The organism is Nostoc sp. XA010 (assembly GCF_020829625.1).
Lineage (GTDB): Bacteria > Cyanobacteriota > Cyanobacteriia > Cyanobacteriales > Nostocaceae > Nostoc.
In genome coordinates, this window is the sequence record NZ_JAIVFX010000034.1 from 1 (window position 1) to 57,671 (window position 57,671).

The following is a 57,671-nucleotide window of genomic DNA, read 5'->3' on the forward strand; positions in this document are numbered from 1 at the left end:
GTAAGTCGTTTAAATTTCCTTGAAGTAAGCTGCTTGGCTCTCCAAAATTTCACTGCTAATTTAAGCCCCAATCATAAAGAAAGCAAATTTCTAATCATATCACAAAAAACTTTTGCAAGAGTTCTTTTGTAGTTCGGTTGAGATGTCTAAGACGGGCGTAGCTGCGGCAATAGAAATAGAGACAAGGGATCAGCCAGGAAGGGGGATAATTCAAATGGGGATTCGAGACTTTTCTTTTTTGTCAAAAATTCTGATTTATTTTCCAGATACTTAGGCAACAACTCTTTACAAGCTAACAGGCTTAATTCTGTGGTAGCATTTAATACTAAATAAAATTTGACAGTAATAAAATACTGCTATAACTGAGTAAGTAAAAAGCTATACACCTAATGATCACCATAAAGACTTAAGATTCAAAACCGGGTATCTCGATATAAAACAAGCAATTACAAAGCTTTTTAGCGCCGTTCAATGAAAAAATATCCGTAAAAAACCTGATTTAAGATTTGTGTCAATTAATCATACTGTAATTAGAAGCAAAACAAAAAATTTGACAGCAAGATACCCCTTGTTTGTAACATAAAGCACAGATGCTGCGAAAAACTTAGATACGCAGTTTGACATAATGCATAATCCCTATTAAAACTCTGGCTCAGATATAGTTGAATATTAAATTTGTTTTTGAAATCTGACACTATTAAATTGTGCAAAAAACTGGAGTGCCTTTGTGATTCAATGGAAATCCAACCATACAGGCTTTACAGAAGAATTTGTTAGTGGGACAAACCCCATTAGCACAGTGAAGAGTATCGGTTTAAATCATGCCGTAGGATCACAAAATAATGTGGAGGCTTATTCTTTAGGCTTATCTCAAGAAGACCTTATGCTTAAAGATAACCAAGCAGTGTCTTCTTTGATAAAAGTTGATGTTAATTGTGGTGATGATTCATTGGTTTCTAGAACACTACAAGCTAAAGGTTCTAAAGTGAATGGGTTTGATTTAGATCCGCCGAAGGTTTTAGTAGTTGACGATCATGCCGCCAGTCGCATGACTGCTGTTGCCCTCTTGGGGATGGAAGGATACGAAGTGATTGAGGCGGATAGTGGTTCTATCGTTGTAGGGTTGGTAACTCAAAAACAGCCAGATTTGATTTTGCTGGATGTGATGATGCCAGGAATGGATGGATTTGAAGTGTGCCAATTCCTCAAGCAGGATGAGCAGACTAGGCTAATCCCCGTGATTTTTATTACGGCCTTAAATGACAGGCGATCGCGTATTCGGGGAATTGAAGTTGGGGCAGATGATTTTCTCACCAAACCCTTTGATCGTGTGGAACTGGCGGCGCGTGTAAAGTCCTTAGTGCGGCAGAAGCGTCTGAACGAAGATTTAGAACATGCCGAACAAGTACTATTTTCGATTGCCATGTCGATTGAAAGCCGCGATCCCAATACAGGCAATCATTGTGAACGTTTGGTAAAGCTGGGACAAGCTTTTGGTGAATACCTCAATTTTTCACGTTATCAAATTCGAGATTTGATGTGGGGTGGTTATCTCCATGATATTGGTAAGGTAGGTATTCCCGATGGAGTGCTGCTGAAAAAAGGCAAACTCACCCCCGAAGATTGGCAGGTCATGCGGCAGCATGTTTTGATTGGAGAAAAAATCTGCCAGCCACTACGCAGTATGCGGGGTGTAATTCCCATTATTCGTCATCACCACGAACGCTGGGATGGCTCAGGCTACCCTGATGGACTCAAAGAGGATGATATTCCCTACCTGGCGCAAGTTTTTCAGTTAATCGATATTTACGATGCCCTAACCAGTGAACGACCTTACAAAAAAGCTTTTACTTCAGCAGAAGCACTTTTAGTGATGCAAAAAGAAACTGATTCTGGTTGGCGTAATCCTAAACTAATGCAGCAATTTACCGAGTTTATTCTCTCCTGTTATGAGAACGAGTAGGGAGTAAAAAATTTTGTAGCTGCCGTGAGCGGCGAAAATTGGTATAATCCTGACTCATTGTATATTTCGGTCTTCTATTATTAGCTGGTATGATTTGAGCCGATATTTTAAAGTACCAACAGCATTAATCATAATTTCACTAATAGCTGATAGCTAATTATGGTAGTTGTAGCAATTCTAGCGGCGGGACGCGGCACACGGATGAAATCACGCTTACCCAAGGTTTTACACTCTTTGGGTGGGCGATCGCTAGTGGAGAGAGTTCTCGAAAGTGTAGAACCACTTTCGCCCTCACGGCGAATCGTAATTGTAGGGTATCAATCGGAGGAAGTGCAAGCCGCCATGCATTCAATTCCTAGCTTGGAGTTTGTTGAACAGACTGTGCAACTAGGGACAGGTCATGCCATCCAGCAATTACTTCCTCACTTGGAAGACTACACAGGTGATTTGCTGATACTTAACGGTGATTTACCGTTGATACGCAGCGAAACCCTCAAGCAGATGTTACAAACTCACGCCCGAAATCAGAATGCCGCAACTATTCTCACCTCAAACTTACCCGACCCCACGGGCTACGGGCGAGTTTTTTGTAACGATGAAAATATTGTGCAGCAAATGGTTGAACACAAAGATTGTAATGCTGCTCAAAAACAAAATCACCGGATTAACGCTGGAGTTTATTGTTTCCGTTGGCCAGATTTGGCAAAGGTGCTTCCCCACCTACAAGCAAACAATGCTCAAAAAGAATACTATCTCACTGATGCCGTGACTCAAGTGGGAAAAGTTATGGCAGTGGATGTGGAAGATTACCAAGAAATTCTCGGCATTAACGATCGCTTGCAACTAGCGACAGCCTACGAGATTTTGCAAAGGCGAGTCAAGGAAAAATGGATGTTGACGGGTGTCACCCTCATCGACCCCACAAGCATCACCATTGATGAAACTGTAGAATTACAGCCGGATGTAATTATTGAACCCCAAACTCATCTGCGGGGAAATACAGTTATTCAAACAGGAAGTCACATTGGGCCGGGAAGTTTAATTGAAAATAGCCAGTTGGCTGAAAATGTCACGGTGCAGTATTCAGTGGTGACAGGTAGCACTGTGCAGGCGGGAAGCCGAATTGGCCCTTATGCTCATTTGCGCGGTCAGGTAGAAGTGGGTGCTGGTTGCCGTGTGGGTAATTTTGTGGAATTGAAAAATACTCAATTAGGCGATCGCACTAATGCAGCACATTTGTCGTATATAGGTGATACCGTCGTCGGCAATCAGGTGAATATTGGTGCCGGTACAATTACTGCCAATTATGACGGCGTGAAGAAACACCGTACCAAAATAGGCGATCGCACGAAAACTGGAGCCAATAGCGTTTTAGTTGCTCCACTAACTTTGGGAGATGATGTCTATATTGCGGCTGGTTCTACAGTCACAGAAGATGTGCCTGATGGTTCTTTGGCGATCGCCCGTAGTCGTCAGGTGGTGAAACCAGCTTGGCGCAAGAAAAGTCAATAAAGAGATAATTAAATCATCAGATTTGCTGATTCAACTAAAGGTACTAATGATTTGTATGGTTTTAACTTGTGCCATTTGAGTCATCAGAGCAAGAAAAACACAATTTAGTATGGAAGAACTGCTAGAACTTAGGCAATTTCTAGAACAAGGCAAAATCCATGAGGCGTTGCTGTTGGTGGATGAGTTAGAAGAAATGAGCCTTAGTGACAAAATCAATAAAATTGATAGTTATGGTGTAATTCTGCTCATCCATATTAATTAAACAAAAAGCCGAAAAACGTTCTACTCGGTCTTGGGATGTTTCGATAGAAAATACAGTCCGTGAAATCAACAAAATAAACAAGCGCCGCAAATCTGGTGGTTATTACTTGAATCAGGCAGAGTTAATGGATATTCTGCAACAAGGATATCAAGTGGCACTGAAAAGAGCGGCGCTAGAAGCTTTTGTTCGCGCAGCGTTCCGCAGGAAGGGGCATTATGAAGCCCAAGAATTGGCTGCAATGGTTGGCCACGAAGAAATCTTAACTCAGGCGCTAGAATTTATTCAACAATAGCCAATCAATTCACTATCATTCCATTCCAAAGTATCACCAATTTTTTCGCCGTCATGGTAGGCGGCGAGTAAGATTTCGCTAGTTTTACCCCAAGCGATCGCTCCACTACAATCTAAAGCGATCGCTCCTAAGTCCCGTTTGTTCTGATGGGATTCTGCAAAGGATCGCTGCATGGCCTCCTTCAGGGACATCCCATCAGTGACACGTACTACAATCCGGGGAGCTAGACACTCATCGATGATATCTTCGCCAATGCCAGTACAGCTAACACCCGCATTACTAGTAGCATAATTACCTGCTGGCATTGCAGAATCACTTACCCTGCCAATCCGCTCAAAGCCCTTACCACCAGTAGAAGTGCCAGCACCTAGCCTACCAGATGCATCTAAAGCTACCACACCGATAGTGCCGCGTCCGGCATTGCTAGTTTCTACTAGTTCGGGTTCTGCTACCACGCCAGCCATTGCGCTTTTAAAATTATCCTGGCGTTCTTGTATCCACTCTTGTAACCGCAAATCAGTTAAAGCGTTATAGCTGGGAATTTGCATTTCCCGCGCCAATTCAGCCGAACCGAAATCTGATAGCACTCGGTCTGGCGAATTTTGTAAAAATTGTGCCAACTCAATGGGATTTTTCACGCGCGAAATATTAATTACACCACTAAACCGCCCTAATGCGCCATCCATCAGAGAAGCACTCATGCGGATTTGCCCATCAGATTGTAGTACCGAACCAGTACCAGCATTAAAGCGGGGGTTATCTTCGAGCATTTGGCAACCATGCACCACCGCCTCAGAGGCAGTTGCTCCGCATAATAGTAGAGAATAGACTTCTTCTATTACTGTATGGAGCGATCGGCGCACCGCCTCCAATCCGCCTTTACCGTGGAGAGAACTACCAGCCCCCCCATGAATAATTAATTTAGGTTGCACCTGTGACTCCATTAATCTCTTGCGCTATTTGCGTCTGTGTTGCGGTTAGTTTCATTTTGAGCTTCAGAACGGCGACGACGACAACGTTCTGAGCAGTATTTCACATCGTCCCAACAATCTTGCCACTTTTTACGCCATGTGAAAGGACGTTGACATACCGGACAGATTTTTGTAGGTAGGTCAGATTTAGAACGAACACGTCCCATATAAATACTGTGTATATGAGAATTTGATTTCTGAGAGAGATGGAAAATAATTATAACCAGTTTGCTAGGAAGGGAGGATATTTTCGGTGAATAAATATATTGTCAATCTATCTTAAGACTTGTTTTTTAGTTATATTACGTAGCGATCGCTTGCCTATCTGCCACCTTAGAGAGGCAATTACTAAAATTGAACTAATACTGGCAAACAAGACTAAGATAATAAGTTTGGATTTGATTGTTAACCCATAAAATATGGGTAGCTGCATATTCGTAATTGTTCTTTTCTGCACCTAAAGAGCATAGTCCTATCTGATAGTTATTTATCCCTTTAGGAAACTTCAATCATAAAAACTACTTAGTCTATTTAGTGTACAGGAAGTTTACTAAAAATCTATAATAGGACTTACGCATCAAGTAAGAAATATAGGGTCAATTAATGAATTGGCCCTATGGGAAACCAAAGCTTTCACTGCCTTTTTCTGTAAGTTATATATAAGATTTTTGTTAGTGCAACCAGAAAATTCTGATGACATATTTACGAATCATTACCAACTAAGGTCAACAACAAACGGCTAACTACCCGATTATCTGGTAATTGATAGAAATTCAACTCTCCTCCTAGTTCCTGCATGAGGTTTTGACAAATTAGCAAGTGTAAACCTGGTGGTTGGTCAAGTTTGGAAGGGGCAAGCACATCTTTGAATCTATTATCATGTAACTCTGTGAGTAGCTGTGGTTCGATCGCACCATTGTATGTAATCGACAGTTCTAAAGATGTCTGATGTTCAGTCCCTCCACTGTCAGAAGAACGCTTTGAATCTAAGGATTTTGACGCATCTAAACGACGGCACCAAATATCAATTCTGCCGCCGGTTTGAGAACCGTTACAGGCGTTAACTAATAATTCATGGATAACTAACTCAATTTTGACAATATCACCAGCGTAGGCGTAGCCTGTCGGAGACATCGCCATTGCGGATTGAGCGCTGGAGGTAGAAATACCTCTAGCGAGTGAAGCATTATTTGGCGATTGTTCCTCAATCTGTTGCCCCAAGCCATGTACGCCAATCCACAGCTTTTGCTGTTTAATTAAATTTTCAATGCGTCCGAGCGATCGCTTTAGTAAACTGGCTATGGGCATAGTTTCCCAACTTATATGTAGCTGCCATTGCTCAAGTTTTAGCATTCCACTCATGGAGGCGGCTGTATGATCTAATTGCCGCAGCAATAGTTCGTAGCGCATCTGAGTCAATTCATTAGCAGGAATACCCAAGGCATGTATTTGTTTAAGGCATAGCGCCGTTATTCTTTGGATTTCTTCTAAGCGGCGATGTTTGTACCAGTTGAGTTGTTGTAAATCTTTTGTTGTGGATTCTAAAAGTCGGGTAATTTGCTTTTCACGACGCCACCAGGCTAATTGAGAAATCAAAGTTGCAGTTGCACTGAGGTTTTGTTCAGACCAGTGACGCTCTTGATAGTCTGCTAACAACACTACACCCGTAATTTCATAATCAGCATTAGTACGTAATGCCATCACCAAAATTTTACCTTTGTCTGGAGTATTCAACCATTTTCGAGTTTTGGGGGGTAAATCAGCTACCTTCAAAGTCAGGTAACTCTCTGTGGTAAGCGCCCACTGAATTAGTGCCTCAGCCTGGATAGAAATAGATGCATCGGAAAAAATTCCAAATAGGCTATTATCAAGCACTCCAGGGATAATTTCTGCCCAACTTTCACCAGGTGACCAGGATAGCAGTATCGCTAAGGGACAACCCAGAATCGATGCTATTTGTTCGAGTGCTGTACGTTCTAAATGTTTTTTGCCTACCTCAATTTTGCTATTTTGGGATTGTGTCAGGATGCGTAGGCATTGCTCAAATGCCTGGGAAGTTTTTTGCTGCTGGGTCGTGCGGTTATGTAATTGCCACTGGCGAACAATTACACCAATCTGTTGACTAACGGCCCATAGTAATTCTTTTTCTAGAGTTGTCCAAGAACGATGGCTGTCGTGAGTGATGACTAAAAGTGCTGCTGGTATATGATCGTGAATGCATTTACAAATAAGTAGCGATCGCACTCCACTTTCTAACAACAAGGGACGCCAATTAAAAAAGCGTAAATCCTCATCTAAATTCTCAATTTCCACCGCTTGAGTTGAACGTTGCAAAAGCTGTTCATCTAACTCTTTGAGAGTATTCAGGGCAAAGGTTAACGGTCGGCGATTATGGGGCTGACTTTGATAAATAAACTGATAATTATTCTGTTGAGGATCATACTGCAACAGCATAAAGCGGGTGGCAGCTAATCGAGCCAAAACTTTTTTAGCACAGCTGTGTAAAGTTTTATTGAGGTCATGTTCACTATAGATACCTTGAGCAACTTGGCTAGTTAGTTGGGCATCCTCTTGAATCTGTTTGATAGTGCTTTCCATGCTTTCAGTAGTTGCAACCAGGGAAATTAAGCCAGCAGCACCTTGGACAAAATTTTTGTCTGCCTCCGTCCAAATTCGAGGTTCATTGCTTTCTACTGCCAGAAAACCGAGCAAGTTTTTTTGCCAGATTATCGGAGCTGCCAAGAGCGATCGCACCTTCAGCCGTTGTAGCAATTTTGCCGTAAAATGGCTCTTTAAAGAACTGCGTGCATCACCAATCGAGACAATTTGGTTAACTGTCAAAGCATAATAAAAGTCGCTCAACTCCTGTACTGTCATTCCCGCCGCTTGCTGACTACTAGGATTGCGATCAATTCTGACAAGCTGATTGCTCATCCGACACCAAAAATAGCGCCCTTCCCGCTCAAACCAGTAAACATTTGTCCGGTTGGGAGAGACAAATTTATGAGTTGCTTGCACCGTTGCTTCAAGTCTTTGATTAAGGTTACTAAGGGTGCGTAAATTTTCTAGTAATTCTAATAATGGTTCGTCGGTTCGCTTGGTTTGCTTTTGCTGCAAATGCATCTCATTTTGATAAAGCACTGCCCCTAGTTCGCCTAAAACCATCATTAAACGTGCTTTTGCTTCCCCTGTAAGTAGGTAGCCCCAGCGTTCTGATCCTAGTAACAGCACGCCTAAGCAACGGTCTTTATGGCGAATTGGTAAAATAATCGTGCCTTGGATGTGGGATTTTTCGGCAATTTTTCGCCATTCGGGGGCGCGGATTTCAGTTTGCAAATCAGCTATGCCCAAAGGATGCTGTTCAATCACCACTTGCTCTAATAAATCCCCAGGACTGAGAACAACCCTTTGGCGTAAAAAGCTCGTGTCACGATCTCGTGTGATGCCACCTTTGCCGAATAATATGTGATTCAGGCGATCGTAAAGAGCAATCCAAATCAGTTTGTAGTCAAACTGTTCTTTAAGATAAGAAATAGTGGTTTCAATCAGAACGTCAACATCATCTTCTTCTCTGAGGCTCTGGAGGACGCGCCCCAATGAGAGGATCTGCTGTTCGGCGGCTATAGGTTTTTGTGGCTGCCCCATCTGATTTATTGGTTAACATAACTTGTAATATATAAGATGCCCAAAAAAGCACCCTGAGTAATATTGCCACAAGTGTTTAATATTGAACCTGGACAGGTTAATAGGAAATTAAGCTAATAGTCATTCAAATTGCATTCCGCATCTTTGCGTCTTTCTAGCGATTTGAACTAGTTATTCTTTATAAAAGCTAATGGATATTTATAAATTTGCAATTAGTCCGCTTTTGTTCAATGTGATAAAAACAGACCCGGAGTGGTTACATCAGCAGACGATTCGCAGTTTTAATTGGCTATCGCAAACGCCTTCTAGTTGGGTAAACCAACGCTTAAAGAAGTCTTTATGCCTGTACAATTCACGTTTAGAACAAAATTTGTTTGGGCTAAACTTTCCAAATCCTGTAGGGTTAGCAGCTGGCTTTGATAAGGATGGAGTCGCTGCTAACATTTGGTCTAACCTGGGTTTTGGCTTTGCGGAATTAGGAACTGTAACTTTTCACGCACAGCCAGGAAATCCGCCTCCTCGTTTGTTTCGCTTGCCGTTGGACAAAGCTGCTCTCAATCGGATGGGCTTTAATAATCGCGGTGCAGCAGCAATGGCGGCACGATTAGCACAGGAAAAGCAGAAGTTAACCCAGTCAATACCCATAGGGATAAATTTGGGTAAATCTAAGGTAACTCCTCTAGAAGCAGCCGCACAGGATTATCTCGATAGTTTTCGCTTACTGAAGGATTTGGGAGACTATTTTGTTGTTAATGTCTCTTCTCCCAATACACCAGGGTTGCGATCGCTCCAAGATGCTTCTATGCTCAGTGCCATCTTGAATTTATTACAACAGGAAAATATTACACAAAAACCAATTTTTGTCAAGATAGCGCCAGATTTAGATTGGGTTGCGATCGCTGACATCATAACTCTTGCTAAAACCTACCAACTAGCGGGAATTATCGCCACTAATACCACCATCAGCCGTGATGGACTAAAAACCCAGATGATTGACCAAACAGGCAAATCACCCCAGGATGAAGCTGGCGGAATTAGCGGTGAACCATTGCGCGATCGCTCCACTGAGGTAATTCGTTTTATTTGGCAGCAAACCCAAGGACAAATCCCGATTATTGGCGTTGGTGGCATCTTTTCTGCTGAAGATGCTTGGGAGAAAATTACTGCTGGTGCTAGTTTGATCCAGGTTTATACAGGCTGGATTTACGAAGGCCCACTGATGGTACGCCAGATTCTAGCAGGTTTGCTTTCCAAGCTAGAACAAAGCGGATTAAATTCCATCAACGAAGCTGTGGGTTTAGAAACAAAAATTCAAAAATTCTAATTTTGAAATTTGAATTATTTAACCTTCTTCCTCCACTGGGAAAAACTCCTTCGTTTTTTCCGAGTATGACCAGGCAATACCATCAGGGTCCTTGCTGCGACTCCATTCAGAAAATTCTGGATCGTTTCGCCGTTTATAAACCGTGCTGGAATAGACATTTAGCCGTTTGGCAAGTTCAGATTGAATCAGAGAGCCAAAAATTAACTGTTTTTCCAGCGATCGTTGAGCTGACTTATGGGTTGGCTGTGGTGGTGATTCGGTTTCTGGTTCCTCCTGTGGGGTTGGTGGTGGTGCTAGGAGCGATCGCGCAGTTTTAGTAACTGCTTGAGTAGGAAGTTCTTTAACAGGCTCACTACTATCAAGGATATTACCGAGAATGCTGGCAGTTATAAAGTAATAAGACTGCCCCGCATCTTCGGAGTTCACTATACTAGCGCCAAATTCCGAGGCTTTACTATCTAAGTAGCGTTTTGCCGTCGTTCCAGGAAAATTGCCCCTCATTGCCAAGTCCATTGGCGTAAGTCTGCCCTGATTTTCGCGAACCAACTGATGAAAAATTGGGTTAACTCGATGAGTCCACTGTTGCCATTGATATTCCTGCCAAAGCTTGAAGCCAATTACCAGAACAATTAGCGCCAGTAAAAATCTCCAAGTGGTAACTAGGAAAATAATCAAGAACGAGATGGGCAAAAGTAGAACGAGAAAAGCCTTGCCGTTATCTTCTATGGGTTTCTCACTCATGCCGATTTTTGCCAAGTGAATTTTGGGAAATAATACTATCTATATTGGCAAAAATTAGGACACTTTTTTGTATCTTTTGGCAAAGTTATGGCAAATTTGCCGGCAAAACCTTTCCATCGTGAGTGTTATAAACTTTTGAATCTGCAACTTATCTAAGATTGGTCTGCGATGCCTACGGCGGTAAACTACGCGCAAAAGTTTTTACTAGAGAAAACAAGAGGGTTTTGATGAGAGCGATCGCAATACATCTCAGATAGTATCCAGCCTAAATTCCGGCCGACGGCTTGCTTGTGCTGCTCAGACTTCTCTTTCCAAAGCAGTAATTCTAAATTAGCTTGCCAGACCCTTGACAACAGATAATACATATACTACATTAATAATACAAGTCAACTTTCATTAGGGAGTTAGCTTTCACCAGTAGCAGATACCTCAAATAGCAGAGTGCCTACCTTGCACGGAAGGGCTGACGTATTGAGGGTTATGGCATATAACTAAAAATCCTACTTCGCTACAGCAAATTGAGTGCTGAGTTTTAAATTGTCATGTGGTGGGTAGCCAAGTGGTAAGGCGCTTAATATCCTTATTCACCCCTTGCCTGCAAAGGCCGACGAATTGAGGATTATCGTAAAAAAACGAGCATTCGCGGGTTCAAATCCCGCCCCACTACACCAAAATCAATGCTGTTAAAAGTTTTGAATATTTAACTCCTAACTCCTAACTCTTAACTCCTAACTTTTTATGTGGCAGGTAGCTCAGTTTGGTAGAGCGCCGAAAAACATCCTTGTTCACACCTTGCCTGAAAAGGCCGACGAATTAGGGTTATCGCCTGTGGAGCCGGATGTCGCGGGTTCAAATCCCGCTCTGCCACCTTTCATTTTTGCCTGCAAAGGCCGGGAGATGAAGCCATGAATTACAATTTTTTCACTAACAAGAAAACTACAACACCACAAAATCAGCCTATTCCCGGTCGGGAAGCCGAAATGGTTCAGGGGCGTTCCGGTGGCTTTATGTTTGATGCTGGTATTTGGAAGATGCTGCGTCGCTGTCTGTTGGTTGGCACAGCAAAAAGCACTTACTACGCTGGTAAACAAGAATTAACTGAAGATTTTGTGGCAGTTGTCAGACAAGCTGTTGCTGAAAATCCCGGTCGTGTAGCGGAAGAAATTTTGTATGCTAGCGATGGAGGCGCCATCAATAATAGTTCGCCTATATTAGCTTTGGTGCTGCTGTCGATGGGTGAAGCACCAGAAGCAAAGCAGGCTTTTGGTGAAATCTTCCCGCAAGTTGTTCGCACTGGTAGCCACTTCTACGAATGGTTGAACTACACCAAATCTCTGCGGGGATTTAGTAAAGTAGTGCGGGAAGCTGGTAAAACTTGGCTCTCAAGGGAAGATGTCAAGGGTTTAGCTTATCAACTGTTGAAATATCAACAGCGTCAAGGCTTCTCCCACAGAGATGCATTGCGGTTGTTCCATGTCAAACCGCCTACAGAAAATCACCGTCAACTATTTGAGTGGGTAGTTAGAGGCTGGGAAGAATTGCCAGCAGACATCCCCTCAGAAGCGTTGGCGCAGATTTGGTGGTATGAGTGGCTCAAGCGGAATCCCACCCAAACCCATGAAGCTATTTCCCAAGGACGCTTAACCCACGAAATGGCTGCACCAGTGGGTAAAATGGATCGGCAAGCTTGGCAACTGCTATTTCAGGAAATGCCAATAGGTGCAATGTTACGTAACTTGGGTTCTTTAACTGAACTGGGTGTGTTGCGAGCCGATGAAGACGCTAATTTGCAGCAAGTGGAAGCAGTTCTTAATCGTAGAGAACATCTGCGTAAAGGTCGCATCCATCCGATTGATGTTTTGAAAGCACTCAAAACTTATGAATCTGGTGGAACATTAGGACGCAGTAAGAAGACTTGGAACCCAGTTCCTCGGATTGTGGACATTTTAGAAAAGGCGGTTGAACTGTCTTTTGATGTTGTGCAACCGACACGTAAAGTATTCATGCACGCCGTAGATGTTTCTGGTTCTATGGGTAGCTTGGTTGCAGATATGGGACTAACTTGTTGTGAAATTGCCACCACAATGGCACTGGTGACAGCAAAAGCAGAGAAAAACTACATGATTCGCGGCTTTGCTACCGAATTCAGGGAATTAGGTATCACCGCCAAAGATAGTTTTAGTTCTGCGGTTCGCAAAGCTAGCAACCAAAACTTTGGTGGAACGGATGCATCTGTAGCTTACGACTGGATGATTAAGAATAACTTTAAAGCAGATGTTGTCTGCTTTTGGACTGACTCGGAAAGCTGGGCGGGAAATAAGCATCCAAGTCAAGCACTGAAGGAGTACCGCAAAAAGGTAAATCCTAACGTCAAGGCGGTGTATGTCACCTTAACACCTTACCAAATTACCTTAGTAGATCCTGAAGATCCCCTGTCTTGGGATTTGGCAGGATTCGACCCAGGTACGCCTCGGATCATCCAGATGCTGGCTACGGGTGAATTGTAGATATTGCTGAAGGGTAAAGGATAAAACACTTTATCCTTCATACTTCATGGCGGGTTATCCTTGTTCGCAACTTGCCTTTTGGGGCCGAAGAAATTAAGGTTATCGGTTACGTCTCCACCATTGTGGGGATTAGCGGGTTCAACCCCCGCACCCGCCTTAATAAATTTGAATTTAAGTTGTATGAAGAGTGCGAATGCACTTTGCCGTTGATAAATTGTACTTACTCTTGGAGTTTACTTTGCTGAATTTCATCCCAAGGTAAAAATAACTCGTCTTCGATTTGCGATCGCACTTTAGGAGATACATAACAACCATTATTCAAACAATTGGCAAGTAATTTGTTGGCATTATAATACTCTTCAAGTAGTTTATTCTGATGCTCACTGAACTGCCAATTATGACCAATGTTACGATACTTAGCTATCGCACCTCTTAATTTTTCATTCCATATTTGATTGTTAACTTTCCACCATTCTACAAATATTTGTTTATTTTCATCTGTCCGCTGATGATGTGGTAGTTGATTTAGGAGTTTTACAAGCGATTGAGCTAGTTCAGGGTTAATATTTAAAGCACAAGTCAATTTAAATGCACGGTACAAAGACAAGGGAAGATTACTGACAAGCATCTTACACATAAGGTTATTTAAGCATCTGATTTCATCTGAAAAATCACTGCTCGTATCTAGGCTAAGATTGACACTACGAGAAAAATCACTGTCAAATTCAATGGCGAAAACTAGATCCTTGTCAATTACAAGTTCAGAAGGAAAATTAATATCATTATCTAATTCATAATTATCGGCTTCAATTATCTTATATTCATAATCAAAGGCATACTCGAAGGTATCATCTAAAGCAATAGATAGCTCAAGTAATTCAGGATCATAATGCATAATTCTATTAGCATTTGTGCGAATCAAAGTAAAGTAAAATGCACGTATAGCATTTAGTTTATAAGAAACTTTAGATGAAATAGATTTTTCTTTTAACCACTTCAGAAAAAATTGCAATTTTTCATCAGACGCTAAAAGACTATCAATCGTTTGTTTCATATAATATATTAGAATCCCAGCGTTCCAACGTAGCTCAGATACTAGTAAGAAGACTTCACGCCAGCGTTTTTCAATAACGTGAATAGCAAGATTTTTTAAAATATCTGGTTCAGAGATTTCACTGATTATTTGAGCAGTAAAATATTCTTGAAAGGTTAAATGGGAAAAAGAATAAATTCCTTTTGCTCGCTCCACTAATAAACCATGCTGTATAATAATTGATTGCAGTACAGCGTCACTTAATTCTTGCAATTCATATAAATTAATTTTATGATTTACTAATATAGGTATACAATTAACAATATATTGCTGTATTTGAGACTTTTCAAAGAAGTAGTCATTCTTGATAAATGTGATGAATGCTAAATATCTTAGCAGTTGTTTTTTATCACTAATAGATAATTTATGATAAATATCATCTCGTTTAACGCCTTTGGTTCTATCCCATTGTTTAAGTAAAATTTATAATCCTTCTTCATAAAGCCTAGAGCGTTGTGATGGTAGACTACCTGTCCCATGAAAAACTAAGCAGATCAGATTAAGCAATATAGGTGTAACTGCTAGTTCTAATATTGGCTCATTTCCTTCCCAATAAAATTCTTCAAGCAATTCATTAGATTTGGGTAATGTCTTTTCTGGAGATTTACCAGCAACAGCTACAAACCACTTGTTAACAAATTGTGCAATTTGCTCCTCATTAAAATCTGCTATTTCAATATCTCTAAATCCCTGAAACTTATACTGATGAGCAGCAACTCGACAGCTAATGAAAAACTTATTTTTATAAAAAATACCTATAAAATTATTAATTTCACTTTGAACTTCATAGGCATTAGTGTCCTTAATCTCATCCAAACCATCAAGCAAAATCAAAAATTTGCCTTGATACAAAAGTTTTTCGATTTGTTGGGGCGAAATTTCATATATGCATAATTGTTCAGTTATATATTTCAATAAACTGAAATTATATTCATCATTGGCATTTCTAGCAAAAGCCTTTAATTCTATAAAAATTGGTATGCATTGAGGTTGAAAATTGCCCTGATTACATTGTATAGCTAAAAATTTTAAAAATGTGGTTTTCCCTGCCCCTGGTTTTCCCAGTACCATAAGTTTAGAGTATCTTGTAGCTGCTTCCAGTCCTGGTATATCTGGTTGACTCACTTTGCCTAAGCTTAAACGGTTAAAATCATCTACATCTGAATTAAAGCGCAGAACCTAAGAAAATTCTAAATTCCGTTTGTTACTGGGTAACTCCTCTAAAACATTAACATTGATGTAAATGTCATCCACCCGAACTGGTTGTGCAATATCCAACATCCGCATGGTTCCGCACAAGTGCTGTATCTTTTCAGAGTAATCAGGAAGTGATCGCACTTTTTGTACTAACTCATCTAGCTCATTCTCTAAAAGAGAGCTTGCGATCGCATCCTCACGCCCCACAAAATCAGAATTTTTTGATGTTGGATTTTGATGTTCCTCTGTTTGATATTTGCAAACTGGAATATCAACTATCTCTTGCCAATTTAGACCAAGCCTTTGACAAATTTCTTCAAAATTAAGGCGTTCAATTGGTATCACACGAAAGAAATTGGTAACTGTTGCGCGAGACAGTCCTAAATCTCTTGCTAAAGCAGTCTTATTTAAATTATTACGGATCAAAGCTTGATTTGCTTTTGCGATACCTTGTGTAGATGCTTGAAGCCCTCGCTTGGTCATATTCTAACTACGCAATTTTTAATCATTCTAACTGAGCTAATTAAAAGTCATACACACTCATACACCAAGTCAGACACTCTGGATAGCTGACTCAGACACTATCTCAGACAGCAGCCCTCGAAGCTAGTTGATGTAGTCATTCACAACATTTATGAAATCTACCTACATCAACGGACGTTGTTACTATCAAGGTAATAATGGTGTTCTTCTCCCTGCTGTCACCACAGTTTTAAAAGCGACACAACCACCGCAGTCTCTAGCCGCCCTTTCCTATTGGCGTAATAAAGTTGGCGATGCAGAAGCAAATCGAATTGCTGCTAACAGCCGTCGCCGAGGAAATGCTTTGCACCAGTTGATTAAAGAACACTTGCAAGGTTACTCGCCCAAACCTGACAACAGCCTGATTCAGCCTTACTGGGACAGCGTTCAATCTGTGCTAAACCAACTTAGCGATGTTCAACTGGTGGAACAACTTGTGCCTAACTATCAGGAACTTTACGCTGGGAAAGTTGATTTAGTTGCTCGTTACCAAAGTGTTCCGTATTTAATTGAATGGACTACAGCCGAGGAACCAAAACTGAGATTTGATAAGCTTTATGACAAGCCTTTACAACTAGCTGCTTATGGGGGTGCGATAAATCGGTATTATAGCGATCGCCTATTTAACTGCAAAATTAACCATGCTCTTATCGTTGTAGCCTTACCAGGTGAAGAAGCAGAGATTTTTGAATTTGACCGTGCAAGGCTAATTCATGTCTGGCATCAATGGCTTAATCGGCTGAATTTTTTCTTCAGTGCAGTTGCTGCCTAAAAGTGCGATCGCATACCCGCCTGAAGCGATGACAACGACGGGCTACGCCTACGCAAACATCTACCCCTTGTAGAATAGACAAAATGCTTCTTTGGTAACATAATGTAATATAACTTAGCAAGAATCGAGCGATCGCTGTTCCTTTTGGATGTAATTGCTATTAATGTGGCAATCTGCTAGATATCAGCCTGGTTTCATCCCTAATTGTCCACCCAAAGACAGTAGATTAAGTTTTGTGTGAATCACTATAAGAGATGAAATAGCTCTGCTTTCCAAAAAGTCAAAAAGGAACAGATTTTTATGACATTTGATTACGATTTGTTTGTCATTGGTGCTGGGCCTGGGGGATTGGCAGCAGCTAAAAAAGCAGCTAGTTACGGTGTACGTGTCGCTGTTGCTGAACAAGAATCCGTCGGTGGGACTTGTGTAAATCGCGGCTGTGTTCCGAAAAAACTGATTGTCTATGCAGCTGACTTCGCCCTGCAAAATCAAATAGCGCAGAGTTATGGGTGGAGTGACTGCCAAACATACTTTGACTGGACATTATTTATTAAGTCAGTACATCAGCATATTGACACCATCAACCACTCTTATTTCCAGCAATTGCAAAAAGCTGGAATTGAATTAATTTCTCAACATGTCACTTTTATCGATACCCACACGATCAATATTGATGGACGTAAAGTTACAGCAGACAAAATTTTAATTGCTGTGGGAGGGCAACCCCTCAAGCCCAAAATCCCAGGTATAGAATACGCTATCACATCCCGCGAGATGTTTCAGCTACCCTATCTGCCGAAACGTTTAGCAATTATTGGCGGCGGCTACATTGGCGTAGAATTTTCTAGCATGATGCACGCTTTCGGCTGCGAAGTGACGGTGATTGAAAGAGACGGGACGATTTTATCGGGGTTTGATGATGAAATTTGCTCTGCTGTACAACAGGGTTTGACTAAACGCGGAATTAAAATATTCACCAACAGCACGGTAGCTAAAATCAAATATTCAGATGAGTGTTTGTTGTTAACCATTACTGGTGATAGCCAAGAAATAATTACAGCAGATACTATCTTAGTTGCCACAGGTTACGCTCCAAATACCAAGAATCTTGGTTTGGAAAATGCCCATGTTGAACTTGGCGAACATGGTGCAATTAAAGTAGATGAATACAGCCGCAGCAGCCAAGAAAATATTTTTGCTGTGGGTGATTGCACCAGCCGCGTGCAATTGACTCCAGTGGCTAAGGCAGAAGGTATTGCCTTTGCAGATACAGTTTTTGGCAACAAGGCGCAAAAATTAAATTATGATTATGTGCCCACTGCTGTTTTTTGCCGTCCAGAAGCGGCTAGTGTGGGAATGACAGAGGCGAAAGCACGGGAAAAATTTGGTGAATCTGTACAATGCTACCGCACCCAGTTCCAACCACTGTTGTATCGGCTAATCGAACAGGATGAGCCAACCACTATAAAGTTAGTTTTAAATGGTGATTCTGGGCAAGTTTTGGGCGCTCACATGGTGGGTGAACATGCAGCAGATATCATTCAAAGTTTGGGTGTGGCAATTCGCAAAGGCATCACTAAGGAAGATTTGGATGAAACTATAGGCATTCATCCCACGACAGGAGAAGAATTTTTGTCGTTAAATTAAAATTATATGCAGAACTGAGTGAAATCATGTCAGCTTGATTGCTTATTAGACTCGAAGAACCCCACCCCGTCCCTAAGAGCAGGCGAGGTGGGGTTCTTTACTCCTCGCCAAAGTCGGGAAGGAGTTTTTTAGCTGATTCTAAAAGCAAGGTGCGGTGCTTGTATTATGGGCAGTTTGACAGATACGATTTCAGAGTTTCTGTGCAGATACTTCCTCTGGCTTTTCTTGCCTTTGCAAGGCAGAATACAGCCGATTGAGCGCATTTACATAAGCTTGCGCTGATGCCACGATGATATCTGTGTTCGCTGCATGACCAGAAAAAACTTTAGATTCATAACGTAAACGAATCGTCACTTCTCCAAGGGCATCAATACCAGCTGTTACTGACTGCACAGAAAACTCAATCAACTCGTTGGGGACATTCACCACCCGATTGATGGCCTTGTAAACTGCATCCACTGGCCCAGTACCGATCGCAGCATCGGTTAATTCTTCACCTTCTGGGGTGCGGAGGGTGACTGTAGCGGTGGGACGGGCGTTGCTACCACAGGAAACTTGCACCAACTCTACCCGGAACAAATCGGGTGCTTGTTGGATTTCATCATTAACGATCGCTTCCAAATCCCAATCAGAAATATCTTTCTTTTTATCTGCTACTTCTTTGAATCTGACGAATGCTTTATTTAATTCAGTATCTGACAGTTCAAAGCCCAATTCTTTCAACCGAGTGCGGAAAGCATTTCTGCCTGAATGTTTGCCCAAAACTATTTGATTGTCTGTTAAGCCAATCAATTGAGCATCCATAATTTCGTAGGTGAGCTTATTTTTTAGCACACCATCTTGGTGAATTCCAGACTCATGAGCAAAGGCATTCGCGCCAACGATCGCTTTATTTGGTTGTACCAACATTCCCGTCAAATTGGAAACTAGGCGTGAGGTTTTGTAAATTTGCCGAGTGTCAATATTTGTCAGGGATTCTTGAGATTCTTCTGGTCTTCCCAAAAAGGGATTAAAATATTGTCGCCGCACATGCAACGCCATCACTAATTCTTCTAGTGATGCATTTCCGGCGCGTTCGCCAATCCCATTGATGGTACATTCTAGTTGGCGTGCGCCATTTTTTACGGCTTCTAAAAAGTTAGCAACTGCCAAACCTAAATCATTATGACCGTGAACGGAAATAATCGCTTGGTCGATGTTGGGGACATTTTCAATAATCCCCTTAATGATTGCCCCAAACTCGCTAGGGGTTGTGTAACCGACAGTATCGGGAATGTTAACTGTTGTTGCACCTGCTGCGATCGTTCGCTCTAACACTTGGTAAAGAAATTCTGGATCGGAACGAGCCGCATCCATCGGCGAAAATTCTACATCTGTCACAAAAGACTTGGCATAAGCTACCATTTCTTCTGCGATCGCTAGCACTTCTGCCCGTGACTTCCGCAACTGATACTCTAAATGTATATCAGAAGTAGAAATAAATGTGTGAATTCTGGCTTTAACTGCTGGTTTTAATGCTTCTGCGGCTGCTTCAATATCTGCTTTAATCGCTCTTGCCAAACTGCAAATTACCGGACCATTTTCTGTCCCGACAATTTTGGCAATCTTGCTGACTGCTTCAAAATCTCCAGGGCTAGCAAAGGCAAAGCCTGCCTCAATTATATCCACACCCAGACGCGCCAGTTGCTTGGCAATAACTAGCTTCTCGTCTATATTCAGAGTTGCTCCTGGACACTGCTCTCCATCTCGCAGTGTAGTATCAAAAATGATGATTCGGTCTGTTTTATTTGTCATTTGCGTTTTGTTGTTTAATTTTTACTTGTGTATCAAAATATCTTCAACCTTAGTTTTTCTTTTACTCTTATTTTTGTAAATAATTGCTAAAACTACGAACCTTCTGTTTTTTCTATTTGATCTCTGATATCATTTAAATCTATATATCTGTCAGTAGCATTTCGTAGTTCTCTTGCGATCATTCCTTCTGTCGATACTACTGTAATATGTGTATTTTTTGAACGTAATAGTTCGATTGCTCTTTCAAAATCTCCATCGCCACTAAATAATACTACTCGGTCATACTGGTCTACTGTATTAAACATATCTACAACAATTTCAATATCTAAATTCGCTTTTTGCGAGTAACGACCAGAGGTATCATCATAATATTCTTTAAGAATTTTAGTTCTAACTGTATATCCTAGACTAATTAGAGCATCTCTAAAACCTCTCTGATCTTGTGGGTCTTTTAGGCCAGTGTACCAGAATGCATTAATTAATGTTGTTTCTGATTGTTCATGTTTGAAGTATTCTAAAACTCGCCGAGGGTCAAAAAACCAACCATTTTTTTGTTGAGCATAGAACATATTGTTTCCATCTACAAAAATAGACAGACGATTCATTGGAGAACCCATACAAATTTACACCTAATAATATATATGAATTTAGATGGAACAATAGATTATAGCAATTTTCAAATGCCTTGTTTGCTAATATCTATAAACTAACTCTTCATCTGTAGCTTTTATCCTACCTCTTTCAAGGCATAAAAACATTTGCAACATTGGAGTTGAGATACTGGGTGCTAAACATTATTCACCTCCGGTACTGCAAGAGCCACCCTGTGATCAAAATCTACCAATAAAATTGAACTAGTAACAGCATTCATAACTGTATAACACTAAATTTTACCCCTAAAGAGGTATGGTATAGGCTTAGAGTAGGATATAAGTTGATGCCTATCTATAGGTTTAGCTTTCAGTATAAGGATACGCTTTGTGGGGAGTACCAATATTGCGCCAAAGACAGAAGACAAGCTTGGGACAGCTTCTGGTAAAACCCTAGTTAAGAGCATACTTGTTGGTTAGGTTAGAGTAAAATCTCGCCCCAACCAACTACAGAGACGAAGTATATCCGGCTATAATCTGTGAGACAATCACTCTTTTGTAACTCACTCAACAGAAAAATAAGAAGTCAGGCAGTACCTGAGTAGGAATCTCTTGGGGGCTACCTTTGCCAATAAAAGTTTGTTGATGAATAGAAGATACTTTACAAATGTATAAGATTGTCATTTAAGTATTATTTCAATATGCTTGTACTAAAACGTGGTCTGAATAAATAAAAGTGTTGGACTTAAATCAATCAGTAACACGATATGGCAGAAGAACCTACATCTACCTTAACTAAAAACTATGTCTCTGCTGCCAATAGACTGTCAAGTAAACCGACAAAGGTAACGTCAACAGCATCGGCTCGTCAGTCAAGGTGGATGGTTCTCTTAGGTCATCTCCTCGCTGGCAGTTGGGCAATGGGTGCAGCAGTGCTGAGTGCTTCTGGTGGGGAATTGGTTCAATTGATGGAAAATAAGGCGCTTTCTGCCTTTTTTCAAGTGCGCGGCCCGATTTTGCCTCCAGAAGACATCGTAATTTTAGCAATAGACGATCAGTCAATATCAGTTCCCGCACAGTACTATAAAACAAATCCAAAACGGTATGCCTACTTAGAAACACTGAAATCTTATCCTTATAAACGGGCTGCTTATGCTCAGATAATCACAAAGTTAATCAAAGCAGGTGTCCGTTCTGTAGCGGTAGATGTCGTTTTTGACACGCCAAGTAGTTATGGAGCTACTGACGATCGCCAACTCCAGGCAGCATTGCAAAAATATGGCAGCAAAGTTACCTTAGCAGCCGTCTACGAAAATTCCCAGACGCACCAAGGGTCTTTTATGCAACTGATTGACCCACAACAAATGTTTCGTACAGGGTCAGTGTCCATTGGCTCAGTTAATTTCCCCTTGGAGACAGATGGTAAAGTTCATCGATTGGCGAGTGAATTTTCTAAGTTGTTAGCTGAAGATAATTTGATTGAGAAGCTACCCTCTTTTGATGAAGCAGCACTGAGGGCCGCACAGGTAAATTATCCCCGACCAAAGGGCGATCGCATTCATTTTTGGGGGCCTGCGGGTACATTTGAGCAAATACCCTTTTGGCATGTACTCGACCCGGAAAACTGGAACACCTATTTGCAGCAAGGAAAGGTCTTCAAAGACAAGATAGTGCTGATTGGTGCAACAGATAAGTTACACAATGATTATTATCCAGTCGCTGCTAGCAACAACGCTAAACCCATGTCGGGCGTGGAAATTCACGCCAATGCGATCGCAACTTTGATGCAAGGTAAAGCGATCGCCCCAGGAATTAAAAGTCCACCGTTGCGGGGTTTATTTGTGCTAATTATAGTTGGCAGTACAGCCTTAATGATTAGCAGACGCAAGCGTACTATCAATAGACTTCTCTATAGCCTCGCCCTGTCTGCTACTTGGGCAGGAATTAGTTATGGGTTATCTGTTCATGGTCAGTTAATTTTTCCCACTACTGTACCAATGATTGCGATCGCTATGATTGGATTTTCCTACCTGGGAACCTCATTAGTGAGAGAAAGCATCAAAAAACGCCAATTAGTAGATATTTTTCAGAAGTATAAAACTTCCGCCGTTGTCCAAGAGATTATCAGCCAACAAGATGACTTACAAGACCTAATCCAGCAACGAGATTTAGCCTTATCAGGAAAAGTCCTGGCTAGACGCTACAGAATTGTCAAAGTTCTCGGTTCCGGTGGATTTAGCGAAACCTACATTGCCGAAGATACCCAACGTCCTGGAAATCCGCAATGTGTTGTCAAACAACTAAAACCAGCCAACAGCAAACCAGAAGCCTTGCAACTTGCCAGACGTTTATTTAACTCAGAGGCGCAAACACTCGAAAAATTAGGAACGCACCCTCAAATTCCGCAACTTTTGGCGTATTTTGAAGAAGATGAAGAATTTTATTTAGTACAAGAACAGATCATTGGTCATCCTTTAAATCAAGAATTGCCACCAGGCAGAGCAATTGAGGAAATTGCAGTGATCAGAATTGTTAGGGACTTATTGCAAACATTAACATTTGTCCATAAAAACAATGTGATTCACCGGGATATTAAACCCAGCAATATCATCCGCCGCCATTCAGACGGTAAACTGATCTTGATTGACTTTGGGGCTGTCAAAGAAGTTAGTACAAAACAGCTTGATCATCAAGAGCAAAGCCCTTTCACTATCGGCATTGGTACTCAGGGTTACGCACCAAGCGAGCAATGTTTTGGGCGTCCACACTACAGTAGTGATATCTATGCAGTCGGCATGGTTGGAATTAAAGCCTTAACTGGTATGGCACCTCGTGAGCTACCTAGAGATGCTGATGGAGAGATAAAATGGAGCGATGCCTACGGCGGTAAACTACCCACCCAGGTGAGTCACTCCTTCGCTAAGATTCTCAGTAAAATGGTGCTGGATGACTTCAAACAGCGATATCAGTCTGCGTCAGAGGCTCTTGAGGAGCTTAAAGCTTTTGACGATGTTGTAAATTTCCAAAGCATATACCCCATGCTACAGAATGACTCATTAATGAATACTTTAAATGACTTAGGCGCTCCTACAAAATCTTGCTCAGAAGCATCCTCAGAAACTCCTTGATATGATGTTCGCCAAATTACCCATAATCAAAGAACCCCATTCCCAACCCCTCCCCGATGCTTTGGGGAGTGGAGACAAAGCACAGCTTTGGCTCTTTGGGGTTCTCCGGGTTTAATTAGTGATTAAGCGGACATAATATAAGTTATCGTAATCTACTGCGGCAATATTTATTAAAAGCTTCCTGAATATTCATTTTTTAATTTTTTGAAACAGGGCAAACTTGTAGCCATCCAGATGCAATTGCTTGCAATATAACTTGTGAAGCTGGAAAGCTTGAACCAGTAGTTTCATTATAGACAGCTTCGGGTATAACAATTGTCCCAAACACTGCCTGTAAAATATCAAGACGATTGATAGCACCGAAGTTAATCAAAGGCGTAGCGTTGCAAATAACTGTCACAACTACCAAGAACCTGTTTTAATGACTCAATATCATCTGCTAAATCCATTTGAGTATAATGGCGTGGAATTTTTTGTTGCCCTAAAAGTTGCTGAAATTCCCATACAGATAAATTAGCCAAGCGGCGTGCTTGACCAAAAGTAAAAATATTTTGGTTATATAATTGCAAGGCAATTTCCTGACGAATAGCCTGCTCACCTTGACTTATGGAATCTGGAGATAATTGCACGTTAATTGAACTCAAAAATTGACTCATATCCAAAAACAGCGTTTTACTTATAGCTTACTCTGCGATCGCCTCACTTAAATCATGAGTTCATTCACTTCCATTATTGACCTCACAAAGATTGTTTGTGTCCTACTAGACACTAGTTCTCAGTGTTCTCAAACTCACGCGAGGTCTAACAATAATTAGATGCAAATTCTCTTATAAGTCCGCTTGCCTTGAAGATTTGGGATTATTAGCTTATCCATTTCAGCAAAATCCTGAAAAGAGAGTATTTTTAAACGATGTATCAAAACGCAAAAGCGTTAAGAAATCTTTGCCTCTTAGCGCTTTTGCGTGAGATATTTTCTCTAACTTTCTACACCATCTCAGACGAAGGCTGCACCATCTGCTGAGGCTGCGGCTGGAACATGAACAACGAGTACACAACGTCTCGGCGAATGTTAATCATCATATCCAAGAACAATTCGTAACCCTCGCTCTTATACTCAATCAGTGGGTCTTTTTGCCCATAACCACGCAATCCTACCGATTCGCGCAAGGCATCCATTTGCTGCAAGTGTTCCCGCCATAGAGTATCAATGCGTTGCAAGATAAAGAAGCGTTCTGCTTGGCGCATCAGTCCGGGTTGAACTTGGTCAATCTGCGCTTCTTTGAGGTCATAAGCAATTCGCACTTGTTCATGGAGGAATGCTTTAATCTCGCTGACTGTCATATCTTCTAATTGATTTGGCTGCAAATCCGCTAGTAGATAGACGAATTCTTTAACTTTCTCAACCAGCTTTTCTAACTCCCACTCTTCCGAGGGCAAATCTATGTTGATGTAGTAATCAACGATGTCATCCATCGTTTTTTCAGCGTACTTGATTACCTGTTCTTTCAAATCTTGACCTTCTAATACGCGGCGACGTTCAGCATAAATAGCACGACGTTGATTATTCATCACCTCGTCATACTCAAATACCTGCTTACGAATGTCGTAGTAGTAGGTTTCAACTTTTTTCTGGGCGCCTTCCAAACTGCGGGTAAGCATCCCAGATTCGATGGGCATATCTTCTTCCACTTGGAAAGCATTCATTAACCCAGCAACGCGATCGCCTCCAAAAATCCGCAGTAGGTTATCCTCTAAACTGAGGAAAAATCTCGTGGTTCCAGGGTCGCCTTGTCTTCCTGCACGTCCGCGCAACTGGTTGTCAATCCGCCGCGATTCGTGGCGTTCTGTACCAATTACGTGCAAACCACCGATTCCCACTACCTCATCATGTTCGCGGGTAGTAAATTGTTCGTATTCCTGCTTAACGCGGTTGTAAGCTTCGCGCAATTTCTGAATTACAGGGTCATCAATGGGAGCTTTTTCTGCGGCTACAGCTACCTTGTCTTCTGCTTCCAATTCCGATAAACTGCGATCGCCATATTCACGCACCGCAATTTCTACTGCATCTTTGAGTAGTTTTTCTGTTTCTTTTGTCAACTGGGTAGGGAAAATTTCTGGTGAAGCCCGCCAAGTTTTGACTTTTTTACCAGGGACAAAGCCTTGACCACCACCGTGTCCTGTAGGCAATCCTGCTGCTCTTTGAACGCCAAAGCTATCTTCATCTTCTGGCATGACGATCCGGGGCATGAAGTATTCCCGCAGCTTCAGACGTGCCATGTATTCGGAGTTACCACCCAAAATGATGTCTGTACCTCTACCAGCCATGTTAGTAGCAATGGTAACAGCACCTTTTCGTCCAGCTTGGGCGACGATTTCCGCCTCACGCTCGACGTTTTCGGGACGGGCGTTGAGTAATTCGTGAGGAATCGCCAATTCCTTTAATAGTCGGCTGAGAAGTTCGGACTTTTCTACACTAGTGGTTCCGACTAATACAGGTCTGCCGAGTTCGTGCATTTCGGCACATTCTCTAGCGATCGCACCCCACTTGCCTGGTTCTGTCTTAAAGACCATATCAGACAAATCTTCGCGTCTGCGATCGCGGTTCGTAGGAATTACCGCAACTTCCAATTTGTAAATTTTTTCAAATTCCGGTTCTTCCGTTTTTGCCGTTCCGGTCATTCCACCGAGTTTTGGATACAGCAAGAACAGATTTTGATAAGTAATTGTCGCTAGAGTTTGAGTTTCTGGCTGAATTTCTACGTGTTCTTTGGCTTCAATAGCCTGGTGTAATCCATCACTCCAGCGCCGTCCAGGTAACACCCGACCGGTAAATTCATCCACAATTACCACTTCGTCATTACGGACGATGTAATTTACATCCTTGAGAAAAAGTTCTTTGGCTTTAATCGCATTGAAAACGAAGTGCGCCCAAGGATCTTCAGGGTCAAATAAATCTGTGACTCCCAAAAGATTTTCGGATTCTGCAAATCCTTCATCTGTCAAAAGCACGTTACGAGCTTTTTCATCCACATCATAATGCTCGTCTTTTTTGAGTGTGAATGCGATTTCAGCTGCTTGCAGATACTTTTCTGTAGGTCTTTCCACCTGCCCAGAAATAATTAGCGGTGTCCGCGCCTCATCAATTAAAATCGAGTCTACCTCGTCAATTACGCAATAATTAAACGGGCGTTGCACCACATCTGCCATTGATGTCGCCATGTTATCCCGCAGGTAGTCAAAACCTACCTCACTGTTGGTAACATAAGTAATATCGCAATCATAGTTTTTCTGGCGTTCACTGGGAGTCATGGTTGACTGGATTAGCCCCACACTCAGCCCCAAGAACCGATGCACCTGTCCCATCCATTCAGCATCCCGACGAGCCAGGTAATCGTTCACAGTGACGACGTGTACGCCTTTACCAGTAAGACCATTTAAATAACTCGGTAAGGTTGCTACAAGCGTTTTACCCTCACCGGTTTTCATTTCGGCAATTTGCCCTACATGCAAAATGATACCGCCAAGCATTTGGACATCAAAATGCCGCAAGCCTAAGACTCGCCGTCCTGCTTCCCGGACAACGGCGTAAGCTTCGGGCAATAGGTCATCCAGAGTTTCGCCTTTGGCAAACCGTTGTTTAAATTCGACGGTTTTACCTTTTAACTCCTCATCGGAAAGAATCTTAATTTCTTCCTCTAGAAGGTTAATTTCAGTCACAGAAGGTTGGTATTTTTTAAGCTTACGAGCGTTGGGGTCGCCCAACAAAAGTTTTAGCATGGCAGATTATAGAACTGAATCAAGGGGGATGGGAATTAAAGGTTTGGCATTGATTATAAACATTTAACCCAACCCAACCTTCTTGGTTGTGGATGGGTGTCAAATGAGAATTAACTCAAAAACAGGAGAAAAACGGGGCAATCAGTTTACTAAATGATTGGTTTTAACTCTTATCTGATTATTTAGTCTTTCTTCATAGTATCATTTTGCCCCCAGATGGGGCCAGAGAAGGAGTGGGGGAATAGAGTTGTGAGTTATGAGTTATGAATTTTTCAACTCCTAACTCCTCATTTCCATTCTGCTGTTAGGCGGCGGAAATTGTAATCGCTAGCGCCTTGATGACAACTGACACAGCTGCCAAGCTGGACGGGGCGTGGTAATTTAACTCCTGGATGCAAAGCTTTGAAATAACGTGAGTCATTAAGGCGATATGGTGTTTCTTCGTCGTCTCGCTTAACACGAGAGAAAGTCGAAAGATATTTCCACACCAAGATGCGTGGCGGATCGACTAAAGGCTTTAGTTGTGCGCCGTAGTGCTGCGAATCTTGCAGGAGATTTTTCCAAGTTTGGGTGGGTAAAACGGCTGGTGGTAAGGCGATATGGCATGTAGAGCAGTTTTCCAAATACAGTTCTTGTCCTAATTGATACTGTGCAGGCACTACGTCAACAGTGCCAATTTCGGCGGTAGGAGTAGCACTTTGGGCATTAGTTGCCAAGGCTAAAAGCCAACCCATAGCTAGGCTCCAGGTTACAATTACCAGAAGTAAACCAAAAAATTGGCGTTTGAATTGGCGTTCGGCGCTTTGCTGTAGTACAAGGCGATCGCGGATTTTGCGCTTAATAAAAATTGACATTCCTCACATTCCTAGATATTTAGAAGTGGCGCTTGTGCTAATCATAGAACTTACGCAGCGTTGGCAGTAGCAACATAGCAATGCCTATTAACAAGCCCTTCTGCGTCTGCATCTCTCAACATTGCAAGGAAAAATCTCTTAGCAGTTTTAACCTGACTCACTAGAAAAATCAGCCATAATATCTCAGATGTCATTTGCAGCAATATCTTCTCGGTCAGATTTGGAATAAATCGTTAGTAGCAAAATACTTGTAGGTGACTCAACTTGATAAATCAATCGGTATCCAGCACTCTTACCTTTTTAGATACTACTGTTGCCAACTCTCACCTTGTAAACAATATACTCTTCACCAATGCCAGGAATGCGTAGGCGTAGCCCGCCGTAGGCATCGCCTACAAAATTTATTTGTTGTAATTGCTCAATAATCGGTTGAACATCAGAGCGAATATTGCGAAATCTCTTTGATAATCTGTAAAGTTCCTGCTCAAACTCATCGGAAAATCGAATTGAAACCGCATTATCACTCTGCATCAATCTTGTCCCATAGCTCACTAATTAGGTAAAGCTTTTCAGCAACAGTTATCTTTAAGGAATAGAAACCGATCGCAATAATCGCTCAACAACAGTTCTTGCATTCCGTCCACCTCTAGGAATCAGGCGATGGCAAAGAACATGAGGGACGAGAAATTTCACATCATCGGGAATGGCATAATCACGCCCTAATAGAAAAGCTAGCGCTTGGGTAGCCCGTTGTAATGCTAATGTGCCACGCGGACTAACACCAAGGGCTATTTCCTCATCTTGCCGCGTTACTCGTACCAATTCGAGGATGTACTGTTGCAAGGAGGTTGCCACTTTTACTTGAGAGCAGAGGTAACGCAATTCCTGTACTTCTGCCAAGGTAATACAAGGCTGCAAATCAGCAACCTTCACACCATTTTGGAGATTTTGCAGCATAAGGAGTTCTTCTGCCTCGGAAGGATAGCCCAAACTCAGCGACAACATGAATCGATCCATTTGCGCTTCCGGTAGTGGAAAAGTACCTTGATACTCAATAGGGTTTTGAGTGGCAATGACAAAAAAGGGCTGAGGAACTGCACGAGAAACACCATCGACTGTTACCTGATGTTCTTCCATGACTTCTAGTAAAGCTGACTGAGTGCGGGGTGTAGCGCGGTTAATTTCGTCAGCTAGGAGGATATTGGTAAAAATTGGGCCAGGAAGATAAGTAAATTCGCCGCTTTTTGGGTTCCAGATGTTAGTGCCAGTAATATCAGTTGGCAGTAAATCGGGGGTACATTGTAGCCGTTGAAACTTACCATCCACTGAACGAGCTAGAGATTTAGCGAGTAGGGTTTTACCAACACCAGGGACATCTTCTAGCAGGGCATGACCACCACCTAGCAAGGCTACTAGCACTAAGCGTATTGCCTCAGCTTTGCCAACAATGGTAAGAGCCAGATTTTGCGTTAGAGCGTCAATTTTTTCTCTCATGCGGTGTGGGGAGTGGGGAGTAGGAGGAGCAGGGGAAGCAGGGGGAGCAGAGGGAGCAGAGAGAGCAGAGAGAGCAGGGGAAGCAGGCGAAAAGAGGTGAGAATTTGCAACAAGTCCCCAAGTCCTCTTCACCATGCCCAATGCCCCATGCCCAATTTCCCTAAATACATTGTTCCCACTCAGAACTCTTAACTCCTAACTCCTAACTTTTAACTTTGCGCTTTAGCATTCAAAATTTCTTTAGCAACAACACAGTCAAGTTGAATTTGTGTTTTCAGGGCTTCTAGAGAAGCAAATTTTTGTTCAGGGCGCAAAAATTTCACTAGTTCCACAGCCAGTTTTTTGCCATACAAATCACCAGACCAATCGAACAGATGTACTTCGGCAGATGAATAAGTACCATTTACAGTTGGGCGATTACCGATGTTCATGACGCCCAAGCTTTCACCAGGAGCGACATCTGATGTTTCACTGAGAATGAAAACACGGACAGCATAGACTCCTTGGCGGGGCAAAAACTTTTCTTTTGGTAGTTGGAGGTTGGCGGTGGGAAAGCCAATTGTTCTGCCCAATTGTTGACCTTGAACGACAACACCAAGGAGAGTGTAGGGGCGCCCTAGTAGTAGATTTGCATTTTCGATGTCGCCTTGCTCAAGGGTTTGGCGGATCAATGAAGTGCTAATGCGGGCATCCTGCGTCGGATTAGGACTGACACAACTGCTTTCGGTGGGCGAGTTACCTGTATAAGTTTGTAAGGGAATGATGGTAACGGGGATATTGTGCTTGGCGGCAATTAATTGCAAATCTTTGGCAGTACCACTGCGCTTTTCGCCAAAACAAAAATCCTGCCCGATGCTAATTTGCTGGCATCGCAGTTGTTGCACAAGAATTTTTTGGACGAATTCTTCGGGAGTCAAAGCAGATAATTCTTTGTCAAAGGGTAGTAATACCAGTTGTTCTACCCCAAGCGATCGCAATTGTTGGACTTTTTCATCCAGTGGCGTTAACAAAGTCCGGGGCTGCCCCGTAAAAAATTCCTGTGGATGGGGGTCAAAGGTAACAACTGTTGAGTAAATATATTCTTGATTTGCTAGTTGTTGATTTTCCTTTAACTGCGGACTACTGACTACTGACAAGTTAGCACCAGCGTGCAAGACTGGTTGAATTACCCTTTGATGACCAAGATGAACACCATCAAACTTGCCAAGGGCAACAGCAGTCGGCGTTAGCAGCCCTTCGCTTGAAGAAGCAACCCACACAGAACACCCATTTTGAGACAAATTTAGCACGTGGATTCTGAGATTTTAGGTTTATTTTAGCTATCAGCAGGAAGCTACCTTATGGTAAACCGCCTTGAGGAGGACATTCACTAACTGCCCATGAGGTCTTGTGCGATCAGCCAGGGTTTTGATGCTACCCCTTTTAGCTATCAGCCAAAAGCTTAACCCACAGGAAGTTGCCCAAGATGGTATCTTGTGCTATAAGCTTAACAGCTAATTACTAAGTCCAGATAACCCAAATACCAGAGCTAAAAAGGCTCTAGTTCGTTGTTGAGACTGCAACAAAGGTTTTACCCTCCGATTAGCCGCAATCTTAGGGTGTCTGTGAGTATCTAGGTTGTGTTGGTGCTATAAGGTATGTCCTCCTGTTGTCGCCCTTATCCTATGGTTGGCGTGACAACTCTGGGCAGCGCTGTCTCACCGTACAGCCAACAGGTACGCTCTCGCGCTGAAAGCTTCTGATCACCAATCTAATCTAAAATCTCCAATTCCTCCGATCGCAATCTTTAAGTAGAAAACTTACTAACAGGAAAAGATTCTGATAAGGCAACTGAGGTGGGAATCTGAAGTACCAATCCTTCCCGTGCCATGATAGCCCCAGGAAATTTTGCAGATGCTTGTTTCCCTACACAATCCAAAAAGTCGTCATCGTGTGCGGGGTCGTGGTGGTAAATCACCAGAGTTTTGACGTTAGCAGCTTGTGCCACTTTCACCGCTTCTTGCCAGGTAGAATGTCCCCAGCCAATTTTTGGAGATTTTGGGGAATGATATTCTTCGTCTGTGTAAGTGGAATCGTAAATCAGAATGTCAGCATTACGAGCTAGCCACAGCACATTATCATCGAGTCGGTCGGGAAAATGTTCAGTATCAGTGATATAAGCAGCAGCACCACCACGCCAGTTGACGCGGTATCCTATAGCTTCACCTGGATGGTTTAAAGGTGCTGTTTCTACGGTAACGTCATCGATCTCTATTGGTTGCCCCGGTCGAATGTCGTAGAAATTTAAATTAGCTTGCATAATCTGCAAGGGTACGGGAAAGTTCGGGTGCAACATCTGGTCATTGAGGCGCTGTTCTATGGTAGAACCATCAGGTGCGATCGCGCCATAGATATGAAAGTCATTCCCGTTCACAAATCCTGGGGTAAAGAAGGGAAAACCCTGCATGTGATCCCAGTGAGAGTGGGTAAAAAATATATGAGCTTCTAACGGCATTTGGCGCAATAAAGATTGCCCCAAAACATGTAGCCCCGTGCCTGCATCGAAAATTAAGCGTTTATCGCCCGCTTGCATTGAGATGCAAGGGGTATTACCGCCGTAACGAACGGTGTTTGGCCCTGGGCTGGGGATGCTGCCGCGAACGCCCCAAAATTGTACGGTAAATTGGTTCTCTATCCTAGACATGGTTATTACTTGCTGGACTGAGCGGGCGATAATTGGAAAAATTCTTACTTATTTTGTCTAAGTTGATGCTGTCTCACCTATTTTGCTAAAGGGAGGATTTCTTGGTAAAACAGCATACCTTGTTTCTGGCTGATTGTGTAAATGTGAATGAAATACTCTCAAGTAGAATTTTCCAGTTTTTCGGGTGGATGTGTATCGGTTATTTCAAGAGTGCCCCTACGTTATAGCCTAAATTTTTCTGTGATGCATTTGAATAACTCTAGTTTTATCCTGATAAATCAAATGATTCACTGAAAATTGAATTCCCACTCAGACAATTTATTTAGCGCATCTGCGTAAGTAAGATTGTATTGTAACGGGGTTATACTGATGTAGTTTTTACGTACAACATGCACATCTAACGGTACATTTTGAGGCAGATTTAATCCGGTTGGAGGTTCTACATCCTCAATTACCTCTCCGGTTAACCAGTAGTACGTTTTTCCACGAGGATCAACTCGTTTATCAAACACATCAATGTAATGCCGTAGCCCTTGACGGGTAAGAGTAACTCCGGCAATTTCTTCCCATTTGACCGCAGGAATATTGACGTTGAGCAACATTAAATCTGGCAGAGGTTTTTGGGCTAACTGGTCTACGAGAATTTTGGCAAACTTAGCAGCAGGTTGAAAGTCTTTAGAGGTGTGACTAATAAGACTCAGTGCTACACTGGGAATGCCTTCAATTAAACCTTCCATTGCCGCAGAAACAGTACCGGAATACAAGATTTCAGTTCCCAAATTCGCACCTTGATTAATGCCAGACAGAACCAAATCGGGAGGAGTATCTAGCAATGCCCAAAGCGCCAACTTGACGCAATCTGAAGGCGTACCATCGCAAGCCCAAGCTTTGATAGCAGGATGAAAAATCCCTTCAACAATTTCGGCGCGAATGGGTTGGTGTAAAGTTAACCCGTGTCCAGTTGCCGATCGCTCTCGATCTGGGCAAACTACACTTACATCATGACCTGCCTCTGCCAAGTAGTTAGCTAGGGTACGAATCCCCAAGGCAGAAATGCCATCATCGTTGCTAATTAGTAATTTCATAGTCATTGGTCATTAGTCATTAGTCATTGGTCATTGGTCATTAGTTATTTGTTATTTGTTATTAGCCATTTGTCAATGTCTGAGGTCACAAGTAGCAAAAAACCATACACACTCACTAGTACACTGTGGCGGAAGTTTGCCTACCTTTAACAAGGGGCAAAAAGCTCCTTGTCTAGTTAATTAATGTGTATGTTAGCTGGATATTGAGATGTTACCTGAATTTATGCCAAGCTGTACTAAGCTGACGTGCATCTAAATTTGATAATTTAGCGCCTGAACCCGTTTGCTGCCTTAGATAGCCCTGTCAAACTAGATGACGAACAGCTTAATGGCATAGCTGTAAGTTGATTTATCGAGCAACTCACAGCTTTTGACTATAGACTAATGACTAATGACTAATGACCAATGACTAATAACTAATGACTAGCAATTTAGAAGCTCAACTTTTAGCACTGCGGCAAGAAGGAGAAAAAGCGATCGCAGCCGCCGACACCTTAGAACGTCTGGAGGAACTCAGAGTTAACTATCTGGGTAAAAAAGGGGAACTGGGGGCATTGTTGCGAAGTATGGGGCAGATGAGTGCAGAGGAACGACCAAAAATTGGAGCGATCGCCAATACAGTCAAAGAATCCTTGCAAACTAGTCTAGACCAGCAACGCGTCGCCCTGGAAGCCGCGCAAATTCAGGTACAGCTAGAGGCGGAAACTCTTGATGTAACTATGCCGGGAATTTACAGTCCCCAAGGTCGCATTCATCCCCTCAATGGAATTATCGACCGGGCACTGGATATTTTTGTTGGTATGGGCTACACCGTGGCTCAAGGGCCAGAAATGGAAACAGATTATTATAATTTCGAGGCTCTTAATACCCCGCCTGACCACCCCGCCCGTGATATGCAAGATACCTTCTATTTGCCAGATGGTAATCTTTTACGCACTCATACCTCGTCAGTGCAAATTCGTTACATGGAAAGAGAAGAACCACCGATTCGGGTTGTGGCTCCAGGGCGAGTTTATCGGCGAGATAATGTAGACGCTACTCACTCGGCAGTTTTCCATCAAATAGAACTTTTAGCCATTGACGAGGGACTAACTTTTACAGACCTCAAAGGCACAATTAAAGTATTTTTACAAGCAATATTTGGCGATTTGCCAATTCGCTTCCGCGCCAGTTATTTCCCGTTTACTGAACCTTCTGCTGAAGTGGATTTGCAGTGGAATGGTCGCTGGCTGGAGGTAATGGGCTGCGGTATGGTCGATCCAAATGTACTTAAGTCTGTGGGTTATGATCCAGAAGTTTATACTGGGTTTGCTGCGGGTTTTGGTGTAGAACGCTTTGCAATGGTGTTACACCAAATCGATGATATTCGTCGCTTGTATGCTAGTGATTTACGGTTTTTGCAGCAATTTTAGGCATACGTAATAGTTATGTACTGCAAAGAAGGTAACAATAAATAATGACCTCAGTCTCCAGGTTAGATCAAGTTCTAGAAAGCATCGAGAATTTATCAGTAGATGAACAAGAAGCACTAATTGATCTGATACGTCATCGGTTAGCAGAACGGCGGCGTTCTGAAATTGCTGCTAATATCGCTCAAGCACAGGTTGAATACCAGGCAGGTAAAGTGTTCCGTGGAACAGTTACTCAAATAATGGATGAGTTACGCAAGTGAGAACTGTAGTTCTGGCATCATCGTTTAAACGGGCGTTTAAGCGATTGGTAAGACGACAGCCAGAATTAGAAGAGCGAATTGAAGAGCGGTTAGCACTACTAACCGCCGATCCATTTGATCCACTGTTGCAGACCCATAAGCTTAAAGGCAAACTGTCTGGAGCTTGGGCGTGTTCAGTGGATTATGGTTGTCGCATTGTCTTTAACTTTGTGCAAAATATAGAATCTGGTGAAGAGGAAATTTTGCTAATTGATATCGGCACTCATGATGAAGTTTACTGAGTTGTAGATGCTGTTCTAGTGTTTTCCTACTAAATTTTAGAAAAATCGGCGACTTGAATTTCCTTTAGATTGAAAACTTGAATGCGATCGCTCAAGAAACCAGATTTACAGGAAACAGTGCGATCGCTTCTACTATTTTTTCAGAATTACAGCTAACCGCAGAGCAAGTACTTAATGCTGGAGAAAGCAATTGGTGAGTGCCTGCCAGGGATTAATGGCGTTTAACTCAGTATTTTAACTCTTTAAATTGTGGTAAACGATATAAGTAAATTTGTTACCTTAGTGGCAGATCAAGGAGCCAACTTATGAAAAGACAGCACCCCCTATTCTCTCAAGTTGCCTTAGCGCAAGACTTACCAGAATACAATCTGAAGCGAGGGAATGTTGTAACATGTAACAATTGTAGAATATTACCCCATGCCTGAAGGGGAAGAGGATAGGTATAGTCTGGAAGGGTTTGATTTGCCCCATGTAACGATCGAAGTACTAGCATCTCAAATTACCCCCATTGGCAGCAAGAAGAAATGATTTTAGCATTTCATAGATAAAACTTTATTTTCTTTCTGTATGCGAATTTACTTTCTGCTCTGGTCTGATGAGCGAATGAACATATCTTTCAAAACATCCTTCTAAATTGGCTCCTTTCAAATTGGCTCCACCTAAATTTGCATCCCACAAACTAGCTTTACTCAGATTTGCTCCCTGTAAATTAGAATATGTTAAGTTTCTATCCCACAGTCTAGCTCCTTGAAGATTTGCCTTTTGAAGGTTAGCTCTGCTCAAGTTGGCATCCCTCAGATTAGTATTTTGTAAGTTTGCTCCTTCGAGATTAGCTCCATGAAAATTAATACCACTTAAGTTTGCTCTTTGGAGATTAGCATTTCGTAGGTCAACGTATGCTAGATTAGTCTTTTCAAGTAAGCTATATGAACTAATCAAAGATACTACTCTCTGAGCAGTATCCAGATTTGGTGATCGAATGTACAACTTATGATAACAGTAATTACTCCAAGCTTGGAAAGTCAGATAATTACCGAATAAGTCCAAAGCAAAAAGTTAAAATTTAGCCGTAAACAAAAAATTTAAAACTACTTTTCTATGGCTATTTTTAACCTAATAATATGCGTGAAGCCAATCCGATTGCTCCTCCAACCAATACTAACCAGGTCGAATTTATTTTGAATTTAAACACAGCGATCGCACTCACAATTGCTACGATAATTGTTAACCAATCCACTAGCGCTGCTCGTCCTAATGTGTAAGTTACTCCTGCCATTAATCCGAGAGAAGCCGCATTCACACCATCCAGAAATCCACTTGCCCAAGAAGATTGACGTAACTTAGGAACCCAAGGATTAACTACCCAAACCAGCGCAAAAGCTGGCAAAAAAATGCCAATTGTAGCAGCAATTGCCCCAGCATTTCCTGCTAGCAAATACCCAATAAAGGTTGCGGTGGTAAAAACAGGGCCTGGTGTAAACTGCCCGATCGCTACAGCATCTAAAAGCTGCTGTGATGTCAGCCACTGGTTGCGCTCGACCAAATCCCGTTGCAGAAATGCCAGCAACACATAACCACTGCCATAGAGAACACATCCAATTTTGAGAAAAAAGACAAAGACGCTAATCCAACTGACTGATGTAACTGCTGCTGTTGTACTACTAACCTGCGCCAGAATACCTGAAATAGGTAATAGGAATGCTCCACTTGTGTGTCCTCTAGCTTGCCAATTCTTCACTAGCATGACAGCGATACCTAGTAAAATCAGCACCAAAATTTCGTTCAATCCAGCTAAATACGCTGCGATTCCTGCTATCCCTGCAATGATCGTCGGCACGTCTTTAGCTGCCTTTTTCCCCAGATTCCAGACAGCCTGAATCACGATCGCAATTATTACAGGTTTAATTCCATAGAGCAGCCATTCCACTTGGGGGACAGTTTGATAGCGAGCATAAATGGCGGCTAATGCCCAAACTATCAGCATCGCAGGTAGAATAAAGCAGCTACCCGCAACCAGTAACCCACGCCATCCCGCTCGTTCGTAGCCAATGTGAATCGCTAATTCCGTCGAGTTGGGGCCTGGAATCAAATTCGTAATTCCTAGCAAATCTAGCAGTTTCTCCCGGCTCATCCACTGACGGCGATTCACCACTTCATTGTCCATCATGGCGATGTGGGCAGCAGGACCACCAAAAGCGATCGTCCCCAGTCGTAAAAACACCGTTGCCAGTTCTGTTAATCGCTGCTTCTGTTGTCTGGGAGTCAAAGCCTTATAGGAAAACGCTTCTTGCTCTTTCTGGATATCCTCAGCTTCTTGTGTCACTATAGTTTTCCTGATTATGGATAAAGTACAGAAAAAATATTTAACCACAGATGAACACAAAGGTTTGTAGGAACACGGTATTGCCCATGTGTGTCAACTTAAGCCAAAAGGTGGTCAGTGAATGACACTAACCACCATGCGTGAGACTTTATTTAACAATTCCTGAATGACCAGCGATATCTGCTAAAGGTTCAAATCTGCCGCCTAAGTATTTGGCAAGAAACTCTTCTGCGATCGCAAAAAAGTGTAGCCGATTTTCTGGTCTGGCAAAACCATGTCCTTCATCTGTGTAAAGTGCATATTGTACTGGCAAACCAGCCTGCTGCATTGCATTGACAATTTGATCGCTTTCTGATTGTTTCACTCGCGGATCATTTGCACCTTGACCGATAAGTAAAGGTTTTTGAATTCGGTCAGCAAAGAATAAAGGCGATCGCGATTTCAAAAATTCCTCTTCTGTCTCTAAGTTACCGACACGATGATAAAGCATTGCCTTTAATGGTTCCCAATAAGGCGGTATAGTTTCTATCAAAGTAATTAGGTTACTCGGCCCCACAATATCCACACCAGCCGCAAAGATTTCTGGTGTAAAAGTTAACCCTACTAGAGTGGCGTAACCTCCATAAGAACCGCCCATAATCGCAATCTTTTGGGGGTCGGAAATGCCTTTTTCCACTAACCAGTTCACGCTGTCAATCAGATCGTCGTGCATTTTGCCAGCCCATTCTCGATTTCCAGCATTCAAAAATGCTTTACCGTAGCCAGTGGAACCGCGAAAGTTTACTTGCAGAACAGCATAACCCCGGTTAGCTAGCCATTGCGTTGTGGGAGAAAAACCCCAAGTATCCCGCGCCCAAGGGCCGCCATGAACCAATAATACTGTTGGTAGATTCTGAGTAGGTATTCCTACAGGGGTTGTCAGATAACTGTGGATAGTTAAGCCATCCCGCACTTCGTAAGAAATCGGTTGCATTGAAGCTAACTGCAACGTTTCGAGTTTGGGTTGGTTACTAAAGAGGAAGGTGCTAGTTTTTGACTCTCGGTTGTAGGCATAGTAATAAACTGGCCCATCGTCAGTTCTATAAGCTACTAGCCAAGTTTTATCTTCCAAGTCGCGGCTAATTACAGAGAATTCTCCAGGACGTACCTTGGCAATTTCCTCAAAATCTGCGGCGATACTCTGGTCAATTACTTGCCATTCCTGTTTATCTTTGTAGAAAGAAACTGCTTGGATAACTCGCGTCAGTGGCTGAATGATTATCCCCACCACATCATACTGCTGGTTTTCAGCAATGACAGTTTCTTGACGGGTGTCTAAGTCAACAGCTAGCAGACGTTTGGCGTTAGCATCGTGATTCCCTTGAATATAAAGGGTTTTACCATCAGCCGAGAAACTTACGGAATTCCCTTCTTCCTCTGACCCCCAGTGGCGAAGAATTTCCCACTGTTTATCGGGTTTCTGCAATAAGAGGTCGTAACCACCATCCGGTGCGCTAGCTGTCGCTGCCCGTATTTGGAAATCAGCGTCAGATGTCCAACTGATAATGTTACCGGGGTTGTCAGTGTCGAACTCCACAGCACCATTTTTTAAGTTGATGCGGTAAACGTCAAACTTTTGGGGATTGTTCAAGTTCAAAGCTACCAGCACTTGCTCTGGAAATTTGGGTTCCAGTTCCACGAGTTCGGCTTTTACACCCTGGAATGGCGTTAAGTCACGCACAATCTTGGAGTGAATATTAACCAAGTGGAGGTGAAAGTTCTCGTCGCCATCCGAGTCCTGCATATAAATCAACTGGTCGGCGTTATAAGTCCAGAAGAAAATGCGGATACCGCGCTTTTTGTCGGCAGTTAGTATCTGGTCGTCTTCTTGTCCTACAGTTCGCAACCAAACCTGCAAGACATTTTTCTCATCGGGGGCGATATATGCCAAGTACTTGCCATCAGGCGAGAGTTGCGGGCTGGTTTTTTCGGGATTCCCAAACAGAATTTCGCGCGGAATGAGTGGTGGTGTGGAGGGCGCTTGAGCAGATGACATATTTTCATCCTCTACTTGACTTCCCTATTGTCACTTAGTGGTGAAAATGACAATTCATCCTATTGGGTGAACCTCATTGGAGGATAAGGGATAAGGTATTTATCTCCTGAACGAGTCTTTGATACTCGTGAACGAGGCTTTTAGCTCCATTCATCCACCTTTTATCCTCGTGAACGAGGCTTTTAGCTCCATTCATCCACCTTTGATACTCGTGAACGAGTCTTTTATACTCATTGACGGCAATTATCGCAATGTCCGCAACGCAAGTTAGCAGCTTCTTTGTTAAAACCAAAGGCATTTAACAAAAACTGCCAACGACACTGCTTAGTTGTCAGGTATTGATGCATCTGTTTAGCAGCGTGTAATTGAGTCGGTGGCTGATTTCCGGCTTTTTGCTCAATGATGTAATGAAAAGGATCAAGCCAGTTTAGCTGACCACTGCTATGGAGTAAAGCTAGCGCCGTTGCACCTTCGGGAAATTGTCGAGTTACTGCATTCACTTCTCCCTGTTTAGGTAATTTTTTCACAAGTTGCTGCGCTATTTGCTGTTGCGATCGCATTTTTTCTTGAAAAAACTCCTGTCTTTGCTTATCCTCTGGATCTAACCATCCCGTAGGTTCACTTACCAATGTCAACGCTTCTGCCGGTTTCCCATCCCTTCCAGCCCTGCCAATTTCTTGCACATATTCAGATAACAAATGTGGCGCGTGAAAATGGGCAACCCACCTGACATTACTTTTATTAATCCCCATACCAAACGCACAGGTACACACAACAAAAGGAATTTTGCCACCTAACCAGCTTGCTTCTACTTCACGGCGTTCGGTTGCACCCAATCCTGCATGATAACTAGCTGTTGCATAACCCATCTCTGCTAACCATTGGGCTAAATCTTCGCTATCTCTCCGAGTGCGAACATAAACTAACCCCGATTGTTGCGGTCTATTTTGAATAAACTTTAATAATTGTTGTTTTCTACCTCGTGGTGTCCAAGCAATGCGAACGCTGGGATGCAAGTTTGGACGGTAGGGGTTTAAACGGAAAATCTCTGGTTGCTGTAATTGTAAAACTGTTTGAATAATCTTTTGGGCTAATGGGTCAGCAGTCGCGGTAAAAGCGGCGATGCTGATTTTTGTTCCTGGTGGTTTTGATTTTAGCAATGCCGGACGCACAGCCCCTAATCTGCGATAAGCTGGACGAAACGTGTCTCCCCACTGCACTAAACAATGAGCTTCATCCAAAATTAAGCCATTAATTTGCAATTGCGGCTGACATAATCTCTCCCACACTGGCGCACTTAGCAAAGTTTCTGGGGACAAATAAAGCAATCTTAGCTGTTGACGTTCTAAAGCTTGCAGAGTTGCACGGCGTTGAGATGAAGGTAATTCACTATGCAAAAGTGCTGCTTTTTGATTGCTTTGTAATAGTTCCTGAACTTGATTTTCCATCAACGCCACTAAGGGCGAAACTACCAAAGTTAATCCTGTTTGTAGTAGCGCGGGAAGTTGAAAACAAATTGACTTTCCTCCACCTGTAGGCATAATAATCAGCGCATCTTTTTTTGCTAATAAACTGCTGACAATTTCTCCTTGTGGCGGACGGAAATCTTCATAACCCCAGATTTTTTTAAATGTAGCGAGAACTTCTTGCCAAGATTTTATTGTAGGCTGATTCATAATCAATAGTAGATACACTTATATCCTTGAAAACTGAATATAGCCTCTGTTATCTAGCTAATGGTTCAGTAATTTCATCATCTTAGGTTGCAATCTACTGACTACAAGGATGAATTAAAACTAATATTTTATAAAACCTAGAAATAGCTTAACTGAAGGCTTGACTCACCCGCCTGGAACTAAAGTTCTTTGGCTTTCAGCTAAAGTCTAACTCGGTAGACTCAAGATTTTGGATGTATAGCGCAATACAGTTTAGTTAAGCATTTACACCATCATCATAAGCTTCCAGATATGCCTTTATCTCTGCATTCATTTCTTGAATTCCTTGCTGTGCCACCCTTGCCCAACCCATAGTCCGCAGATATCTGTCAGTCTCTACCTGAGAGGAACCAAACATTTCTGACAGTCGCCCAGAACCAATGTGTTGCCAAAAATCCATTTGCCAAAATCGGTCTTGGGCGTGGATATAACCTTGCGCCATAAATAAATCATGGGAGTTGGCAGCATAAATATGGGGAATTCTCCATTTCTCGCGCTGGACAGTTACTTCTGTCACTGCGGTATGTTCTTCCGTGAAAACGACGTATTTATTAGAAGTTGACCACAAGATTCCAAAATCGCAGGGCGTTTATACAGATCATAGTGCGTTTAAAAAAAGTTAAACATACATTATTGATATATCAATGTATTTGCTATACATTTTTTATGTAAGTTTTAATTTTAGAGGTTTTACGAATGGTTATTAAAATTTTAGAATTAGGTATTCTCAGGGAGCTTACCGAAGAAGAAGAAGAAAGCTATAAAGGAGGTACTTCCACAGAAGGTGCAGATATCCCTGTTAGTGGCGTTCCCAAAGTCAAGGATGCTACTGGTAAACCTCCTACATCTCACGTAAATCTTGTGCCAAAACCACCTGTTGTGTCAAAACCACCTGTTGAGCCACAAGAAATTGAAACAACCTAAGTATAAGCTGCTACTAGCAATTTCATAAGATAAAAAACAGCTATTGTTCCTACGTTTGACAAGGCTAGTCCTAATTTTTATTAAACTATTCAAGTACGTCCGGTAAGGTTGGCAATTACGGCTGCTAACTCGCCCGGATTGACTGGTTTGGGGACATGGAGTTGAAAGCCTGCTAACAGAGCTTGCGTGCGATCTTCTGCCCTAGCATAGGCTGTCAGCGCTACTGCTGGAATCCGCCCACCTTGGTCTGCTGGTAGCGCCCTGACTTGACGAATTAGTGTGTAGCCGTCTTCTTGTGGCATACCAATATCGCTCACCAGTATATGGGGGCGAAATTCTTGCAGGGCAAGCAGTGCATCACTTGCAGATGGAGCAGCCATGACTTGGGCCCCATACTGTCCCAGAATCATGGTGAGCAAATGACGCGCGTCGGCCTCATCATCAACAATCAGCACCCGTAAGTCATCTAGCTTTGGCAGGTAATTGTTAGCGTCTTGGGTATCTCCAACAGATGAAAGCTGCTCTGCGGTATTAGCCTCTACATAGACGGCTTTCATTGGCAAATTGACAATGAATGTCGCCCCCTCTCCAATTCCTGGACTTTCGGCAGAGACTGTGCCGCCGTGTAATTCTACTAAGTGGCGGACGATCGCTAACCCTAATCCTAATCCACCATGCGATCGCGTGATCGAACTGTCTTCTTGACGGAAGCGTTCAAATACATGCGACAGGAATTCGGCAGCAATTCCTACTCCTGTATCGCTCACCCGAATTTGCACGTAGGATTCAATGCGCTCCAATTGCACATCAATTCTTCCCCCCTTGGGTGTAAACTTAACAGCGTTGGAGAGCAAATTCCACACAACTTGTTGCAAGCGGTTGGCATCACCCACAACTACCCCTAATTCCGGGTCGAATTTACAGTTGATGCTAATCTCTTTGGCCTGGGCTGCTGGGTACACAGTATCGATTGCTGCCTCTACAAGTGGTACAAGTTTTACCCGATGAATATTTAGATGCAGTGTGCCTCTAATAATCCGCGAAACATCTAAGACATCTTCGATTAGTTGAGCTAGGGATCTAGTGTTACGCTCGATTGTCTCTAGTGCCCGGCTAGTAGTAGTCTCATCAAACTTGCGATTCCTAAGTAGCTGCGTCCAACCCAATATCGCGTTTAAGGGTGTGCGGAGTTCGTGGGAGAGTGTGGCGAGAAATTCATCTTTCATGCGGTTTGCAGCTTCTGCATCGGCTCGTGCTGCTTGTTCGCGCTCAAGCAATTGTTCACGTTCTTGCTCTGCTTGCTTGCGCTCGGTAATATCAATCATGAATCCATGTAATAGTTGCGGCCCATTCTCATCCCGCACCACATTAACAATGTCATACAACCATACGACTCTGCCATCAGCCGCCAGCATTCTGTATTCAAATTCGTAATTATTCAGTAATAAAGAAGACTCTTGGCAATACTGAATAGCCCACTCCTGATCTTCTGGATGCATGTGTTTTGCCCAGAAATTATCGGTGTACCAGTCTGACAATTGATAGCCAAGAATATCAACGGTTTGCGGCCCTACATAGGTAAAATTATTGGTAGTAGCATTTACCTCCCAAGGAATCACGCGGACTTTTTCTGTGAGTGTCCTTAACCGTTTTTCGCTATGTTTAAGAGCTGCTTCTGCTAACTTGTAAAGTGTAATATCTGTGATTAGGGCAACAAATCCTTCAACTTTTTCTTGCTGACTAAACTGGGGAACGTAAGTGACATTCACGTAATGGTTTGTGCCATCTTTATCGGGTACTTGGGTTTCGTAAGTTACTTGTTCTCCTGAAAGTACCCTTTCTATATAAGGAAGAATTGACTCATAAACTGATTCTCCGACAATTTCTCTAATGTGTTTACCATAAATTTCTGCAGTAGGAATTCCAAACCAGTCTTCATATCCTTTATTATTAAAGCGATAACACTGTTCGTTATCAACATAGGATATCTGGACAGGTACAGCATTTGTAATCAGGCGGAGTTGATCTTCTTGTTGGCGCAGTGCTGCTTCTACTTGTTTGCGTTCGCTTAAATCAAGTACAAAACAGATAACATGCTCTGGATTATTTTCTAATAAGGCGCAACCTAACAGGATGGGAACACGGCTACCATCTTTGCGGATGTATTCGTTCTCAAAGGGCTGACACACGCCTTTGGTTGTGAGTTCTGCGATAGCACTGTTGTTAGCTTCAATATATTCTGGTGGTATGATGTCGCGCCATCGAAGCCCTCCTAGCAAATCCTCTTGCGAATAACCTACCATTGTTAAAAAAGCATCGTTAGCTTCTGCGTAGGCGTAGCCCGCCGTAGGCATCGCCCCGTCCATATTGGCTACAATTACCCCAATAATGTTGGAATCTACCAACCTTCTAAATTTTGCCTCGCTCACCTGTAGCTTCTGCAAACTCATTTGAAGATGTTGTTTAGCAGTGCGTAACTCTGAGGTGAGCAAGCTGATAAGTATTGTTACCAGCATAAATAAGCCTAACCGCACTATGCTGTTAAGATTATCAACAAAGAGCGAAAACACTGGCTCTAAGAAAAAGAAGCTGACGGCTAAAGTAGACAAAGCAGTAGCTAGTAACCCTGCTTTCATACCCCCATACCAAGTACTAACCGCTACGGCAGGAAAAAATAGCAGAAAAATAGTTGGTTTTAGTAGTGGCTGTAGCAATAGTGTTAGTTGCAATGCGCTACCAACAGCTAATAATGTCACAGCATAGGGCGCTAGAAGGGAACGTGTTCCTTTCAATGTGGCTTCTCCTTGTATGCAGCTAGCTAGCTAAAGGATTATTCCCAAAATCAGCTAGACAATGCGTTGGCGTAGCCCGTTGTAGACATCGCTAAACATTTATTATGCATCGGAAAAATACACCTTTAAGTGGTTAGTTACTGTGAATCTATCTAAAGTAATAAAACTTACTTTTAATACAGGTCAATAACCTGATAATTGTCGCTCTAATTATATATCTATGCTTTTTGAGCCTCCATCAAAAAGCATAGATATATTAATTTTTTAGGTTAATTTATTTTAGTATATTAAGTTATCATTTTTCATTTGCCTTTAATCTTAATTAAACCTCGTATAGCAATCCGATAGCGAAGCGGTAGCGAGTCAGACGCTCCTGCGTCGCTAACGCTGCGCTATCGAGCGTCTTTGATTTCTGAATCACTCGTAGAGGTAAGGGACTCTTTACTGGGGACTGGGAAGAAGGAATAAAGGTGTACTGAGTTTTGTTCAAAAATCAAATATGAGTCCTATATCTCCAATAAGTGTTTATCCTTCAAAAGCTGACAACTTGCTTCAAAAAGTTCTTTAATTCATCCGCCAGTTGCACAAAAATCATTCTGTTAGCGGTAGCGGGGCGTTTAGCCCATTCTGATTCCTGACTCCTGAATTCTGTTTTGATAAATAGAATTGATTAATTGTACTAAAATACCGAATTTAAAATCGTATCTTTTTCTTCTAATTGTGACTTGTGTAAATAGAAAAAGAGATTAAAGTTAAGCAAACAATCAACATAATCGGCGGCTGCAATTATGGCCGTTTCAGTAGAAAGGCTTGTCGTTGTTCCTTGTATAATTCAGCAAGATTATTGTTGGTTTCTCGCTCATAGATTCCATTACTAACGAGCGTATCTAGTTAGGTTTTGCCAGAGTTACTTGGATGAATCATGCACTTTTTGCGTTATTAGTAATCAATAGACTAGGGAATGGGGCATAAGCACATGGAAAAATTACCAATGCCCAATGCCCAATGCCCAATCCCCAATCCCCCATGCCCAATCCCCAATGCCCAATACTCATGGCTCGTACTCCTACATTAAATTTTGATCGCGGCACATTAATTTTGCATCCACCACCACGCGGCAAAGGTTGGATGGATTATGCTACATGGGATGATAGAGTTGAAAAATTCCGCATTCCCGCAATTAGATACCGATCGCTAGTGGAAGCACTACAAGCGGAAGATGTAAATTTTATCGATGAGGCCAAGCAATTTTATCCTGTAGATTTGGTTCCCAGTCTGGAAATGGAACCCTATCCCCACCAAACTGAAGCGCTAGCAGCTTGGAAACTGGCGGGTAGACAAGGGGTTGTTGTGCTTCCCACGGCGGCGGGAAAGACTTATTTGGCGCAAATGGCGATGCAGTCAACACCGCGCACGACGCTAATTGTCGTGCCAACTTTAGATTTAATGCATCAGTGGTATGCACACTTAGTAGCGGCTTTCCCCGATGCTGAGGTGGGATTGCTGGGAGGTGGTTCGCGGGATAGAACAGCTATTCTCGTTGCAACTTATGATAGTGCAGCAATTCACGCTGAGACGTTGGGAAATCAATATGGTTTGATTGTTTTTGATGAATGTCATCATTTACCCACAGATTTTAATCGGGTGATTGCTGAATATGCGATCGCACCTTATCGCCTAGGACTCTCCGCTACACCAGAACGCACCGATGGTAAACACGCTGAGTTAAATATCCTCATTGGTCAAGAAGTATATCGCAAACGCGCCGAAGATTTGGCGGGGAAGGCGTTAGCAGAGCATGAAATTGTTCAAATTAAGGTAAAGTTATCGCAACTTGAACGGGAAAGATACAATCAGTTAATTCAAACCCGCAATGACTTTTTGAAGCAATCAAAGATTTCTTTGGGGAGTCTTCAAGGTTGGCAAATGTTCGTGCAAATGAGCGCGCGATCGCAATCTGGACGTAGGGCGATGTTAGCGCATCGAGAAGCGAAAGATATCGCTTTGGGTACTGATGGTAAATTGCGAATTCTAATTGATTTATTGGCAGAACATTATCCAGCAAGAATTTTGATTTTTACTGCTGATAATACGACGGTTTATCGCATTTCTCAAGAGTTGCTAATTCCGGCAATTACTCATCAAACTCCTGTGAAAGAACGGCATGAGATATTAACAAAGTTTCGAGAGGGTAAATATAATACTTTGGTTGCTTCTCATGTGTTGAATGAAGGAGTTGATGTGCCGGCGGCTTCTGTAGCGATTATTTTATCGGGAACGGGTTCGGCTAGAGAGTATACTCAGCGATTGGGTAGGATTTTACGGAAGGGGAATATTGAGAATAAGCAGGCGATTTTGTATGAAGTGGTGGCGGAGGATACGAGTGAGGAGGGGACTTCGGCTAGGCGGAGAGGGGAGAGGATAAGAGGACAAGGGGACAAGGAGACAAGGGGACAAGGGGAGAAGAAAGGGAAGTTACAGGTTGTGTATGGGAGTGGGAAGGAAAGGAGTTTGAAGGCTGCGGAACAGTTAGAGATTAATTATTCAATCCAAAATCCAAAATCTAAAATCCAAAATTCAGCAGATGTTACCGACAGATTTACTGATGCATCGCCAAAACGGAGAGGAGATCATTCCGAAGAGACTGAAGATTGATCGGGGAACTTCGGAGTTGGCGATTGAGTTAATTAATTATTTTCAATCAGCAGTGGGGAAGACTCAAGGTGTGCTTGAGCGGCAACTGACTGATTTTGAAGGAGATTCTACAGATTATCGGGTGAAGCGAGGGTTAGCTTATATTCTCAAAAGCAGTTTTTGCACTTTTGAGGTGGTTAGTCCTTTAGAACCACAAATGTTAAGAGAACGGGTGTTTTCGTTGGCTGCAAAATCGGTTTCTAGTCGAGAATCAACACAAGTTACTTTGAGTAAAGTTGCTGATGAGTTAACTCAAGAACTTGAGCGGGAAGTTTTATTAGAACAGGTTCGGAATGGACTGTATGCTGATTTAGCTGAAAATAAAATTTTGACTGTTTTTGATGCACCAACAGCGCCAGATGTGTTAAATAGATATAACTTATCTCAGGTACAGGGTGTATTTTATAAAGCCAGTCAACTTGTATTAAATGCTCATCGGAATGTTCCGGGTGAATATAAGCTGTTATTTCGCTATTTGAAGTTGTTTCAATTAATGGCTTATATTGAAGGTGATGCTGACCACGGGTTTACAATTACCATTGATGGCCCAACGAGTTTGTTTAATCCTAGTACACGATATGGGTTAGCGATCGCTAAACTTATTCCGGCTTTACTTCACGTTACTAAATGGAGTCTTTCGTCCATTCTCCAAACCCGTGACGCTTATACAAATAGTTGGAAAACTGGACGTTTCACTCTCAATTCAGAATGTGGTTTGGTATCCCACTATCCACCAGGCAAGCCCTACGATAGTATGCTAGAAGCATCCTTTGCTGATAAGTGGGATGCGTTAAAAAGTGGTTGGGCGTTAGAGCGAGAAGTTGATTTGATACCGATTCCCGGTAGTGTGATGATTCCCGATTTTCGCTTAGTTCATGCTGATGGACGCACCTTTTTGTTAGAAATTGTTGGTTATTGGCGACCAGAATATTTACAAAAGAAGTTTTCTCAAGTGCGGCGGGCTGGACGTGATGACTTAATTTTGGCAATTTCCGAACGACTTAATTTAGAAAAGGCGGGAGTAAAATTAGATGATGTCCCCGCCAGAATTGTTTGGTTTAAAGATAAGTTGTTGCCGAAAGCTGTGTTAGCTGTAATGGATTGATTAAGGAGGAATGAGATGAAAAGTATAGAAACAATTGCCACAGTTAGCAAAGATGGTAAGATTACGGCGCAGTTACCATTGGATATTCCAGAGGGTGAACATCAAGTGGTAATAGTAATTGATGAAAAGCCTTTGGCTGAGGAAGCAGAGAGGAAAGAAAAGCGTCCTCCTCTAAACTTTCCTGTGCATAATTATGGGCCTTGGCCTGAAAATCTTTCTTTAAGACGTGAGGATATGTATGGTGATTGGGGGCGGTAATCCTGTTTTTCTAGACACAAATATCCTGGTGTACGCTAGTCAGATTAAGTCTCCATTTCACCAAGCTGCTATGGAGGCTATCCAAGATTTTTATGATGCAGGGGTTGACTTGTGGATTAGCCGACAAGTGTTGCGGGAATATTTGGCTACCCTTACCCGTCCGCAACAATTTGCCAACCTACTACCCATTGCAATAGTAATTCAGGATCTCCGCTATTTCTATAACCGCTTTCGGGTGGCTGAAGATAGTTCTCAGGTGACAGAAAGGTTACTGACACTCATGGAGGAAATTCCTAGCGGTGGGAAGCAAGTTCATGATGCAAATATTGTCGCTACGATGCTAGTTTATGGTATTCCTCAGTTACTTACTCACAATACAAGTGATTTTGCAAGATTTTCTGGGTTAATTACTGTCTTGCCATTACAAGGTTAGATTGCTTGTTATTACTACTCGTGAAAATTTACTTCACGTTAAGAAATGCAGTCTTTCGGTAATTATGCAATTCTACTGATTAACCCCAAACACTTCTGCGTTCCCAATATTCAGCAACTCTTTTTTCCCACTGCTCCCAGTAATCTTTAATAACTGCTGATTCAAACCAAAATACCTCTGCTGGCATTTCTGGAATCGCTACTACCAAAAGAGCGTGCTTTAGCTGAATACCATAATCTCGATAATACTCATTAGCTGCTCCTATGTACGCGGTAAGTTGCAGTGGATGTTCATATAAATGCTCAATTGAGCCTTTGGGTTTGTCTGCTGTTTTCCACTCACAAATACAGGGAATACCTTGATAGCTGGCAATACAATCAACTTTGCCAGAATAACCCAAATCATGATGAAAAACAGAGCCTTCTACAAGTCTAACTGTGTCGATTTCTTGTAAAACTGGCTGAATACTCTCCCAATAGGGGCGACTCGCTTCGGGGCAAACTGGGTTTTGTCCAAGAAGGTAGCGCTCAATTTGTTTGTGTGTTTGGGTTCCCCGACGGCTAGCAGTTGTAGTAATGCGGGTAGCTTCTTCTGTACCAACACGCGTTTTCCAGTTTAATAATCTGTCTCTGTCTGCTTGTGATTTGGTGGCATTAAGTATTGTAGTCACGCTGGGAAAGCGATTTCCTTTGGCATCTACATAATATTGTTTACCATTTTCTCTTTTGGCTGTGGCATTAATTCGAGGTAGCAGTTGGGTATCATGCATCAGTTGGTATGTTGATTTTGAGATTCCCTCAAGAAGGAAAGTGAATAAAACCCTATTTCATTGTAAGGAATGGAGCTAATCTGGAAGTTTTGTGTTCTGAGGTTGAATGATGAAATTGTAAAGGCGTCACCCAACAGCCCGTCGGAGACATGGCTTACCTAAAAACTACTAAACTCAAGTAAGTCTGAGATATTGCATCTGTTGCATTACCCGCCATAGGTTAGAAACCTATGGCTAATAGCTAAAGTCTTCTAAAGAAGACTGAGAATGGGTTTTAGTCCACTTGAGTGGAGTTGGGCTATTAGCCTTGCAATTGATTGCAAGGCGGGATATGGAGTTAACTGCTAAATATCTGTGATATATTTCCGAAATAGACAGAGCTACTAAATTATGGAACCTGTAACATTAACAGCTGTTGCAACTGCGATCGCTACTATAGTTTTAACTAAAGCCCTAGAAAAAACTGGCGAAAAGCTTGGAGAAGCTGCATTAGACAAAAGTCGTGAGTTAATCGAACAGCTACATAATAAAAATAAATTGCCCTTGCTAGCGGATGCGACACAGCAGCCATTAGATTATGGCAAAGCAGTCTTGGAGTTGAAAGCAGCAGCAGACGCAGATACCGAAATTGCTCAATCAGTGCGGGAAGTCGAAGCAGCCGCAAATGCTGATCCCCAAGCGCCGAAAGTCCAGGCGCTAGCGAATGACCTAAATTCGCAACCAGCAGGCGTTATCAATTCTACAAAGTTAGCTGACTCTATTAAAAACGTCTTTCAGGGAAATACTTTCACTGGTACTAATAACTTCTGACTACAGTCGCCCGAACAGGAACGGGTAAAGTTAAATCCCTCTACTGAAACACCACAAAATTTACCTCTGAGTGGGGTGGTGGAGTTTATTGGACGTGAGGCTGAATTGCAAAACCTGCATGAGATGTTGCAGGAAAATAATCAGGTGGTAATTGCTGCGATCGCTGGTATGGGTGGACTGGGTAAAACAGAATTAGCCTTACAATATGCAATGGCTCACCGTGAAACTTACAAGGGTGGAATTTGCTGGTTGCTGGCAAAGGCTGGAGATGTGGGCATTCAAATTGTGCAGTTTGCCAGAACTCAGCTTGATTTAAACCCACCAGAAGATTTGGATATCCTCACACAAGTGCAATACTGCTTTCGGCTTTGGCGCGAAGGTAATGTACTGCTATTATTAGACGATGTTGGAGAATATCAACAAGTTAAGCCTTACTTACCTCTGCCATCTTCTCGATTTAAAGTGTTGATTACCACGCGCCAACACTTCGGGGCATCTATAAAGGAATTATCTCTAGATGTATTGCAAGCAGAAGCAGCGCTAGAGTTATTAAAGTCATTTTTTAAAGAAACACCACAGCGAATTGAGCAAGAATTGGCTGTTGCAAATCAGTTGTGTGAGTGGTTGGGATATTTACCTTTGGGTTTGGAATTAGTCGGGCGATATTTGGCGCGAAAACAGGATTTATCTCTAACAGAAATGTTGCGGCGGTTAGAGAACAAGCGACTAGAACAACCCGCCCTTATTAAACCAGAAGCCGATATGACAGCACAACGAGGTGTATTAGCGGCCTTTGAGTTGAGTTGGCAAGAATTAAAGGATGAAGATAAGAAGCTTGGCTGTTTGCTGAGTTTATTCGCCGCCGCACCTATATCTTGGAAGTTGGTGGAACAGTGTTTACCAGAGTCAGACGAGGAAGAATTAGAGGAAATTAGAGATGATAAGTTGTTGAATTTGCATTTACTTCAGCGCAAAGATGAGGGAGTTTATCAACTACATCCACTGCTAAGAGAGTTTTTTCAATATAAGCTTACAGGTTTAGAACAGGCAGAGCAATTAAAGCGATCGCTTTGTCGGGTAATGGTAGCAGTTGCCAAAGATATTCCTGAAGACGCTACCCTTAAGCAAATTACTGCTGTCTCCCCTGCCATTCCTCATATAGCTGAAGTAGCGAATCATCTCATTCAATACGTCAGCGATGATGATTTAATTTCGCTATTCATCGGTAATGCTCAATTTTATCAAGGTCAGGGATTGTATAGCCAAGCTGCACCTTGGTACCAAAAGTGTCTAGAAGCTACCAAAGAACGCTTAGGAGAAGAACATCCAGATGTCGCCCAAAGCCTCAACAACCTAGCATATCTCTACAACTCCCAAGGCAGATACAGAGAAGCCGAACCCCTTCACCAACAAGCTTTAGCACTCAGGCGCAAGCTGCTGGGAGAAGAACATCCAGATGTCGCCGTTAGCCTCAACAACCTAGCGCATCTCTACTACTCTCAAGGTAGATACAGCGAAGCCGAACCCCTTTACATCCAAGCTTTAGCACTCAGGCGCAAGCTGCTGGGTGAAGAACATCCATCTGTCGCCGTTAGCCTCAACAACCTAGCGGGACTCTACGACTCCCAAGGCAGATACAGCGAAGCCGAACCCCTTTACATCCAAGCTTTAGCACTCTGCCGCAAACTGCTGGGAGAAGAACATCCATCTGTCGCCACTAGCCTCAACAACCTAGCGTGTCTCTACGACTCCCAAGGCAGATACAGCGAAGCCGAACCCCTTTACCAACAAGCTTTAGCACTCAGCCGCAAGCTGCTGGGTGAAGAACATCCAGATGTCGCCCAAAGCCTCAACAACCTAGCGTATCTCTACAACTCCCAAGGCAGATACAGCGAAGCCGAACCCCTTTACATCCAAGCTTTAGCACTCAGGCGTCAACTGCTGGGTGAAGAACATCCCGATGTCGCCCAAAGCCTCAACAACCTAGCGTCTCTCTACGAATCCCAAGGCAGATACAGCGAAGCCGAACCCCTTTACATCCAAGCTTTAGCACTCTGGCGCAAACTGCTGGGAGAAGAACATCCATCTGTCGCCACTAGCCTCAACAACCTAGCGTATCTCTACAACTCCCAAGGCAGATACAGCGAAGCCGAACCCCTTTACATCCAAGCTTTAGCACTCAGGCGTCAACTGCTCGGAGATGAACATCCTGATGTTGCACTTAACCTCAACAACCTAGCGTGTCTCTACGACTCCCAAGGCAGATACAGCGAAGCCGAACCACTTTCCATCCAAGCTTTAGCACTCTCGCGCAAGCTGCTGGGAGAAGAACATCCATCTGTGGCACTTAGCCTCAACAACCTAGCACTACTCTACAACTCCCAAGGCAGATACAGCGAAGCCGAACCCCTTCACATCCAAGCTTTGGCACTCAGGCGCAAGCTGCTGGGAGAAGAACATCCATTATTTGCCCTTAGTCTCAACAATCTGGCAAAACTCTACTACTTGCAAGAACTTTATGTAGAAGCTGAACCGTTGTATCTGCAAGCTTTGGAGATTTTTGAGCAAGGATTAGGGGTGAATCATCCCCACACTGTCAAATGTCGTGAAAATTTGGCAAGTCTACGCGATCGCCTCTCCTCAAATCCAGAATAGAATACATGAGGCTATAAATTTACAGGTTTTGTGCAAAGCGTACCGTAATAAAACTAAAAATAGCGATCGCCTACACTAAAATTCATCTTGAATTAAGTAAAAATGCCTGATTACTTATTCAAAAGCTGCTTTTACTTTCTCAAAAGCAGCTTTTAATTTCGCATTTCAGTGTTTTCCACAAACAAAAGCTGCTTTTACTTCTTCAAAAGCAGCTTTTAATCTCGCATTTTAGTGTTTTCCACAAACAAAAGCAGCTTTTATTTCTTCAAAAGCAGCTTTTAATCTCGCATTTTAGTGTTTTCCACAAACAAAAGCAGCTTTTACTTTCTCATTTTAGTGTTTTCCGCAAGCAAAAGCAGCTTTTACTTACTCAAACCCCAGTTTGCTTACTCATTTGAGTAATTCACGCATTTATTTTGGTATATCATTGAGCCGAAAGCTTGCGTAGGCGTAGCCCGTCGGAGACATCGCTCTACAAAAGAAGTGTAAATCGATAAGCGGATCGCTGTTGTCGTCAGACATCGCTTCTAGGCAAATCTTAAAGGCTATTCCATTCTTCTAGCGTGATTTCCCGCTCTAGAATCACCTCAACTTCCCGAATCATCAGCCGCAATTGTGGTACAGAATACTCATCATTAGAGGGAATAGTTAGACGATGTTGCCCATAAACCATAAATTGATGTCTTGTTCCAGAATAAGGCCCCTCAAACCCAATCCGTCGTAATTTTCTCACAAAATCCCGACGCTTACAGGGTATCTATCGGCTCAAGAGTCGGCTCCTTATTGAGGTCAATATTATCAATTATTGGTAGATAATGTCCCAGCTTTAACCCAAGCAAAATCCAGTCTTCCAGTGTTGAGCGTAATTCATCCTCACACTCGCGTAAAGTCGATGCAAAAGCTATCACTCCTTTGCAAACAGGAATTCTACCTGCAAATATACCATCTTCTAACTTGTCATAAATTGCCTGGGCGATCGCTCGGTCAACATAGTCGCTTAGAATAAACTTTATCGTCATGAAATCTCGCGTTGTGCTACCAATTTAATCTTACGTTAAAAAATTGATGACTATCGCCAACAAAATAAAGAAATTCCCATAGGTGGTTCTTTACTGGAACAAATTTCTATAGAGGTTTGAGTGTGTCAAACGAAAATAATTAATTAAATATTTAGAGGATCTTTTAAAAGTCCTTTCGTCGGTAGCAAAACATTATCGATCCCCCCAATTCCCCTTAAAAAGGGGGGCTTTAATTCCGGTTCCCCCCTTTTTAAGGGGGGGTTAGGGGGGATCTGAAAGTGTTTAAACTGACAATGAAATACTTTTCAAACAACCTCTTAGAAGAAAAAGGCTTTTATGACCATAAAATCATTTGTATCAAGTCCAATCACTTGAACCTTCTTGGATTCCTCTTTCCATTTCCTCTAAAGTTGCACTTTTCATTCCTGGACGGTGTAAAAGCCCTGATAAGCTTTGAATAGGAACAGAATCCCCCACTGAAACATTGCTGAATTCAGAATTCTGAATTCTGGATTCTTCTTCAACATTTAAACTCTCACTTTTTTTAAGATATTGTCGAAAATATAAACGATATAATTCACACGCAACAGTAGTGCGATCGCCTTCTAAATTAATTAGCCCCATACTCTGTAATTTACATACTAATGCTGGCTCTAATTGCACATAATTTGTAGCGTTAATTACCTCATAAAAAGCATTTTTCAATTCTGGCTCATCTTGTAGCACTAACACAAACTGCCTTAAATACTCGTGATAAATTCCTGCTTCTGTGGGTGCTTGTTGCAATAGCTGTTCTAAATTTCCTTCTAGTCCCCCTCTACCCACAAGGTGATAAAAAGCCAATCGCAGCAAATAAGGATATCCTCCCACCATTGCCATCAAACTATCGACATTTTTCCCATCTGTCCAATCCAAGCCGTGACGTAGTGCCAAATCCAGCACCTGCTCTCTTGTAAAGGGAGATAACTTAATCGGTAAACCAATATTAAATGGTGATTGAGTCAGTTTTATCGGAACAATAATTTCCGTTGAATAAACCAGAACTAAACGCAGTTTTTGCCAAACTTCTACACCTTTGGCTTGTTCATACCACGATCGCAGCAATAATAACAATTCTTCAAAAAGTTTTTGATGCTCAAACACCCAGTCCACCTCATCCAATATCAAAACAAGAGGACTTTCCAGCGCCGACAGTAAATACTCTTGGAAATAGATAAAGCAACTGACTTTGCTACCCATATCTTCATTCCAATAATCATTGAGTTTTGGTTCTAGCTGTAACTCCCGACTCACCTTTGCACAGAACCAGCGCAAAAATTTATCCAAACTGGCAAATACTGCTTTATCTGCTTGCTGAAAGTTCAACGTCACGGTGCAAAAGCCTTGATTGTTAGCGCGTGCAAGCAACCGCAAAATTAGAGAGCTTTTCCCCATCTTCTTTGGTGCTTTGATGCAGATAAGACTTCCAGGTTTAGCTATTTCTGTGTAGACAACTTCTTCAATTGGCGGGCAAGGGATGTAAAATCTGGAATTAAGAGATACTGGGCCACTAGGAAATTCTAAGGATATAGCCGTGGCTGCTTTGTTGAATTCCTTAACTAATTGCTGATGTGGTTTGCTAAGACGATGATTTTCTAAAGTCTGGCGAAAGTTTGATTTATTTATAGGTTCTTTGCAAAAAACACTTAGTAATTGCCATAAATGAGCAGCAATTTTCCTGACACCTTCCTCATCGTAGTCAGCTTCACAGGCTATATTCGTGTAGGTTTCTCCTTCCCACGAAGAACGCAATATAATCTCTTGACGTGTCGTTAAACCGGTTGCTTGACTGGCTTTTAGTAGCAAAACTACTTCATCTATAGTCATTACTGATCGGCTCTAAAGCATGAAATTTTCTCACACCATTCTTCTTTGCAACTCAATGTAGCCTGCTTTGTCTGGATAGCAGCCAGTCGTTTTCCAAAAAGCTACAAACAAGGCTTGACAATTTCTTTGTATCCTAAAAGATTTTACGTGACTTAATCATAAAATTTTTTTTACAAATTTTTTCGAGTTTTTAGGTAATTATATGTGATTTGAACTACTTTTTTTAGACATATCTTAGAATGTAGATGCACACAATGGAGCTATTTTTTTAAATCGCAACTGCGATCGCATTACCTTTTTCTAAATTCCATCCAAATTGATGATATGGGCAGTGACAGCCTAATCAATTAAGTAGACGATTTATCCATAACTGGATCGTCAGGGTGCTAAGACAGCGTAGAGAGAGCTACAGGATATCTTCCTCATCGTACCAGCAGCTATGCATATCGAAAAACCCGCTACCCATG

The 57,671-nt window shown here is 42.3% G+C and carries 44 protein-coding genes, 2 tRNA genes and 3 pseudogenes (1 of these 49 running past the window's edge); 21 read left to right on the forward strand and 28 right to left on the reverse strand.

The window, feature by feature from the left end; genetic code table 11:
* Window positions 1-727: 727 nt before the first annotated feature.
* The 3 genes and pseudogenes from LC608_RS29535 (at window position 728) to LC608_RS29545 (ending at window position 4,029) form a co-directional block, all read left to right on the forward strand.
* Complete coding sequence (locus tag LC608_RS29535; RefSeq protein WP_229556976.1) at window positions 728-1,963, forward strand: two-component system response regulator; 1,236 nt, start codon at window positions 728-730, stop codon at window positions 1,961-1,963.
* A gap of 159 nt (window positions 1,964-2,122) precedes the next feature.
* Window positions 2,123-3,475, forward strand: a complete 1,353-nt coding sequence (gene glmU / locus LC608_RS29540; protein ID WP_229556977.1) for a bifunctional UDP-N-acetylglucosamine diphosphorylase/glucosamine-1-phosphate N-acetyltransferase GlmU — start codon at window positions 2,123-2,125, stop codon at window positions 3,473-3,475.
* Window positions 3,476-3,584: 109 nt separating this feature from the next.
* Window positions 3,585-4,029 (forward strand): annotated as a pseudogene (locus tag LC608_RS29545) (DUF29 family protein).
* On the opposite strand, the gene LC608_RS29550 reads toward LC608_RS29545, so the two are convergent.
* The 3 genes from LC608_RS29550 to LC608_RS29560 form a co-directional block, all read right to left on the reverse strand.
* A complete protein-coding gene (locus LC608_RS29550; RefSeq protein WP_229556978.1) occupies window positions 4,020-4,973 on the reverse strand; it encodes an isoaspartyl peptidase/L-asparaginase in 954 nt (317 codons plus the stop codon). The pseudogene LC608_RS29545 and the gene LC608_RS29550 overlap by 10 nt on opposite strands.
* Window positions 4,973-5,167 carry a DUF2256 domain-containing protein gene (locus LC608_RS29555; RefSeq protein ID WP_094350216.1) on the reverse strand — a complete coding sequence of 65 codons (195 nt, stop codon included), beginning with the start codon at window positions 5,165-5,167 and terminating at the stop codon, window positions 4,973-4,975. Before LC608_RS29555 ends, LC608_RS29550 begins: the two co-directional genes overlap by 1 nt.
* 535 nt (window positions 5,168-5,702) lie before the next feature.
* Window positions 5,703-8,645 carry a GAF domain-containing protein gene (locus LC608_RS29560; protein ID WP_229556979.1) on the reverse strand — a complete coding sequence of 981 codons (2,943 nt, stop codon included), beginning with the start codon at window positions 8,643-8,645 and terminating at the stop codon, window positions 5,703-5,705.
* A gap of 190 nt (window positions 8,646-8,835) precedes the next feature.
* On the opposite strand from LC608_RS29560, the gene LC608_RS29565 reads away from it, so the two are divergent.
* Window positions 8,836-9,969, forward strand: a complete 1,134-nt coding sequence (locus LC608_RS29565) for a quinone-dependent dihydroorotate dehydrogenase (protein ID WP_229556980.1) — start codon at window positions 8,836-8,838, stop codon at window positions 9,967-9,969.
* A gap of 18 nt (window positions 9,970-9,987) precedes the next feature.
* Here the strand turns inward: LC608_RS29565 and LC608_RS29570 are convergent, their stop codons facing one another.
* The gene (locus LC608_RS29570; protein ID WP_229556981.1) at window positions 9,988-10,710 is read right to left on the reverse strand and encodes a hypothetical protein; all 723 of its coding nucleotides are present in this window, start codon (window positions 10,708-10,710) and stop codon (window positions 9,988-9,990) included.
* Window positions 10,711-11,255: 545 nt separating this feature from the next.
* Between LC608_RS29570 and LC608_RS29575 the strand changes: the two genes are divergently transcribed.
* The 3 genes from LC608_RS29575 (at window position 11,256) to LC608_RS29585 (ending at window position 13,217) form a co-directional block, all read left to right on the forward strand.
* A tRNA-OTHER gene (locus LC608_RS29575) sits at window positions 11,256-11,377 on the forward strand.
* A gap of 74 nt (window positions 11,378-11,451) precedes the next feature.
* Window positions 11,452-11,578: transfer RNA gene (locus LC608_RS29580), tRNA-OTHER, on the forward strand.
* 37 nt (window positions 11,579-11,615) lie between these two features.
* Complete coding sequence (locus tag LC608_RS29585; RefSeq protein WP_229556982.1) at window positions 11,616-13,217, forward strand: TROVE domain-containing protein; 1,602 nt, start codon at window positions 11,616-11,618, stop codon at window positions 13,215-13,217.
* A 220-nt stretch (window positions 13,218-13,437) separates the two neighbouring features.
* Here the strand turns inward: LC608_RS29585 and LC608_RS29590 are convergent, their stop codons facing one another.
* The 3 genes from LC608_RS29590 to LC608_RS29600 all read right to left on the reverse strand — a co-directional run bounded on the left by LC608_RS29590 (window position 13,438) and on the right by LC608_RS29600 (window position 15,990).
* A complete protein-coding gene (locus tag LC608_RS29590) occupies window positions 13,438-14,523 on the reverse strand; it encodes an NACHT domain-containing NTPase (RefSeq protein ID WP_229556983.1) in 1,086 nt (361 codons plus the stop codon).
* Window positions 14,524-14,733: 210 nt separating this feature from the next.
* A complete protein-coding gene (locus LC608_RS29595) occupies window positions 14,734-15,435 on the reverse strand; it encodes an NACHT domain-containing NTPase (protein WP_229556984.1) in 702 nt (233 codons plus the stop codon).
* A gap of 54 nt (window positions 15,436-15,489) precedes the next feature.
* On the reverse strand, window positions 15,490-15,990 hold the full coding sequence (locus LC608_RS29600) for a helix-turn-helix transcriptional regulator (protein ID WP_229556985.1): 501 nt from the start codon (window positions 15,988-15,990) through the stop codon (window positions 15,490-15,492).
* 151 nt (window positions 15,991-16,141) lie between these two features.
* On the opposite strand from LC608_RS29600, the gene LC608_RS29605 reads away from it, so the two are divergent.
* On the forward strand, window positions 16,142-16,801 hold the full coding sequence (locus LC608_RS29605) for an exonuclease (protein WP_229556986.1): 660 nt from the start codon (window positions 16,142-16,144) through the stop codon (window positions 16,799-16,801).
* Between the two features lie 300 nt (window positions 16,802-17,101).
* A complete protein-coding gene (gorA, locus tag LC608_RS29610) occupies window positions 17,102-18,448 on the forward strand; it encodes a glutathione-disulfide reductase (protein WP_229556987.1) in 1,347 nt (448 codons plus the stop codon).
* A gap of 189 nt (window positions 18,449-18,637) precedes the next feature.
* Here the strand turns inward: gorA and LC608_RS29615 are convergent, their stop codons facing one another.
* Window positions 18,638-20,242 carry a 2-isopropylmalate synthase gene (locus LC608_RS29615; protein ID WP_229556988.1) on the reverse strand — a complete coding sequence of 535 codons (1,605 nt, stop codon included), beginning with the start codon at window positions 20,240-20,242 and terminating at the stop codon, window positions 18,638-18,640.
* A 92-nt stretch (window positions 20,243-20,334) separates the two neighbouring features.
* Window positions 20,335-20,859, reverse strand: a complete 525-nt coding sequence (locus LC608_RS29620) for an NYN domain-containing protein (protein ID WP_229556989.1) — start codon at window positions 20,857-20,859, stop codon at window positions 20,335-20,337.
* A gap of 740 nt (window positions 20,860-21,599) precedes the next feature.
* Between LC608_RS29620 and LC608_RS29625 the strand changes: the two genes are divergently transcribed.
* Window positions 21,600-23,960: a serine/threonine-protein kinase gene (locus LC608_RS29625; RefSeq protein ID WP_229556990.1), complete on the forward strand. Its 2,361-nt coding sequence runs from the start codon at window positions 21,600-21,602 to the stop codon at window positions 23,958-23,960.
* A 196-nt stretch (window positions 23,961-24,156) separates the two neighbouring features.
* Here the strand turns inward: LC608_RS29625 and LC608_RS29630 are convergent, their stop codons facing one another.
* From LC608_RS29630 to surE, 9 genes and pseudogenes are all read right to left on the reverse strand, one after another.
* Window positions 24,157-24,360, reverse strand: a complete 204-nt coding sequence (locus tag LC608_RS29630; RefSeq protein ID WP_229557023.1) for a hypothetical protein — start codon at window positions 24,358-24,360, stop codon at window positions 24,157-24,159.
* Window positions 24,326-24,604, reverse strand: coding sequence for a UPF0175 family protein (locus tag LC608_RS29635; protein WP_229556991.1), 279 nt, complete (start codon window positions 24,602-24,604; stop codon window positions 24,326-24,328). The genes LC608_RS29630 and LC608_RS29635 overlap by 35 nt, the downstream gene beginning before the upstream one ends.
* Window positions 24,605-24,944: 340 nt before the next feature.
* Window positions 24,945-27,737, reverse strand: coding sequence for a preprotein translocase subunit SecA (secA, locus tag LC608_RS29640; RefSeq protein WP_229556992.1), 2,793 nt, complete (start codon window positions 27,735-27,737; stop codon window positions 24,945-24,947).
* A 287-nt stretch (window positions 27,738-28,024) separates the two neighbouring features.
* Window positions 28,025-28,591 carry a diheme cytochrome c gene (locus tag LC608_RS29645; RefSeq protein WP_229556993.1) on the reverse strand — a complete coding sequence of 189 codons (567 nt, stop codon included), beginning with the start codon at window positions 28,589-28,591 and terminating at the stop codon, window positions 28,025-28,027.
* Window positions 28,592-28,774: 183 nt separating this feature from the next.
* A pseudogene (locus tag LC608_RS29650) lies at window positions 28,775-29,122 on the reverse strand (type II toxin-antitoxin system RelE/ParE family toxin).
* Between the two features lie 54 nt (window positions 29,123-29,176).
* Window positions 29,177-30,085: a MoxR family ATPase gene (locus LC608_RS29655; protein ID WP_229557019.1), complete on the reverse strand. Its 909-nt coding sequence runs from the start codon at window positions 30,083-30,085 to the stop codon at window positions 29,177-29,179.
* 209 nt (window positions 30,086-30,294) lie between these two features.
* Window positions 30,295-31,374, reverse strand: coding sequence for a bifunctional riboflavin kinase/FAD synthetase (locus LC608_RS29660; RefSeq protein WP_229556994.1), 1,080 nt, complete (start codon window positions 31,372-31,374; stop codon window positions 30,295-30,297).
* Window positions 31,375-31,871: 497 nt separating this feature from the next.
* Window positions 31,872-32,768, reverse strand: coding sequence for an MBL fold metallo-hydrolase (locus LC608_RS29665; RefSeq protein ID WP_229556995.1), 897 nt, complete (start codon window positions 32,766-32,768; stop codon window positions 31,872-31,874).
* Window positions 32,769-33,055: 287 nt separating this feature from the next.
* Window positions 33,056-33,853, reverse strand: a complete 798-nt coding sequence (surE, locus tag LC608_RS29670) for a 5'/3'-nucleotidase SurE (protein WP_229557020.1) — start codon at window positions 33,851-33,853, stop codon at window positions 33,056-33,058.
* 419 nt (window positions 33,854-34,272) lie between these two features.
* On the opposite strand from surE, the gene pheS reads away from it, so the two are divergent.
* From pheS to LC608_RS29685, 3 genes are read left to right on the forward strand one after another with little or no spacing between them, the layout of a single operon-like run.
* A complete protein-coding gene (gene pheS / locus LC608_RS29675) occupies window positions 34,273-35,265 on the forward strand; it encodes a phenylalanine--tRNA ligase subunit alpha (protein WP_012407694.1) in 993 nt (330 codons plus the stop codon).
* 44 nt (window positions 35,266-35,309) lie between these two features.
* Entirely contained in the window at window positions 35,310-35,525 is a 216-nt protein-coding gene (locus LC608_RS29680) for a hypothetical protein (protein ID WP_229454704.1), read from the forward strand.
* Window positions 35,522-35,806, forward strand: a complete 285-nt coding sequence (locus LC608_RS29685; protein WP_229556996.1) for a type II toxin-antitoxin system YafQ family toxin — start codon at window positions 35,522-35,524, stop codon at window positions 35,804-35,806. The genes LC608_RS29680 and LC608_RS29685 overlap by 4 nt, the downstream gene beginning before the upstream one ends.
* 552 nt (window positions 35,807-36,358) lie before the next feature.
* Here LC608_RS29685 and LC608_RS29690 read toward each other — a convergent pair.
* From LC608_RS29690 to LC608_RS29710, 5 genes and pseudogenes are all read right to left on the reverse strand, one after another.
* Entirely contained in the window at window positions 36,359-36,745 is a 387-nt protein-coding gene (locus LC608_RS29690; RefSeq protein WP_229556997.1) for a pentapeptide repeat-containing protein, read from the reverse strand.
* Window positions 36,746-36,914: 169 nt separating this feature from the next.
* A complete protein-coding gene (locus LC608_RS29695) occupies window positions 36,915-38,129 on the reverse strand; it encodes a chromate transporter (protein WP_229556998.1) in 1,215 nt (404 codons plus the stop codon).
* Window positions 38,130-38,277: 148 nt separating this feature from the next.
* Window positions 38,278-40,164 carry a S9 family peptidase gene (locus LC608_RS29700; RefSeq protein WP_229556999.1) on the reverse strand — a complete coding sequence of 629 codons (1,887 nt, stop codon included), beginning with the start codon at window positions 40,162-40,164 and terminating at the stop codon, window positions 38,278-38,280.
* Between the two features lie 230 nt (window positions 40,165-40,394).
* Window positions 40,395-41,840 (reverse strand): ATP-dependent DNA helicase RecQ, encoded by a 1,446-nt coding sequence (locus LC608_RS29705; protein ID WP_229557000.1) that lies wholly within the window; start codon window positions 41,838-41,840, stop codon window positions 40,395-40,397.
* 259 nt (window positions 41,841-42,099) lie between these two features.
* A pseudogene (locus LC608_RS29710) lies at window positions 42,100-42,390 on the reverse strand (penicillin acylase family protein); the annotation flags it as partial.
* 185 nt (window positions 42,391-42,575) lie between these two features.
* On the opposite strand from LC608_RS29710, the gene LC608_RS29715 reads away from it, so the two are divergent.
* Window positions 42,576-42,803 carry a hypothetical protein gene (locus LC608_RS29715; protein ID WP_229557001.1) on the forward strand — a complete coding sequence of 76 codons (228 nt, stop codon included), beginning with the start codon at window positions 42,576-42,578 and terminating at the stop codon, window positions 42,801-42,803.
* A gap of 89 nt (window positions 42,804-42,892) precedes the next feature.
* On the opposite strand, the gene LC608_RS29720 is transcribed toward LC608_RS29715, so the two are convergent.
* Window positions 42,893-45,595 carry a PAS domain S-box protein gene (locus LC608_RS29720; RefSeq protein WP_229557002.1) on the reverse strand — a complete coding sequence of 901 codons (2,703 nt, stop codon included), beginning with the start codon at window positions 45,593-45,595 and terminating at the stop codon, window positions 42,893-42,895.
* Window positions 45,596-46,648: 1,053 nt separating this feature from the next.
* On the opposite strand from LC608_RS29720, the gene LC608_RS29725 reads away from it, so the two are divergent.
* From LC608_RS29725 to LC608_RS29740, 4 genes are read left to right on the forward strand one after another with little or no spacing between them, the layout of a single operon-like run.
* Window positions 46,649-48,250 carry a DEAD/DEAH box helicase gene (locus tag LC608_RS29725; protein ID WP_229557021.1) on the forward strand — a complete coding sequence of 534 codons (1,602 nt, stop codon included), beginning with the start codon at window positions 46,649-46,651 and terminating at the stop codon, window positions 48,248-48,250.
* Window positions 48,180-49,394 (forward strand): DUF790 family protein, encoded by a 1,215-nt coding sequence (locus LC608_RS29730; RefSeq protein ID WP_229557003.1) that lies wholly within the window; start codon window positions 48,180-48,182, stop codon window positions 49,392-49,394. The genes LC608_RS29725 and LC608_RS29730 overlap by 71 nt, the downstream gene beginning before the upstream one ends.
* Before the next feature lie 15 nt (window positions 49,395-49,409).
* Entirely contained in the window at window positions 49,410-49,652 is a 243-nt protein-coding gene (locus LC608_RS29735) for a hypothetical protein (RefSeq protein ID WP_229557004.1), read from the forward strand.
* Window positions 49,633-50,085 carry a PIN domain-containing protein gene (locus LC608_RS29740; protein ID WP_229557005.1) on the forward strand — a complete coding sequence of 151 codons (453 nt, stop codon included), beginning with the start codon at window positions 49,633-49,635 and terminating at the stop codon, window positions 50,083-50,085. Before LC608_RS29735 ends, LC608_RS29740 begins: the two co-directional genes overlap by 20 nt.
* A 79-nt stretch (window positions 50,086-50,164) precedes the next feature.
* Here LC608_RS29740 and LC608_RS29745 read toward each other — a convergent pair whose 3' ends face one another.
* Window positions 50,165-50,854, reverse strand: a complete 690-nt coding sequence (locus LC608_RS29745) for a PD-(D/E)XK nuclease family protein (protein ID WP_229557006.1) — start codon at window positions 50,852-50,854, stop codon at window positions 50,165-50,167.
* A 390-nt stretch (window positions 50,855-51,244) separates the two neighbouring features.
* Here LC608_RS29745 and LC608_RS29750 point away from each other — a divergent pair, with 390 nt between their 5' ends.
* Together LC608_RS29750 and LC608_RS29755 are read left to right on the forward strand one after the other, a co-directional pair.
* Window positions 51,245-51,664 carry a hypothetical protein gene (locus tag LC608_RS29750; RefSeq protein ID WP_229557007.1) on the forward strand — a complete coding sequence of 140 codons (420 nt, stop codon included), beginning with the start codon at window positions 51,245-51,247 and terminating at the stop codon, window positions 51,662-51,664.
* A gap of 75 nt (window positions 51,665-51,739) precedes the next feature.
* Window positions 51,740-54,319, forward strand: a complete 2,580-nt coding sequence (locus tag LC608_RS29755) for a tetratricopeptide repeat protein (RefSeq protein ID WP_229557008.1) — start codon at window positions 51,740-51,742, stop codon at window positions 54,317-54,319.
* Between the two features lie 538 nt (window positions 54,320-54,857).
* Here the strand turns inward: LC608_RS29755 and LC608_RS29760 are convergent.
* The 3 genes from LC608_RS29760 to LC608_RS29770 form a co-directional block, all read right to left on the reverse strand.
* Window positions 54,858-55,052, reverse strand: a complete 195-nt coding sequence (locus LC608_RS29760) for a hypothetical protein (RefSeq protein ID WP_229557009.1) — start codon at window positions 55,050-55,052, stop codon at window positions 54,858-54,860.
* 13 nt (window positions 55,053-55,065) lie between these two features.
* Window positions 55,066-55,338 (reverse strand): type II toxin-antitoxin system HicB family antitoxin, encoded by a 273-nt coding sequence (locus LC608_RS29765; RefSeq protein WP_229557010.1) that lies wholly within the window; start codon window positions 55,336-55,338, stop codon window positions 55,066-55,068.
* Window positions 55,339-55,695: 357 nt separating this feature from the next.
* A complete protein-coding gene (locus LC608_RS29770; RefSeq protein WP_229557011.1) occupies window positions 55,696-57,204 on the reverse strand; it encodes an AAA-like domain-containing protein in 1,509 nt (502 codons plus the stop codon).
* A gap of 439 nt (window positions 57,205-57,643) precedes the next feature.
* Between LC608_RS29770 and LC608_RS29775 the strand changes: the two genes are divergently transcribed.
* On the forward strand, window positions 57,644-57,671 hold the beginning of the coding sequence (locus LC608_RS29775) for a PAS domain-containing sensor histidine kinase (RefSeq protein ID WP_229557012.1). Its footprint extends 1,499 nt past the window's final position; the window shows 28 of its 1,527 coding nt (coding positions 1-28); its start codon is at window positions 57,644-57,646; its stop codon lies beyond the right edge, outside the window.

What these genes read in the sequence shown, in the direction of transcription:
- glmU (WP_229556977.1), top strand. Translation starts at nt 2,123, where the DNA reads ATGGTAGTTGTAGCAATTCTAGCGGCGGGACGCGGCACACGGATGAAA.
- LC608_RS29550 (WP_229556978.1), bottom strand. Translation starts at nt 4,973, where the DNA reads ATGGAGTCACAGGTGCAACCTAAATTAATTATTCATGGGGGGGCTGGT.
- LC608_RS29555 (WP_094350216.1), bottom strand. Translation starts at nt 5,167, where the DNA reads ATGGGACGTGTTCGTTCTAAATCTGACCTACCTACAAAAATCTGTCCG.
- LC608_RS29560 (WP_229556979.1), bottom strand. Translation starts at nt 8,645, where the DNA reads ATGGGGCAGCCACAAAAACCTATAGCCGCCGAACAGCAGATCCTCTCA.
- LC608_RS29565 (WP_229556980.1), top strand. Translation starts at nt 8,836, where the DNA reads ATGGATATTTATAAATTTGCAATTAGTCCGCTTTTGTTCAATGTGATA.
- LC608_RS29570 (WP_229556981.1), bottom strand. Translation starts at nt 10,710, where the DNA reads ATGAGTGAGAAACCCATAGAAGATAACGGCAAGGCTTTTCTCGTTCTA.
- LC608_RS29585 (WP_229556982.1), top strand. Translation starts at nt 11,616, where the DNA reads ATGAATTACAATTTTTTCACTAACAAGAAAACTACAACACCACAAAAT.
- LC608_RS29600 (WP_229556985.1), bottom strand. Translation starts at nt 15,990, where the DNA reads ATGACCAAGCGAGGGCTTCAAGCATCTACACAAGGTATCGCAAAAGCA.
- LC608_RS29605 (WP_229556986.1), top strand. Translation starts at nt 16,142, where the DNA reads ATGAAATCTACCTACATCAACGGACGTTGTTACTATCAAGGTAATAAT.
- gorA (WP_229556987.1), top strand. Translation starts at nt 17,102, where the DNA reads ATGACATTTGATTACGATTTGTTTGTCATTGGTGCTGGGCCTGGGGGA.
- LC608_RS29615 (WP_229556988.1), bottom strand. Translation starts at nt 20,242, where the DNA reads ATGACAAATAAAACAGACCGAATCATCATTTTTGATACTACACTGCGA.
- LC608_RS29620 (WP_229556989.1), bottom strand. Translation starts at nt 20,859, where the DNA reads ATGGGTTCTCCAATGAATCGTCTGTCTATTTTTGTAGATGGAAACAAT.
- LC608_RS29625 (WP_229556990.1), top strand. Translation starts at nt 21,600, where the DNA reads ATGGCAGAAGAACCTACATCTACCTTAACTAAAAACTATGTCTCTGCT.
- secA (WP_229556992.1), bottom strand. Translation starts at nt 27,737, where the DNA reads ATGCTAAAACTTTTGTTGGGCGACCCCAACGCTCGTAAGCTTAAAAAA.
- LC608_RS29645 (WP_229556993.1), bottom strand. Translation starts at nt 28,591, where the DNA reads ATGTCAATTTTTATTAAGCGCAAAATCCGCGATCGCCTTGTACTACAG.
- LC608_RS29655 (WP_229557019.1), bottom strand. Translation starts at nt 30,085, where the DNA reads ATGAGAGAAAAAATTGACGCTCTAACGCAAAATCTGGCTCTTACCATT.
- LC608_RS29665 (WP_229556995.1), bottom strand. Translation starts at nt 32,768, where the DNA reads ATGTCTAGGATAGAGAACCAATTTACCGTACAATTTTGGGGCGTTCGC.
- surE (WP_229557020.1), bottom strand. Translation starts at nt 33,853, where the DNA reads ATGAAATTACTAATTAGCAACGATGATGGCATTTCTGCCTTGGGGATT.
- pheS (WP_012407694.1), top strand. Translation starts at nt 34,273, where the DNA reads ATGACTAGCAATTTAGAAGCTCAACTTTTAGCACTGCGGCAAGAAGGA.
- LC608_RS29680 (WP_229454704.1), top strand. Translation starts at nt 35,310, where the DNA reads ATGACCTCAGTCTCCAGGTTAGATCAAGTTCTAGAAAGCATCGAGAAT.
- LC608_RS29700 (WP_229556999.1), bottom strand. Translation starts at nt 40,164, where the DNA reads ATGTCATCTGCTCAAGCGCCCTCCACACCACCACTCATTCCGCGCGAA.
- LC608_RS29705 (WP_229557000.1), bottom strand. Translation starts at nt 41,840, where the DNA reads ATGAATCAGCCTACAATAAAATCTTGGCAAGAAGTTCTCGCTACATTT.
- LC608_RS29715 (WP_229557001.1), top strand. Translation starts at nt 42,576, where the DNA reads ATGGTTATTAAAATTTTAGAATTAGGTATTCTCAGGGAGCTTACCGAA.
- LC608_RS29725 (WP_229557021.1), top strand. Translation starts at nt 46,649, where the DNA reads ATGGCTCGTACTCCTACATTAAATTTTGATCGCGGCACATTAATTTTG.
- LC608_RS29730 (WP_229557003.1), top strand. Translation starts at nt 48,180, where the DNA reads ATGTTACCGACAGATTTACTGATGCATCGCCAAAACGGAGAGGAGATC.
- LC608_RS29735 (WP_229557004.1), top strand. Translation starts at nt 49,410, where the DNA reads ATGAAAAGTATAGAAACAATTGCCACAGTTAGCAAAGATGGTAAGATT.
- LC608_RS29740 (WP_229557005.1), top strand. Translation starts at nt 49,633, where the DNA reads ATGGTGATTGGGGGCGGTAATCCTGTTTTTCTAGACACAAATATCCTG.
- LC608_RS29745 (WP_229557006.1), bottom strand. Translation starts at nt 50,854, where the DNA reads ATGCATGATACCCAACTGCTACCTCGAATTAATGCCACAGCCAAAAGA.
- LC608_RS29750 (WP_229557007.1), top strand. Translation starts at nt 51,245, where the DNA reads ATGGAACCTGTAACATTAACAGCTGTTGCAACTGCGATCGCTACTATA.
- LC608_RS29765 (WP_229557010.1), bottom strand. Translation starts at nt 55,338, where the DNA reads ATGACGATAAAGTTTATTCTAAGCGACTATGTTGACCGAGCGATCGCC.
- LC608_RS29770 (WP_229557011.1), bottom strand. Translation starts at nt 57,204, where the DNA reads ATGACTATAGATGAAGTAGTTTTGCTACTAAAAGCCAGTCAAGCAACC.